Origin of the sequence: Altericroceibacterium spongiae (assembly GCF_003610805.1) — a bacterium.
In the GTDB taxonomy this organism is placed as follows: Bacteria; Pseudomonadota; Alphaproteobacteria; order Sphingomonadales; family Sphingomonadaceae; genus Altericroceibacterium; species Altericroceibacterium spongiae.
Map to the genome: position 1 here is coordinate 1 of NZ_RAPF01000011.1, position 55,470 is coordinate 55,470.

The window sequence follows — 55,470 nt, forward strand, 5'->3', positions numbered from 1 at the left end:
GGACGCCGTCGCCCACATGTCCCTTCATCATATAACTACAATGTCAAAGATCACACCAATACAAAAACAGAAAAATAATCCCCGAAATTCCTCCCGGAGGACCAATATCCCGTTCCTGTTGGCGACCAACAACGGCCGGCGAAACCGCCGTGCCCCGTCGGTGAAGCGCCTTCTATGGTTATCACCTCAAACCGTCAAACCCTTTTTTAAAATCCCCCGCTGAATTTCTTTATGCATATGATAATAAAGGATTTATTTTCACTTGAAACAAGGCGATGGCGCCGTTCGACACGGCAGTTTCTCACGACTCAGCAACAATAGACAGAATCGGAGTTCACACCCGTTCGGAAGTCCCCCCTATCCAGCATGGTCAGCTCGGTTTGCTGCACCTTCCCCCGCCAGGCCGGGTTAACGGCTTCGACTGCTCCGAGCCCTGCCGGCGAAATCGACTGTCCGGGGAATATGGGCGAATAACTCCGTGAAAGGGTCATCCTCGGGCTCATCCATTGTATGAGGCTCGGTACCCTCTCGAACCGTGGTGCGCCGCATATCACGTTTCTCATTTTCGTAATCGAATTCGCCGCCGCGATGCATGCTGCACAAATTATCCCATATCACCAGGTCGCCGGGCCGGTAATGAATGCGGAAAGTGTATTGCGGCTGCGTGCAATGCTCGATTAATTCGCGGATCAGCGCGCGCCCTTCTTCATGAGGCATGCCTTCGATATCCATTGTATGAGCGGCAATAAACAGCGCCTTGCGGCCGGAACCGCGATGGTTATGCACCAGCGGGTGCTTGGCTTTAAAGCTCCTGTCGATTTCTTCTTCGGCTATATCGGCACCGGCCAGCTTCCGCGACCACCAGAGTGAATTGACCCCCACCAAGCCTTCAAGGCGTTCTTTCATAGTCTGAGGCAGATCCTCATATGCGCTACGCGTGTCGGCGAAATATGTCGCACCTCCCTTGCGCGGAACCTCATGGGCCAAAAGCAGGGAATAGGAGGTGCGTTTACGCATAAAGGCGCTGTCCGTATGCCAAAGACGATCGCCTTTACGATACTCTATTGCGCGCGGGTCACGCGTGATATTTCCCTCCAGTGTGAGATTGCTCGCGTCGAACAGCTCCCGAAAGGGAAGGCGCAGCTTTTGCCCTTCTTTGACAGGCACCTTTTCCAGATAGCCGAAGTTGCGACTGAACCTGACATGTTGCGCATCGGTCAGCCCTGTATTGCGATAAATACAGACACCATATCGGTCCATGGCATCGGTAATCGCCTTGATGTCTTCCGGGCTCAACGGGCCAGTCAAATCTAGCCCGGAACATTCAGCCCCGAAGTTCGGCAAAACAGGTTCTATATCAAGCGGCACCAGCACCTCCCAAATTTACTTCGCTTTCTAACTATATAGTCGTTCATACGATTCCGCCAGCTTTCGAGACATATATTTTGATGATGTCGGCTGTTTGCCGGAAAGGAAGTGATGGGAACGCGTTAGGAAAACAGACAAGAGAAACAAAAGGATTGGACTATGAAAGGCCGTTTGAAAGCGCTCCTCGCGCCACTCTTCGGATTGAGTCTGATATTAGGCCTCGCTGCCTGTGACACAGGCACGCCTGAACAGGATTCCGACACAGCGGCCGATAACGCCTCTGCAGGGAGCGATAATGATCGCAATACGGATGCCTTACCGGCTATTCCCAAACCGACCGGAGACACAGCTGCCAATAATGGAACGAAAACAGGCAATATTCCGGAGGATATGCTGGGCCGATGGGGGCTGGTCGCCGCCGATTGCACGAGCACCAATGGCGATGCCAAAGGCCTGATGATCGTGAAGCCCAAGGCATTGGAATTTTACGAATCTGTCGGCACGCTTGCCAGGATGAGTGAGAGCGATGCCGGAAAAATTCGCGCCAATTTCTCCTTTTCCGGAGAAGGTATGAGCTGGGACCGCGAACAGCAACTCACTCTGACTGACAATGGGCAAACCCTCATCCGGCGCGAATATGGCGAGGACGCAGCGCCGGACACTTTCCAATATAAGAAATGCGGAGCCTGAAATGAGCAGAGTATCCATTCCTCCCCGGACGCCTTTTGAAACAAAGATCGGCTTCACCCGCGCCCTGCGTATCGGCAACCGTATCGAAACCTCAGGAACGGTAGGTGTTTCGGAGGACGGATCGATACCGGACAGCGCCAGCGAGCAAGCTGAGCGTTGTTTCGAACTGATTATCGATCATATCGAACGTCTCGGAGGCACTGTGAATGACATTATCAGTGTCCGCATGTTCCTGACCGACATCGAATATGCCGACGATGTCAGTGCGGCTTTTGCCAAAGCGCTGTCCGGAGTTCGTCCCACAGCCACGCTGGTAGCAGTCTCCGCACTATACGACCCCCGCTGGAAAGTCGAAATCGAGGCGCAGGCGCAGGTCGGCGAAACCTGATGCAGTGACAGACAACAGCGCTGTAATGTCGACAGACAGGATCCGTTTGGCTCCTATCGCCCGATTTCCGGTCGGCGGCCACCGATCAGTCATTGCCGAACACTCCCTGTGACTGCATGGAGACGATCGTTGCTGACAAGGCCGACCGATGGATGAATGGCGGCATGCTTTACGGAGCCGTTCAATATCGACAACGCCAATCAGATCTGCGGATGATTATCAGAAGGACATGTTGCGCGAATGAGCGAGGAACTGAATATTCACACCCACGGCCCGATCGGCCATATTTCTCTCAAACGCCCCAAAGCTCTTCACGCTCTAAACCTCGACATGTCCGTTGCTATCGCCGAAGCTTTACTCAGCTGGCGTGAAAACCCGGATATTATGGGCGTCATGATAGATCATGCCGAAGGACGCGGCTTTTGCGCGGGCGGCGATGTTGTAAGTATTCGCCAGTCAGTTCTTGAGGACGGTGGCAGGCATGGCCGAGAGTTCTTTTTCGCCGAATATCGCCTGACTCATCTGCTTTTCACCTACCCAAAACCCATCCTTACTTTCATGGATGGTGTCACGATGGGGGGTGGTGTCGGGCTGGCTCTTCCCGCGCGATATCGTGTAGCAACGGAAAAGACGCTCTTTGCCATGCCGGAAGGCGATATCGGCCTGTTTCCCGATATCGGGTCGGGCTGGACACTTCCGCGCCTGCCCGGGCGGATTGGCATATTTCTGGCTTTGACGGGTGCGCGACTTGATGGTGCCGAATGCCTGTGGGCGGGGCTCGCCACCCATTATCTCCCAAGCGATAGACTAGCGGAAATGAAAGCCAGCCTGACCGCCAATCCCGGAACCGCCGCTCAATTGCTGAAGCATTATTCCGCCGAACCACCGGCGGCGCGCCTTGCCACCAATGCCGAAAAAATCGATCATCTGTTTGCATCCAACAAACTGGAAGACATCATAGCAGCGCTGGAAAAGGATCCGTCCGAATGGGCTGCGAAGGAATTGCAAACCATCCTTCGCAAAAGTCCGCAAAGCAGCAAAGTCGCGCTGCGATTGCTGGCTGAAGGACCATCCCGGAAGGATTTTGCCGATGAAATGGAAGTGGAGTATCGGCTCGCTGCCCGCTCCATTATGCGGCCGGATTTTGCAGAAGGTGTGCGAGCCGTTCTGGTCGATAAGGATAATCAACCAGCCTGGTCGCCGGCCAGACCAGAAGATGTCGATGAAGAACTGCTCGACAGCCTTTTCGCTCCGCTGCCCGAAAATGAGCGGTGGTCACCTTTTCCGGCGCTTCTATGATAAAAACTATGGCCTTTGTTACGCAGAAGCTTTCGCATCACGCTCAATAGACGATTGTGCAACGCAATATTGCGTTGCACAATGCTCATAATTGTCTTTACACAGGGCAAGGAAATCATCGTTCCCATCCGCTTGCGATATGGCCTCGCTTGTTTCAAGCAGGGACAGATCGAAAACAACATAAAGAGGTTCGAACGCGCACCATGCAGCGTCTGACGCATCTTCAGAGGCTTGAAGCCGAAAGCATCCATATCATGCGCGAGGTCGTGACGGAGACTCAGAATCCCGTCATGCTCTACTCAGTTGGCAAGGACAGTGCAGTCATGCTGCATCTGGCCAAGAAAGCCTTCTATCCCTCGCCTCCTCCCTTCCCGCTTATGCATGTCGATACGACCTGGAAATTTCAGGATATGTATCGCCTGCGCAACAAGGCCGCCGAAGAAGCCGGGATGAAACTGATCGTGCATCAGAATCCGGAAGCCAAGGAACGTGGGATCAATCCCTTCGACCATGGTTCCCTGCATACCGATATGTGGAAGACAGAAGGCCTTAAGCAAGCTCTGACTATGCATGGTTTCGACGCCGCCTTCGGCGGCGCGCGTCGCGATGAAGAAAAGAGCCGCGCAAAGGAACGTATCTTCTCCTTCCGCACGGCAAGCCATGGCTGGGATCCGAAAAACCAGCGGCCCGAGCTTTGGAATTTGTATAATGCGAAGAAGGCAAAGGGCGAAAGCATTCGCGTTTTTCCGCTCTCTAACTGGACCGAACTCGACATCTGGCAGTATATTATGGCCGAGAACATCGAGATCGTACCGCTCTATATGGCCGCTGAGCGTCCTACGGTGGAACGGGATGGCATGCTGATCATGGTCGACGACGACCGCTTCCCGCTGGAAGACGGAGAAGAGCCGGTGATGCGCTCCATCCGGTTCCGGACACTGGGGTGTTATCCGTTGACCGGCGCCGTTGAAAGCACCGCATCCACCCTTTCGGAAGTTGTGCAGGAAATGCTCCTCACCACTACTTCAGAGCGACAGGGTCGCGCGATCGACCGCGATGCCGGTGATGCCTCAATGGAGAAGAAGAAGCAGGAGGGCTATTTCTGATGACCGACAGCACAACGCAGGACGTCGTTTACAAGACCGACACCCTCATCGCCGAAGATATCGATACCTATCTCGACCTGCATCAGAATAAGAGCCTGTTGCGTTTCATCACTTGCGGCAGCGTGGATGATGGCAAATCAACCCTGATTGGCCGGCTTCTTTACGATTCCAAAATGATCTTCGAAGATCAGCTGGCTGCGCTTGAAGACGATTCCCGGCGCGTTGGCACGCAAGGAGAAGATATCGATTTCGCTTTGCTGGTTGACGGCCTTGCTGCCGAGCGTGAGCAGGGCATTACGATCGATGTCGCCTATCGCTTCTTTGCAACCGAAAAGCGTAAATTCATTGTCGCGGATACGCCCGGCCATGAACAATATACACGCAATATGGTGACTGGCGCATCGACCGCCGATCTGGCCGTAATCCTGATCGATGCCCGCAAGGGTGTGCTGCCGCAGACCAAGCGTCACTCCTTCCTCGCCCATCTTATCGGTATCCGCCATATCGTCGTGGCCGTGAACAAAATGGATCTGGTCGATTACGATCGAGACACATTCGACAAGATCGTCAGCGATTATCGGGAATTTGCGCAGGAAATCGGAATCAGCGAATTCACTCCGATCCCTATATCCGGTTTCAAAGGCGACAATATCACCAAGGCGCCGTCAGAAAACACGCCCTGGTATAACGGCCCCAGTCTGATCGACCATCTCGAAACGGTCGAGCTCGACACTGTCGCCGCGCAAAATCGTCCATTCCGAATGCCGGTCCAGTGGGTCAATCGTCCCAATCTCGATTTCCGTGGTTTTTCCGGCCTTATCAGTGATGGACAGGTTACCCCGGGTCAGCAAATTCGTGTCGTACCGTCAGGCAAGACCAGTACCGTCAAATCTATTGTGACCATGGACGGCAATCTCGATCAGGCCGTAACCGGGCAATCGGTGACTATCACTCTCGAAGACGAAATCGATTGCAGCCGCGGCGACGTCATCGCTACGGCCGATGCTCCGCCGGAAAGTGCCGATCAGTTCGAATCCACCATCGTCTGGATGAGTGATGAAAAACTCATTCCCGGGCGGGGATACTGGCTGAAACTGGCCTCGCAAACGGTCAGCGCAACCATCGCCGAGCCGAAATATGAAATCGACGTCAACACGCTCGAACATCTCGCAGCCAAAGCTCTGGAACTGAATTCCATCGGCGTGGCGGAAGTCACCACAGACAAGCCGATCGTCTTCGAACCTTATGCGGATTCCAAGCAGCTCGGCGGCTTTATTCTGATCGACAAGATCACCAATGCCACCGTTGCTGCCGGTATGATCCATTTCAGCCTGCGCCGCGCACAGAATGTCCACTGGCAACCGACATCGATTACCCGGGAAGATCATTCCGGTATGAAGAATCAGAAGCCTGCTGTGCTCTGGTTCACGGGCCTTTCCGGTTCGGGCAAGTCGACCATTGCCAATATGGTGGAAAAGAAGCTCGCCCGTATGAACCGGCACACATTCCTGCTCGATGGCGACAATATTCGCCATGGTCTGAACAAGGATCTCGGTTTCACCGAAGCGGACCGGATTGAAAATATCCGGCGTGTGGGAGAAGTCGCAAAGTTGATGGCCGATGCCGGTTTGATCGTCATCACCGCATTCATCAGCCCGTTCCGTGCGGAGCGCGACATGGTACGCAACATGCTTCCCGACGGTGAATTCATTGAAGTGCATATCGACACACCTCTCAAAGTAGCCGAAGAGCGCGATGTGAAGGGGCTCTATAAAAAGGCCCGTAGCGGTGAACTGAAGAACTTCACCGGTATCGACAGCCCCTATGAGGAACCTGACAATCCGGAAATTCGCATCGATACGACGGCGATGACACCCGAAGAAGCCGCCGATCTCATTATCAGCAAGGTGATTCCGTGAGCATGATGAATGATGCCGAACTGGCTGCACACCTTGCCCATTGCGCCGGACAAATCCTTCTGGACGTTCGGGCCAGCAATATGTTCGAAGGAAAATCGCTCGGAAAAGCGGGCGATCAGACAGCGAATCAGTTCCTGGTCCACGCCTTGCGCCAGCAGCGTCCCGAAGACGGGTTGCTTTCGGAGGAGAGCAAGGACACCGACGAGCGGCTTTCAAAATCACGCGTCTGGATCGTCGACCCTGTGGATGGCACGCGCGAATATGGCGAGGAACGGTCGGACTGGGCAGTTCATGTTGCCCTGACGATCGACGGTGTGCCGGAAATCGGTGCCGTGGCATTGCCGGGCCTTGATGGCGGCATTGTCCTGCGTAGCGATCGGCCCGGCAATGTGCCGGCGCATGAAGGTTCCCCACGCCTTCTGGTCAGCCGGACACGCCCCGCTGCCGAAGCCGTGGCCGTAGCTGAAAAGCTCGGTGGGGAGCTCATTGGTATGGGATCGGCCGGAGCCAAGGCCATGGCCGTGGTACGCGGTGAGGCGGATATCTATCTCCATTCGGGCGGCCAGTATGAATGGGATAGTTGCGCCCCTGCGGCCGTTGCCCGCGCCTATGGCCTGCATTGTTCACGTATCGACGGAAGCCCGCTGATCTACAATCAACGCGATACCTATATGCCCGATTTGCTGATCTGCCGGCCCGAATGGGCTGACCGGGTTCTCGATCTGGTCAGGGAAATCGACGGCTGAACAGATCAGCTACCTGCCATTAAAAATATAACGGAGTGCCGGAACACGGTTTTCCGGCACTCTTTGTTTCTGACCTCTCCATCGAAACGAAACCGGCCTTGTGGTACAGGCAAGCAGCCGGCAACCATTGAGGTGGAGCTTACTGTTCGAACGTCTCGCGCTCTTCCGCTGCTTCCTCTGTTACCGCATCGGCGCCAGCCTCTTCGGCGTTTTCTACCTCTGACTGATCGGCCCCTTCAGCCGCACCATCATCGCTGGCATCCTCTTCCGCGGGTGCTTCCACTTCGGGAAACGGCATATTTGATCCCATCGAATTGAGGTAGGCGATCACATCGGCCCGGTCTTCTCCGCTGCCCAGACCAGCAAAACTCATTTTAGTGCCCGGCGCGAAAGAACGGGGGCTTTTGAGCCATTCATCAAGATTTTCAAACGTCCAGTTCCCGCCATGATCGGCTAGTACACTGGAAAAAGCGAAACCGGCTTTACCCTTGCCGATCGGCTCTCCAACCGTCCCCCAGAGGTTCGGGCCAATACCGTTAGCGCCCCCCTGATCGATGGTATGGCACGCCACACATTTGGCAAAAATCTTCTCGCCCGATGCCGGATCTGCTTCCGAAAGCAACATGGCCAGAGAAGGCCCTTCACTTGCCCCCTCTTCAGCCACACCTTCGATCGCATAGCCCATCTGTTCAGGCCGCTCGGGACTATCTGCATCGAAAATACGTTTACTGATGCTCGAAAGTCCGAATGCCACGATGCCCGCAAAAAGAATCCAGCCGGCAATAGTATTGAAACGGTCGGTCATGGAAATCTTAAGCCCCTCACAAAACTTTGCTATTTGTCTAGTGACCGAGAGCTAGCGAAGCAAGTCCGATCAATCTTTGCGATAAGTCTATTGTCCGCTGCCACTGGCGCGGCTACCGGCTTTTCCATGCAAAGTTATCCGGAACCCGCCCTTTCTCTGGTCACAAAAATGGCCAATGCTGCTGCCAAAAATCCTGCCAGAGCTCTGGCATTTCAGGGAGCACCGGGTGCCAATTCCCACCGCGCTGCGCTGGAATTTGCTCCGGAATGTCTTCCGCTGCCTTGCTTCAGTTTTCTCGATGCCATTGAAGCTGTAAAAGAGGGCCGTGCCGACGCCGCCATTATTCCAATTGAAAATTCGCAAAATGGCCGGGTAGCAGATATTCATTTTCTCCTGCCTGAAAGCGGATTGTCCATCGTCGCAGAATATTTCATGCCCATTCACCATAGCCTGATGGGAATCGGCAAAGGACCTTTCAAATCGGCCCACAGCCATCCGCAGGCACTGGGACAATCGCGCCATTATCTGCATAATAAGGGCCTGGTTCCGATGTCCTATGCCGATACGGCCGGGGCTGCCGCCTATGTTGCTCAAATGGGAAAAAGCGATGCGACCGCCATCGCGCCCGCTCTGGCAGCCGATCTCTATGGCCTCGACATTATCGAAGATCATGTCGAGGACGCCCATGATAATACGACGCGTTTCGTCATCCTCGCAAGGGAAGCGCTCGATCCGGAAACGCTGGCCAGTGATGAAGCCATGACGACCTTTATCTTCGAAGTGAAGAATGTCCCTGCCGCGCTTTATAAAGCACTGGGCGGTTTCGCGACCAACGGTGTCAATATGACCAAGCTGGAAAGTTACCTCAAGGGAGCCAGCTTCAATGCTACCGAGTTTTATGCCGATATTGTCGGGCGTCCAGGCACGCCAGCCGTAGACCGCGCAATGGAAGAGCTGGCTTTTCACTGCAAAAAGCTTCGCATGCTCGGCAGCTACCGTCTGGCGCGTAAACGGGGATAACGAAGCGGGGGGCAGGTTTGCGTTATTGCCCCAAGTAACGCTCCATGCCACCACATGATCGTGCCAAGCGTATCGAGCCATACTAACGCCCCTGCCGCAGCAGAGGACTTCGCGCGCAACTGGGAAGCTGTCCGCCATGACGGGGCGATCCAGTTCGCACCCGTAGAGCTCCCCGAAAAGCCACAGACACCGGACTGGCTCGCCCGCTTATTCAAAGCCGTGGGGGATTTATTGCGGCCTGTCGCAGAAGCGCTGGGCGTTTCATGGCCAACACTGAAATGGATTCTGCTGGCATTGGCGATTGCGCTTCTGCTCTTCATCGTCTGGCGCCTGCTGGGCCCGCTGCTCCTTCCCTCTTCAAAAAAGGAAGACACCCCAGAGGAATGGGCTCCCGATCAAGCGCAGGCCGTCGCTCTTCTGGAAGATGCCGACAGGCTGGTTGCAGAAGGGCGCTTCGGTGAAGCGACCCATTTGCTGCTTCAGCGCAGCGTTGGCCATATTCGTGACACAAGGCCCGATCTGCTCGATCCCTCTTCCACAGCTCGCGAAATTTCCCGGCTCGACGCCCTGTCCGACACAGCCCGCCAGACTTTTGCCCTTATTGCGGAACGGGTCGAGCATTCGCTTTTCGCCCTGCGTCCGCTCAATGACGAGGACTGGCAGGTCGCCCGGAAGGCTTATTCCGAATTCGCCCTGACTCGCCCCACAGCAGCCGAGGGACCACTCGGCGCATGAGCCGCACTCCCGCTTCGCCCTTTTCGCCCAAAGTGGTGCTGGCCATGCTCGTGGTCGGCTTCGGCGCCTTCCTGCTGCTGCTCTATGCCCTCTCCGCAGGCTGGACCGGCGACGATAATAAAGGCAGCGGCCATGCGGCCAGTAACGGTCTCGACGGCTATTCCGCGCTTGCGCACTTGCTGGAAAAACAAGGGCATCAGATCACCCTGTCACGCCGTACGCGTGCGCTGGACGATGAATCGCTGCTGATTATCACACCCCCGCGCTACAGCGATAGCAACGCACTAAACGAAATTATCACGAAACGGCGCTATGCCGGGCCCACGCTTATCATCCTTCCCAAATGGTCCGCACTTTCGCTCGATCAGCTCAAGCTGGACTTTCAGACAGATATTAAACCCGGCTGGGTTCATTTGAATAGCCCAGGCGTTCCACCCTGGTCCGATGAGGTGGAAGCCACAGGACCGCTCGATGCCCGGATTGCCGATATCAGCGAGCGGCCCGGCCCCGATTGGCGCGGGCTGGACCTGTCAGGCACGCTGCCTGAAAGAGATGTCGTTCAGAGCATGTCTTCAGGGCGCATCGAAACTTTAGTCCGTGATTCGCGCGGACAGGCGCTGGCCGGATATCTCGACGATGGCGGATGGTATCCGGTGTTGTCCAAAGCTGCCGGTGCCGCCCTCTCGGAAGAAAATCAGGAAATCTGGCCAGTCGTGATCGTCAGCGAACCGGATCTGATGAACAATTACGGGCTGGCAGATCAGAATCGCGCGCAGCTCGCTGTCCAGCTCGTCGAAACCACGCTCGAAGATTACGACCTGCCGATCGTCTTCGATCTGACGGTCAACGGGCTCGGCCGTTCGGATAATCTGCTGACACTGGCATTCACGCCGCCATTTCTGGCCGCCACCTTATGCCTCATACTGCTGGCCATATTGATCGCCTGGCGCGGCTTCGGGCGTTTCGGCCCATCGATCAGAGACGTTCCGGTCATTATTCCGGGCAAGACACAACTGGCGCGCAACGGCGCATCTCTGGTTGAACGCGCCGGCCGTCTGCGGCTGCTCGGAGCGCCTTATGCCGAGCTGGTGACGGCACGCATGGCACGCAATCTCGGCATTCGCCTGTCGGACCGTACAGAGCGAATGGAAGCCATCTCACGAGCCCTCGCTGCGCGTGATCTGTCGGAACTTGAATTTGCCCGGCATGTGGAAACCCTGAAAAAGGCCCGCAAGCCTCATGACCTGCTTCGCGCTGCCCATGCGCTCAAACGGATTGAAAGGATGTGCCACCCATGACGATGACGCTGGAAGAGACGCGTGATCTCGCCCAAGCCATTCGCAACGAAATCGGCAAGGCCGTGGTCGGGCAGGATGCCATTATCGATCATTTGCTGATTGGCCTGATTGCACAGGGGCATATTCTGCTGGAAGGACCTCCCGGTACAGCCAAAACTTTCCTTGCCCAATGTTTCAGTCGTGCCACTGGCCTCGACTTCGGGCGTATTCAATTCACGCCCGATCTGCTGCCGGGGGATATTGTCGGCTCCAACCTGTTCAACTTCCAGACGAGCCAGTTCACCCTGACACGCGGCCCGATCTTCTGCGATTTGCTGCTGGCTGACGAGATCAATCGTACACCCCCGAAGACACAGGCTGCACTGCTTGAAGCCATGCAGGAACGCAAAGTTACCCTGGATGGCGAAACGCATCATCTGCCACCCCATTTCATGGTGGTCGCTACGCAGAATCCGATAGAAAATCAGGGCGTCTATCCGTTGCCGGAAGCGCAGCTCGACCGGTTCCTGTTCAAGCTTCTCGTTCCCTATCCCAGCGAAGAGCAGGAAATAGCCATTGTCACACGTTTCGGCGAACGCAGCGGCGCCCCTCATGCAGAAGATTACGGCATCAGTGCCGTGGCCGATGCGGCAGGGATCAGTGCCGCTCAGGCCGCTGTGCGCTCGGTCATCCTGTCCCCGGATGTCGCCGCCTATATCGTAGCGCTGGTGCGCGCCACGCGCGAAACGTCAGATATTTCGAGCGGTGCTTCACCCCGTGCAGCCGTGGTCATTGCGCAGGCTGCCCGTGCCCGTGCTGCACTTCACGGCCGGGATTATGTACTGCCAGACGATGTGAAAGCCTTGGCGACAGCGAGTCTGCGTCACCGCCTGAAACTGTCCGCAGCGGCTGAAATCGAAGGCAAACAGGTGGAAGATCTCGTGGCGGGCCTGATCGAACAGACCGAGGCGCCGCGTTGATCGTCCCTTCGCCCCGTGCTCTGACACTTGTCGCACTGGCCGCTCCGCTGGCCGTGCTGATCGGTGCCACCGTGCCCGGGGCATGGATTGTTGCCCCCGCTGCGGGAATATCATTGATCTTGCTCGTTCTGCTGGACGGCTTGCTGGCTGGCATGTTGCGGGATTTTCGCCTCGAAACACCCGGCGATGGTGAAGTGGGTCAGCCCGTCAGGCTCACCGCTCTGGCCGAAATCGCCCGCAACGGCACAAGTCCTGCACCGGATCTGGCTTTATCGCTGGATGAACACCTTGCGAAAGACGGTCGCACAGAAGCGTCCCTTACTACGCAGGATGCACCGCAAATCTGGTCGGGTACAATCGAGCTCATACCCAATCGCCGTGGCACTGCCACTGTGGAGCGGGCATGGTTGCGATGGAGCGGGCCTCTGCGGCTGGCGCATCGTCAGACGTGCATTGCGCTCAATCGGGAAATCCGCATCTGGCCAGATCTGTCACCCGTTCGCTCCCCGACATTGCAGGCTTATCTGCGCGATTCCCAGTTCGGCCTCGTGGCCCGCAGACTGCGGGGGGAAGGCACGCAATTCGAGGCTCTTAGCGAATTCGAGCCGGGCATGGACCGCCGCCGGATCGACTGGAAAGCGAGCGCGCGCCACACCACTCTTTATGCCCGTGAGAATGAGGCCGAACGCGATAATCAGATCGTTTTCGCCATCGATTGCGGTCAGGCCATGTGCGAACCGGTGGACGGCCTGCCGCGTCTTGACCGTGCCGTCTCCGCCGCGCTCACCGCATCCTATGTGGCACTCAAGGGAGGCGATCGCGTGGCCCTTTTCGGTTTTGCCGACCACCCGCAAATCGCCACGCCCTTCATCACGGAAACGGATGCCTTTTACCGGCTGCAAACCGCTGCGGCTGCCCTCGATTATGTACCGCGCGAGCCGAATTTCACTCTCGGTCTATCGACGCTGACTGCCCGTTTGAAGCGGCGGTCACTTATCGTGCTGTTTTCGGACTTCACCGACCTCACCTCTGCAGAACTGATGCTGGAAAGTGTGGGGCGGCTCATTCGCCATCATCTGGTGATCTTCGTGACTATGGAAGATACCGAGCTCGACCGGCTCACTTCCGCCGATCCCGCAAGGCTGGACGATATTGCCACGGCCGTGATGGCCGACCGGCTCGCCCGGCAACGCGCGCTGGTGCTGGAAAAACTGCGGCGTATGGGTGTGGATGTGATCGAAGCGCCGTGGGAAGCCATCGGTTTCCAGCTTATCGACCATTATCTCGAAGCCAGAGGCGCGGAGGCTATTGGATGAAACCGCTTACCAGGCTTTTCCGTAAGGCCGAGGCCGAAGCGCCTGCCGATATAGAGGCGGCCAGCCTGCGTTCCGACCGTTTCCGACTGGAACGCGAAACCGACTGGCGGCGGCTGGAACGGATCGTCACGGAGCTGGAAAAGAACCGCACCCGGCGCCTGACCGACGAGGATGTGCTCGATCTGCCCGTGCTCTATCGCAGCGCGGCGTCCAGCCTCGCTGTGGCGCGGGAAACCTCTCTCGATGCGTCCACCCTGGCCTATCTGGAAACGCTGGTCCGCCGGGCATGGTTTCAGATTTACGGGCCGCGTAGTTCTCTCTGGGACTGGCTACGGCGCTTTTTCGGCGGTGGATGGAGCGCTTCGGTGCGCGCCATATGGCTCGATATCTGCATTGCCCTTGCCGTTATGAGCGCCGGTGTGCTGGTCGGCTGGTTGCTTACCGCGCAGGATAGCGACTGGTATAATGCGCTTGTGCCCGGAGGCCTTGCCGGGGCGCGGCATCCCGGCGCGGAGCGAGCCGTTCTCGAACAATCGCTGCAAGGTGCGAGCAATTCGAACGGTCTGTCGGTTTTTGCCAGCTATCTTTTCTCCAATAACGCCACTGTCTGTATTCTGGCTTTTGCTCTGGGCTTTGCTTTCGGCATTCCTTCGCTTCTGATGCTGGTTTACAATCTCGCCGGTCTCGGCGCGATGCTGTGGCTGTTCCACGATGCCGGGCTGACGGTCGATTTTATCGCCTGGCTTTCAATACATGGAACGACCGAGCTTTTCGCGATCCTGCTCGCCGGCGCGGCCGGGCTGCATATCGGGCGATCCATGGCTTTGCCGGGAAATCGCTCCATCATGACGGCCATAGCAGAAAGCGGCCGCCGAACGGCGCAGGTCATGGTAGGTGTGGTTCTGATGCTGATCGTTGCTGCGCTGCTGGAGGGATTTGCCCGGCAACTGATTGATAATACGCCAGGACGTTTCGCAATCGGCGGCACAATGCTGGCTTTCTGGCTGCTCTATTTCTTTGCCTTTCGCCGCAAAGGCGCGGGAGGCGAAGCATGAGCAGTGCATATGCTTCAATCGACCGCACCTCCGACAAGTTGCGGCGCGAAATCACCACGCCGGAAGGCATTTCCCTTCCCGTAGCTATTGCACCTTTCGGGACGAGAGTGGGTGCGCTCATTCTCGACCTCATCATTTTTACCACGGCGACAACGATCATTCTGATCGTTCTCGGCCTGCTGGGATTGCAGGTTTTCGGCCTGACCGGCGGCGGGCCAATGGCGGAATTCCTGATCGTTCTGGCGATTCTGTTTCTGTTCTGCTCACGCTATGCCTATTTCCTGTTCTTTGAACTCGGGCCGCGCGGGGCAACGCCGGGCAAACGGCTTCTCGGCATTCGGATTGCGTCTCGCGACGGCGGAAGATTGCGCGTGGAATCGGTCATCGCGCGCAATCTGATGCGCGATTTCGAGCTGTTTCTTCCCTGGCAGTTCTTCTTCATGGCCCTGAGCGGAGAGGGCGGTATTTTCACTCTTGCCGCTGCTGTCTGGTTCCTGATTTTCGCTTTCTTCCCCCTGTTCAATCGCGACCGGATGCGGGGCGGCGATCTGATCGCCGGGACATGGGTGATCGAAACGCGCAATACCAAGCTCGCCAGCGCTATGTCGCTGGAAGAAAGTGCAGAGGGAAATTATCAGTTCGGAGAGGCCGAGCTGGCCGTCTATGGCGAGTTCGAACTGAAAACGCTCGAACGTGTTTTGCGGGATAATAACAGCGAAGCACTTGAAAAAGTTGCCGAAACTATTGGTGAGAAGATTGGCCTCACCAGCCCGCCGGGCGATGAGCGGCAATATTTGCAGGATTTCTATGCTCAGCTTCGCGCCCGGCTTGAACGCGATATGCGCTTCGGTAAACGCAAGAAGGACAAGTTTTCATGAAGCCCCTTTTCACTCCTCTCGGTCGGCGTACCCTGCTGGGCGGACTGGCAGCGGGTCTGCTCTCCGCCTGCAGCCGCCCTTCAGCAAATGCCCGCGGCAGCGACAAGGAAAGGGATGGTGGCGATCAGCTTGCTGCTCTGCAGTCGAGCACCGGCGGGATGCTGGGCGCCTATATTCTCGATACGCAAAGTCAAAAAGGCTTTGGAATCAATGAGGCACAGCGCTTTCCGCATTGCTCCTCCTTCAAATTATCGCTGGCCGCACTGATTCTCCAACAGGCCGATAAGGGCAATCTCGATCTGGATGAACGGATTCATTACACCGAGGCCGATCTGATGTTCGTCTCTCCGGTAACGACCCGCAATCTGGAAAAAGGCATGACTTTAGAGGAGCTTGCCAAAGCCACGCAGACCACCAGCGACAATGCTGCGGCCAATATTCTGCTGCACCGGCTCGGTGGCCCGGAAGTGCTTACAGGTTTCTGGCGCTCTATCGGAGACAGTGTCAGCCGGCTCGACAAAACCGAGCCTGCACTCAACAAGGTCGAGCCCGGCGCCGTGCACGATACCACCACACCGCAGGCCATGGCGCATACCCTGTCACGCCTGCTGACGGGCGATGTGCTATCCGATAATTCGCGTGCAAAATTATGGACATGGATGCAGGAAACCCGGACCGGGCTGGACCGCATTCGCGCCGGATTGCCGCAGGACTGGTCAGCCGGAGACAAGACCGGCACCTTCTTTCAGGACGGGGTCGGCAGCACCTATGTGGACATCGCTTTCGTGCGACCTCCCGATAGCGCGCCGCTCGCCATTACGGCCTATTACCGGACCTCCGATTTCCATAAGAAAATGGAACCCGAAACGCTCGCCATTCTCGCCAAAATCGGCGAAATCGCGCACGAATGGGTCGCCTGAACAACAGGACCACAAAAGGACAGAAGAGGGCCAGAGTGGAACACAGAAGAGCCACAATCGCCGATAGCGACGCGCTGGCCCGTTTGGGCCGCACCAGCTTCGTTGCCGCTTTCGGACATGTTTACGATCCGGCCGATCTGAACCGATTTCTCGATTCGGCCTATGCGCCGGAAACCATCGCGCAGGAAATTGCCGGGACTGAATTCGACCATCGCCTGATGATCGAAAATGACGCGCTGACCGGTTATGTCAAAATCCAGCCCGCCAGCCCCTATGCCGAATATTCGGATGCCGCGCGGCCGCTTTGCCTCAACCAGCTCTATACCGATCCGGCGATGACCGGGCGCGGGATCGGGGCGCAGCTCATGGACTGGGTGATCGAAACAGCGGGTGAACGGCAGGCCGATGCTATCCAGCTTTCAGTCTGGAGTGAAAATTTCGGCGCGCAGCGTTTTTATCAGCGTTATGGCTTTGCCAAAATCGCCGATATCGATTTCTGGGTCGGCAACCATCGCGACGATGAATTTCTCTACGAATTAAAGCTCTGAAGCTTCACAGCCATTTCCATTTCCGGAACAGCAGCAATTGCATCACCATGATCGCGCCGCACAGGCCGACCACGATCCAGAAGGCATCGCCGTCATTCACGCCGGGCATCCCGCCGACATTAATGCCAAGCAGGCCGGTCACGAAACTGAGCGGCAGGAAAATCGCTGCCACGATGGTGAGGAGATAGTTGGTCCGTTCCGCCCGCGAGGCTGAGCGGGCGCGGATATCGTCCTGCAGAACCAGCGCGCTTTCCTTGCTGATATCGAGATCGTCGAGATAGCGGCGCAACCGGTCGATCGATTCGATGATTTCGCGGCGGTCATGCTTTTCGAACCAGCCGGGCGCATCGCGGCCGATAGATTCGAGCGCATCGTGCTGCGGTGCCATATGGCGTTTCAGGCCGAGACAATTGCGGCGGATCGTAGCGATCCGGGCCAGCATCCGTTCGGTATCCTCATCGGGATCGGCCTCTTCTAGCTCGTCAATATGGTCGTTCATATCGACGATCGAGCGATTCATCCGGGTAATCATATATTCGGTGAGCTGCGTCACCAGCGCACCTGCATCGACCGGCCCTTCCCCCGCATCGAGATCGCGCACCACTTCGCGCGGCGTCTGCAGGGGAAAGCGCCGCAAAGTGACCAGCCATGTGCCGTTGGACCAGAGCTGCATCGAAACCATGTCTTCGGGTTCGGCACCGGGATTGAAATTGATCCCCCGCAAGGTTGCCACCAGCGTTTCGCCTTCGCGAAAGGCGCGCGGACGCGTGGCATCGCTGGTCAGCAATTCCGCCGTCGGCTCGGGAATATGGAGCTTTTCCTGCAACCATTCGAACACGCCGGGCCGGTTGCGCCAGAGATGCAGCCACAGCACTTCTCCGGGTGCGGCGGGCTGCCAGCTTTGCGCCTCTTCCCAGCCGATCGGCCGGGCACCGCCTTTGCCGTCGAGCACCCGCCCGAACAGCAGATGGCCATCCTCATCGCCCTGATCGAATTCGCCGCTATCGTTCAACATACCCGTCTCATGCCGCAAGGCAGCGCCTCAGGACAAGCGGATATCGCGGCCCGGCCTGCATAAACGCGCTCTGCGGAGCAGGGTAAAGAGCCCCGACCCGCCCCGTTCGCAGGATGAAACGAGGAACCCTCTCAATTCTCCTGCGCTCCATTGATTGACGGGTAATGATGGAGGTTTGCATGGCAATGCAGGCAATCTGGAATGACCAGGTGATCGCCCATAGCGACCATACGGTGCTGCTGGAAGGCAATCACTATTTCCCGGCGGACGATGTCGATCCTTCCGTGCTGGAAAAGAGTGAAACGACCAGCATCTGCCCCTGGAAAGGGGAGGCGTATTATTACACACTGGAAATCGATGGCGAACGGAACGAGGATGCCGCATGGTATTATCCCGAGCCCAAACCGGAAGCAGCCAAAATCCGGGGGCATATCGCTTTCTGGAACGGAGTGGAGATCGTTGAAGAGTGAGTGACGCCAGAGACCTGATCGCCAAGCTGAACCTTGCCCCCCACCCCGAAGGCGGCTGGTATCGCGAAACCTGGCGCGCCGCAGCGCCCGAAGGCGAACGCGCAGGCGCCACATCTATCTATTTCCTGCTGGAAAGCGACGAAATCTCGCACTGGCACAAGGTCGATTCGACCGAGATCTGGCTGTGGCATGGCGGCGATCCGCTCTTGCTCTCCTGCGCCGAGAACGATCGGGCGCCGGTGCGCGACTATCGCCTCGGGCCCAATGTGCTGAAAGGCGACCTGCCGCAATATGTGATCCCGCCATTCGAATGGCAGGCGGCCCGCCCGCTGCCGGGATCGGCAGGCTATGTGCTGGTATCCTGCATCGTCAGCCCGGCCTTTGAATTTTCCGGCTTCACGCTTGCCCCGCAGGGCTGGGTGCCGGGCCATGGCCCCGCGGACCCGGCCTGATCATGGCGCGGACAATCGCCCGCTGGTTGCTTGCCATTGCTTATCTGCTGGCAGGCTATCTTCACGTGACCATGCCCGCCCCCTTTCTGAGCATCACACCCGACTGGGTGCCCTTTCCAGCTTATGTAATCTACTGGACCGGCATGGCCGAAGTGGCAGGTGCTGTGGGCCTGTTGCAGCCTTTCGGCCCGCGTCTGCGGCAAGCCGCCGGAATCGGGCTGGCGCTTTATGCGCTGTGCGTGTGGCCTGCCAATATCAACCATTTCGCGATGGATATGGCCCGCACCGATAACGGGCTGGGCCTTGCCTATCATGTCCCGCGCATGATCCTGCAGCCCGTGCTGATCTGGCTGGCGCTCTGGGTCGGGAATGTGATTGACTGGCCATTCGGCCGGAACAGGCGCCACGCCCGATAATATCACCCCCGCCGCAACACTGCGGTCACAGCGGAGGCAAAAAGGGCGCGGCGGCGGCCCTGCGAAGGACAGCCGCCGAACCGGAAAGAACCTGAGTCAGCTCAGATGTTTCGAAATCGCCGCGGTCATCTTGAACATGGAAATCGTTTCCTTGCCGATCACCCCGCCCAGCTTGTCATCGGGCGCGATCATCCGGCGGTCGCTGGCCACCTGCAAATCATGCGCCTTGATGTAATCCCAGACTTTGGAGGTCACTTCGGCACGGGTCATCGGCCCCTTGCCGATCAGCTCTTCAAGCTGCGGAGACAGCGTAACAGGTTTACTGAGCGCATTGTTCTTCGTGGCCATAACAGGTCCTTTCTTTCATATCGAACGTCTCAGTCGAGATCGTCCTCTTCCCAGTTTTCATCTTCTTCTTCCGCGCGGGCATAGGTGCCGGTTGTCACAGCGACCCCCACCACGTGACCTTTCATCGCTTCGACCAGCTTTTTCCTGCTCGCACCGGGCATAAGAGTGAGCGGAAGGTCAAGCGCGAAAAGCTGGAATACGTAGTCATGCGCGGAGTCATCCTGCGGGGGCTGCGGCAGAGCCCATTCTGAATTACCCAGTGAGTTTTTGCCGACACGCGGCGGCACTTCCCCTTCCAGCAATTGCCCTTTCTGGGCAGCAAGGCCCCAGACGAGCCAGTGGCAGAACGGCTCTTCACCGGGCGCATCGGGATCTTCCGCGATCAGCACCAGCTCATGCGCGCCGGCAGGCGGCGCGGTCCATTCGAAGGGTGGCGCAACGGCATCTTCCTCATCGGCGGTAAAACACGGATCAAGCTCTTCTCCATCCCTGAAAGCAGCCGAACGCAAGCTAAAGCCGCCTTTGTTCAGCATGGCTTCTTCACCGATCTGCGCCACCGTCAGCTTTGCATGACCTGCACGGGGATTGTGCAATACCTTGCTGAGCCAGGCGGGGACGTCTTCCTTCATAATATTCTTTCCTGTTTCTGCAGAATTACAAGATTAACGAGTGCAATGATGCGCCGTTCCGGCATTCTCGTCAGCCACGCGAGTCAATGCGTGGACTTGAACTCAACTCCTCCTATATGTCGGGAATGGATTCAACCAAGGCAAAACTCGTTATCCGGCCAGCCTCTCCCAAAGATGCGGCCGCCATCGTCAGACTTTCCGCCAAGGTTTACGGCAGCGCCGATGCCTATACACCCGCACAGGTACGCGGGCAGATCAATAATTTCCCCGACGGGCAGCTTGTCGCGGAATATGAAGACAAGGTCGTCGGCTATTGCGCGACCATGATCGTCTCCGAAGAAATCGCCATGGCCCCGCATACGCTGGCCGAAATCACCGGCCAGGGCTTCGCCATGCGCCATGACGAGGAAGGCGATGTGCTCTACGGTATAGAGGTCTGCGTCGATCCCGATTACCGGCGCCTGCGTATCGGCCAGCGTTTTTATCGCAAACGGCGCGAATTGTGCCAGTATTTCGAGCTGAAAGGGATCGTCTTTGGCGGCCGGATGCCCGGCTATGCCCGCCGCCGCCGTTCCTATCCCGATCCGCAATCCTATCTCGCCGCGGTAATCGACAAGAAGGTCCGCGATTCGGTCATCAATTTCCAGATGAATCAGGGCTTCCAGCCGCAGGGCGTGCTGCGTAATTACGATCCGACCGACAAAGCGAGCGGCGGCCATGCGGTGCTGATGCTGTGGCCCAATCCGCTCGCGCCCGAGGAAAGCAACCGCCGCGCACGCGGCACCGGCACGCGCCTGCCCTCTTCGGTACGCGTGGCGACCGTGCAATTCATGATGCGGCGCATTTCCAAAATCGACGAATTCGAAGAACAGGTCGAATACTGGACCGATGTGGCATCCGATTACGGTGCCGATTTCGTGACCTTCCCCGAACTCTTCACGCTCGAATTGCTGTCGATCCCGGAAAAGCCCCTGCCACCCTCCGAAGCCATTCAGGAAGTCGCCAATTATACCGAGCGCTTTCTCGCTTTCATGGAAAGGCTGGCAGTCAGCTATAATATCAACATTATCGGCGGCTCGCATCCGACCCGGATGGAGAACGGCGAAATCCGCAATATCTGCTATGTCTTCCTGCGGGACGGGGCGGTCTATAGTCAGGAAAAGCTCCACCCTACCCCGTCGGAGCGGCGCTGGTGGAACATTAAGGGCGGCCACGGGGCCGAAGCGATTCCCACCGATTGCGGCCCGATCGGGGTAATGATCTGCTACGATTCCGAATTTCCCGAACTCGCCCGCCATCTCGTCAATCAGGGGGCGATGCTGCTTTTCGTGCCCTTCTGCACCGATGAGCGGCGCGGCTATCTGCGGGTCCGCTATTGTTCGCAGGCGCGTGCGGTGGAAAATCAGTGCTATGTCGTCACTTCCGGCGTGGTGGGCAATATTCCCAATGTGGAGAATATGGACATCCACTATGCCGAAAGCGCCGTGCTGACGCCCTCGGACTTTCCCTTTGCGCGAGACGGGGTGGCGGCCGATACTGCCCCCAATACCGAAACCATCGCCATTGCCGATCTGTCGATCGCCGATCTGCTGACCAGCCGCCAGAGCGGCGCGGTGCAGAATCTCAAGGATCGCCGCTTCGATCTGTATCGGGTGGACTGGAAATACGGTATGCCCGACCATTCCGAAGCACGCAGCGACACGATCTGAGCCATGCAGCACCCGGTCGTCACGCTTACGCTCAATCCCGCTCTGGACGGCGCCTGCGAAGCCGATGCGGTGATCCCCACCCATAAGATCCGCACGCGCAATCAGCGTTACGATCCCGGCGGCGGAGGCATCAATGCGGCGCGCGTGCTGGCCGAGCTGGGGCAGGATGTCTGCGCAGCCTTCCTTTCGGGCGGGGCGTCGGGTGCGATGTTGCAGGATTTGCTGCGCGAAAGGCAACTGCCTTTTCACCCGCTGCCCATCGCCGGGGAAACCCGCCGCAGTCTGGCGGTTTATGAAACCGCTTCCGGGCAGGAATATCGTTTCGTTCCCGAAGGCCCGCTGGTTTCCGCGCCCGAATGGCAGGGTGTGCTGGCTATGGCCGAAGCGATGGACGATGGCTGGCTTATTGCCAGCGGCTCGCTGCCGCGCGGCGTGCCCGAGGATTTCTACGGTCGTCTGGCCGCGATTTGCGGGCGCAAAGGCACCGCTCTGGTGCTCGACACATCCGGCCCCGCCCTCGCCGCAGCTCTGGAAGCAGGCGGCCTCGCCCTTATCAAACCGAGCCAGAGCGAATTCGAGGATCTGACCGGCCAAACATTCTCCGACGAGGCTTCTCTCGGCGAAGCGGCCTGTGCACTGGCGGCACAGGGCAAGGCGCAGCATATCGCAGTGACGCGCGGGGCGAAGGGCGCCGTGCTGGCACATGGCGGCGGCTGGATCGCTTTGCCTTCTCCCGAAGTCGAAACCCGCAGCGCCACCGGTGCGGGCGACAGTTTCATCGCCGGTATGGTTCACGGGCTGATGAGCGAAAGCGATCTGACCGCCGCGTTCCGCTGGGGCCTTGCCGCCGGCGCCGCCACAGCCATGACGCCCGGCACCGAATTATGTCATCGCAAGGATGTCGAGCGGCTGGTGAAGCAACTGGCGCAAAGCGATATCCCGAAGCATCACTGCTGAACACTCAAGGCGCTCCTGCCCTGTCGCGCCGTATATGGCTGTTGCAAACCCCGGCACCCCGCCCGCTTGCAAAGACCGGAAAAGCCGCTAGGCACCGGCCATCATGACGGTAAGGGGAATTCAGCAATGAGTGCCGATGAGGAATATGTGTTCGACGAGGAAAGCGGCGACTGGATGCCCGCTTCCGAATATGCCGCAAAACAGGCTGCGGCCGATCAGGTGGAAGTGCGCGACGCTGTCGGCAATATCCTCCAGGATGGCGATCAGGTCACGCTCATCAAGGATCTGACCGTCAAAGGTGCCGGGCAGACGCTCAAACAGGGTACGCTCATCAAGTCGATCCGGCTAACCGGCGACCCGCAGGAAATCGACTGCAAATATCCCGGTATCAAGGGCCTCGTTCTGCGGGCCGAATTTGTGAAGAAGCGCTGATCGGGCTTCAGGGTCGGAAGCCTGGCCGCACCGATGCACAAAAAAGGGCCTCGTTTCCGGGGCCCTTTTCGTTTCGGACATCTGCCGGCAATCAGTCGGCCAGCACCGTGTCGATCGTGTAAAGCACACCGTTGGAGGCTTCGGCGCCTTCATCGGTAAGCTTGGCCTTGTGGCCGTCTTCATCGGTCAGCGTGATCGTATCGCCATCCTTCGATGCGGTGATGGTGTCACCTTCCACCGTTTCCAGTTCGGCCTTGCCGTCACCATCTTCGATCGCTTTCGCAAGCGCATCGGAACCGAAAGCGCCCTTCACGATGTGAGCATTGATGAGTTCGCCCAGATCGTCCTGTTCATCGGGCGTCATCAGCTTGTCGAGCTTGCCCGCAGGAAGCTTTTCAAAAGCGGCGTTGGTCGGGGCGAAGACGGTGTAGGGACCGTCGGCGATCAGGCTGCCGCCCAGCATGGCGGAGCGGACGGCTTCCAGGAAGGTGGAGAGATCGTCATTCTCACCGGCCACGGCCGCAATCGGACCCGGACCCGTGGGCTCAGGCGCGGCTTCTTCGGTCTGTGCGGCTTCCGGGGCCGGTTCCGATCCGCAGGCGGCCAGTGCGAGCGTGGCTCCGGCGAGAAGCGGAATGGCAAGACGTTTCATTTTTCGAGCTTCCTCTTGATTTCGGTCTTGAAGACGAACCGGACGGCTCGCCTGTTGAGCAGATGCGGACTCAGCCCGCATTTACACGCTCTCCGATGTCGCACCGCAACGCAGCATGCAAGGTATCAATCGACGAAACGGTATTTGTATACCGTGTTTTCGTATTCAAATTCGGTTTTGTCCTATTTCAGGGCGTTTCCGGGCCTTCGAACGGCTCGCTATCGGTCCATGCACAGCCATATAAAGTCTCGGCCGCGAGTTTCAGCGTAACCGTAAAAGGATAGGTCCGCCCGGACATGCCATCGCTGCACGTCCCCGGCGTCACCATCATATCCAGTTCCATCCCCTCGAGCCGCCCGCTAAGCGAAAGTCCGCCGCGCCCGCCGAAGCGCGACACGGTGATCGTTTCGCCATCCTGCCATTCAGGCGTGGAATAGGTCAGCGTGCTGCCTTTGGCTTCGCCGCCCCAGAAAGGCTCTGTGCCGGTGAAATGCAGCGTTTCATGCTCGGAAATACCGGCATAGGGCTGATTGTCGGACTGATCCCCCGGCACAGCGGCATTATTGCCCGAGGAACAGGCCATCAGCAGGGCGCAGGCGCAAAAGGGCGTGAAACGCAGTATCATGCCGCGAATATTTGCGGATATTTGTCCGCAAGAGCAAGCCTGTCTGTCACAAAGCTCGACACAAGGCACCGCCTGCTTCACAGGCATAGAGCTATGGCAACACAGTCTCCGGCCCCCTCCCTGTGCATTCTGGTGGATGCCGATGCCTGCCCGGTGAAGGAAGAGGTCTATAAGGTCGCGCTGCGCCATAAAGTATCGGTGCGGATCGTCAGCAACAGCCCCTTCCGCATCCCGCAAAGCCCGCTGGTGCGCCGCGTGGTGGTGGATGACGGTTTCGATGCGGCGGATGACTGGATTGCGGGCGAGGCCGATCGCCATACAGTGGTCATCACCGCCGATATTCTGCTGGCCGAACGCTGCGTGAAAGCCGGGGCATCTGTGCTGGCCCCCAATGGCAAACCCTTTACCGCCAGTTCCATCGGCGGCGCCGTCGCCACGCGCGCCATCATGGCCGATCTGCGCGCCGGGCTGGACAGTGTCGGCGGCCCGCCGCCCTTTTCCAAGGCAGACCGGTCGCGTTTTCTCTCCGCGCTGGACACGATGCTGGTGCGGCTGAAACGCGGGCTTCCGCCTGCCTGATTGCCCGAGGCGAGCCTGACGAGCGCTTCGGGCGGCGAGGATCAGCCCGTTTTCTTCGCCTTATGCGCGGCGATCAGTTCATCGAGTTCGGCAATCCGGTTGCGTTCGCTCGTGCCTTTGGGGAGCCCTTTCAGCCGGCATGTGGCCCAGAGCGCCTTACGCTCCGATTCCAGATTTTTGAGATAGAGATCGGCCATAAAAACTCCGTGACATGGCCCGGCCGCGATGCGCCGGGCAGGAACCCTAACGCATGAGGCGGCGCTGATTGGCCCTGACCGGCCTGCGGTAATGGGTAATTGTGCGGCGCATCATTTTTTCGGGCGTTGTAGGCCCTGCCGTGGCCAGTTTCATCGCCAGCCCCATATTGGCGTCGATCTTCTCGCTCACCATTCGCTCTGCTTCATGCTCGGCCAGTTTGCCGCCCTGCATCATCCGCATGGAACGCAAAGCGATGACCGAGCAGGATTCCGCCCATAGCTGCCAGCTCGTCACACCCAGCTCCATCCAGCTGGTCAGAGGGTCGCTCGAGGGGGTTGTGCGCGGCATGGATAGAATCGCCTTCCTGTAAAAGCGCCCCGGAAGGCGCAGCATAAAGATTACGGTCGGCGAGCCGAGCAGTTTCCGCAACTGCGAAGAAACACGTAAGCAGTTGCGGGAAGGGCCCCATAGAGCTCTTGTGCGGAAGGTGCAATATGGCAGTGTGCAAACATCCCGCCCCGGCACAAAAGGACATATTGCCATGAGTGACACGCCCGCAGACACCCCTCTCTCCTCCGCAACCGCGCCCGACGCACCGGTTTCCGGACGTTGCCTGTGCGGTGCGGTGGAGATTGTGCTGGAAAAGCCCGATCCGGCGATCAATGTGTGCCATTGCGCAATGTGTCTGCGCTGGGGCGGCGGCCCTTTCGCGGCGGTCCGCGCCGCAAATCACTCCATCGCGGGAGAGGACGCGGTGCATATTTATCGCTCTTCCGACTGGGCCGAACGCGCCTCCTGCCGCGAATGCGGATCGTCCCTGTGGTATCATTATCTCCCCGACGGCCACCTCTCTTTCGCCGCAGGCCTGTTCACCCCGCCCGCTTATATGGCGATATCCGAACAGATTTTCGTGGACGAAAAGCCGCACTGGTACGATTTCACCCAGCAAACCCCGATGAAAACAGGCGCAGAGATCATCGCCGAAACCAAAGCGGCTGAGGGGTAAGGGTTATGGAAGGAGGAGATGCTGACGAAACCATTCCGCCAGCTCTTCTTCCGAAAGTTCACCGGCAGCGATGGTAAGGACGGTATCGAATGCTTCTTTGGGTGTAAAAAAGAGGTTTTGTGCATTCAATCTGAGAAAAAGACGCGCAAATATCTATGGAGGTCGTTGACGTATTCGTCAGCTATCCGTTCCGAAATACCCGTTCCATGCCTCCCGCAGCGTGGCCCGATGCTCTGTTCCAGGCGATTATGCCATTGACTTCGGCTGGCCGGAAGCCGCGATTGCGGGCTGGCGCCAAGCTGCACAACCGGATTTTCACCCTAGCCCGATCACCAACAAAAAGGGGCGGCAGCTTGCGCTCCGCCCCTCTCCGGTATCACCTCTGGTCAGCGTGAGAACCGACAGGTCAATCCTCCGCCTTCACATATAATTCCCCGCCGGTTTCGCGGAATTTTTCGCTCATTTCCTCCATGCCCTTTTCATCCTCGGGCTTGAGTGCGGCGGCGATTTCCTCGCTGGCGAGGTAGCTGTCCGAATTCTGCTTCGCCGCGAACTCGCGGACTTCCTGCGAAATTTTCATCGAGCAGAATTTGGGGCCGCACATGGAACAGAAATGGGCAGTTTTGGCGCCTTCTGCGGGGAGAGTCTGATCGTGATATTCTTCCGCCGTTTCGGGATCTAGCGACAGGTTGAACTGGTCGCGCCAGCGGAATTCGAAACGTGCGCGGGAAAGTGCATCGTCGCGCAATTTGGCCGCCGGGTGGCCCTTGGCAAGATCGGCCGCATGGGCGGCGAGCTTATAGGTCACCACGCCAACCTTCACGTCGTCCCGGTCGGGCAGGCCCAAATGCTCCTTGGGCGTGACATAGCAGAGCATCGCCGTGCCGTACCAGCCGATCTGTGCGGCACCGATTCCACTGGTAATATGGTCGTAACCCGGCGCAATATCGGTGACGAGCGGGCCCAATGTGTAGAACGGCGCTTCACCGCAAGCCTCGAGCTGCTTCTCCATATTCTCCTTGATCTTGTGCATGGGCACATGGCCCGGCCCTTCGATCATCACCTGCACATCCTGCTCCCAGGCGCGCCTGGTGAGTTCGCCCAAAGTGTACAGCTCGGCAAACTGCGCTTCGTCATTGGCATCGGCGATCGAACCGGGGCGCAGACCGTCACCCAGCGAATAGGCGACATCATAGGCTTTCATGATTTCGGTGATTTCGTCGAACCGTTCATAGAGGAAGCTTTCCTTATGATGAGCGAGGCACCATTTCGCCATGATCGAGCCGCCGCGGCTGACGATCCCGGTCACGCGCTTGGCCGCCATCGGCACGAAGGGCAGGCGCACCCCGGCATGGATAGTGAAATAATCCACGCCCTGCTCGGCCTGTTCGATCAGCGTATCGCGGAACACTTCCCAGGTGAGATTCTCGGCCACACCGCCGACCTTTTCCAGCGCCTGATAGATCGGCACGGTGCCGATGGGCACGGGGCTGTTGCGGATGATCCATTCACGCGTATCGTGAATATTGCGACCCGTGGAAAGATCCATCACCGTATCGGCGCCCCAGCGGGTCGACCAGACCATCTTGTCCACTTCCGCCGCCACATCGGAGGCCACGGCGCTATTGCCGATATTGGCATTGATCTTGACCAGGAAATTGCGCCCGATGGCCATCGGTTCGCTTTCCGGGTGGTTGATATTGCTGGGAATGATCGCCCGTCCGCGCGCCACTTCCTCGCGGACGAATTCGGGCGTCACATGATCGGGAATCGCCGCGCCCCAGCTATTACCGTCTTTCGCGGCATCGGCGCGCGCCTGTTCACGCCCGAGATTTTCACGTGCCGCGACATATTCCATTTCGGGCGTGATGATACCTTTGCGGGCATAATGCATCTGGCTGACATTCTGCCCGGCTTTGGCGCGCAAGGGACGGCTGACGACCTGCGGGAAAGCAGGCACACCGCCAGAGCGGTCCGGCCCGAGCTGGCCGTTATCTTCCGGCTTGATCGCCCGGCCGTCATAATCCTCCACATCGCCGCGCTGCATAATCCATTCGCGGCGCAGAGGCTGAAGCCCGGCGGCAATGTCGATCTGCGCGGCAGGGTCGGTATAAGGGCCCGATGTGTCATAGACACGCAGCGGTGGCTCTCCGCTGGAAGGTTCCAGATCGATCTCGCGCATGGCGACCTTGCGATCACCGACATAGACCTTGCGGCTGCCCCTGATGGGGCCGGTCGTCACACCGATTTCGAGACGGGAATTGATATCGGCCATGGGGAATGTCCTTGAAAAAATGAAACTTATAAACGGGCAAAGGCGAGCAGAATGAAAGCTGCACCGAGGAAAACGGAAAAGCCGGGCCAGACACTGCCGGCCTTGCCGAGAAAGCGGCGGGCAAAGCCCATGACCCGCTCTCCGCTGGCCAGGATCAGCACGCCTTCGATCACCATCAGCCCGCCGATCACGCTCATCGCGATGGCCAGCCAGCTACGATATTGCGCTCCGCAGACGAGATAGATCAGCGCGCCGAAACCGATGCACAGGATACCGGCAAGGAAGCGCAGGCCGGGGGATTTTTCGAAATCCTCCAGCATAGCGGCCCAGCCGCCCGGATTGCGCAATTCGCCCATACCGGCCGCCAGCGCATAGAGCCCGAGAAACAAGGCTATCCAGCTCGGCAGATCTTGGGGGGTCACACGCAACGCTCCTCTCAATCGAGGAAGCGGATCGGGATTTACGGAATCACTCCTACCCGGCCACTCCCTCCGCCCGTCCTAACGGGTTCAGGTTCAACGGGTCGTAGGGTGCGAAACCTACCTCTCAGCCACGCGGCTCCCCGGGGTCATTCCTTCATAAAGACTTTTGCCGTGAGAAGAAAGGGGGCGTCTCACAGAGAAATTTCACGCCATTCGCCCGGTGCGATATCGGCCAGTGTCCAGTCACCGATCCGCCAGCGCACCAGCCGCAAGGTCGGGTGGCCTACCGCCGCCGTCATCCGCCGCACCTGCCGGTTACGCCCCTCGCGCAAAGTGACGGAAATCCAGCAATCGGGCACATTCTTGCGGAACCGCACCGGCGGATTGCGCAGCCAGATATCGGGGGACTCCATTCGCTCCGCCTGTGCCGGGCGAGTCGGGCCGTCCTTTAGCATAACGCCCCGGCGCAACCGCTCGAGCGCTTCCTCTTCGGGGATTCCCTCCACCTGCACCCAATAGGTCTTGGGCGATTTGAAGCGTGGATCGGCAATCCGCGCCTGCAGCCGGCCATCGTCGGTCAGCAGCAGCAAACCTTCGCTGTCCCGATCGAGCCGCCCGGCAGGATAGACACCGGGGATCGCAATATAGTCAGACAGGGTGGCGCGTTTTGTGGGGCTGCCGCGATCGGTGAATTGCGACAGCACGCCATGCGGCTTGTTGAACAGAATAAGCCGCGCCATGTCTTTCGCATCTCCCTGCTATGCGGCGCCCTCTCTAAAGGCCGTGCGATCCTGCGGCAAGTACGCCAAAAGGCTCGCCTTTAAAGAAGTGACCGGCTATCGGCAGCGCATTCTTTTCATTGCAGGCTGTTTCTTCATGATCCCTCTCGAACATCTCGGCTCGGCACAGGTGCCCGGTGGCGAGGAATTGCGCCTTTACCGGCGCGGCCAGGATTTCATGATCCAGCTTGACCGGAACGAGTTGATGAACAGCCGGATGAGCGGCTCCGAAGAAGCTTTGTCCGATATGACGCTGGAGCGGCTGGGCCACCGCGCAAAACTGCATATGCTGATCGGCGGCTATGGCATGGGCTTCACCCTGCGCGCCGCGCTCGCCCGGCTCGATCAGGATGCCAGAGTGACAGTGGCCGAACTGGTCCCCGAAATCGTCGAATGGGCGCGCGGGCCGATGCAGGCGCTGACCGCTGGCTGTCTCGACGATCCGCGCGTCAAGCTGGCCATGCGCGATGTGGCCGAACTCATCATGAGCGCCAGTGGCGTTTATGACGCCATCCTGCTCGATGTCGATAACGGCCCGGACGGGCTGGTGCGCGATGAAAATGACCGGATCTATTCGCGCCGCGGCCTGGCCAATGCGCGGGCTGCGCTGAAACCGGGCGGGGTGCTGGCTATCTGGTCCGCTGCGCCGGATGAAACTTTCAGGAACCGCCTCAAAAAATCCGGTTTCGACGTCGATGAAGTCGCCGTGCGGGCACGCAGCAATGGCAAGGGCCCGCGCCATGTGATCTGGTTCGCCCGGAAGAACGGACTTTAGGGCCCGGCTCTATTCCGGCAACAACTCGGTTCGTTTCACCCGGTTACGCGCCTTTATGTCGCTTAGTGTTACGCCGATGGATGCACAGATAATCAGGCCGATGGCGCCCCAGTGAAGCAGCGGCAGCCTTTCGCCCATCAATATCAGACCGATCAGCGCCCCGATGGCCGGTTCGAGACTGGTCAGCGTGCCAAAAGTCTGCGGCGGCAGGCGGCGCAGCGTGTACATTTCCAGCGAATAGGGCAGCGCGCTCGACAACAGGCCCACCGCCACGGCGATGCCCAGCACCGGCAGGTCGAGCAGCTTTGTACCGGCATGGGCAATGCCCACCGGAAGAACCAGTATCGCCGCGACGATCATGCCCAGCGAGGCAGCCATGGCGCCATGATCGTGCCCGGCCCGGCGCCCGGTGAGGATATATAAAGCCCAGCACACGCCCGCCCCCAGTGCGAAAGCCGCCCCCGTCGGATCGACCCCGGCCATATCCCTGCCGATCGGCAACAGAATCAGGAGCCCGATTGCAGCGCATCCGACCCAGACAAAGTCCAGCACTCGGCGCGACGAACAGATCGCCACAGTCAGCGGCCCGCTAAATTCCAGCGCCAGTGCCACGCCCAGCGGCAGCGTTCGCAGCGACATATAGAACAGCAGATTCATGCCGCCCATGGCGAGGCCGTAAAACAATACCGGTTTCCAGTTGAAACGGGAGAAACGCACGCGCCATGGTCGCAGCACGGCCGCCAGCATGATCGCGGCGAAGAAAAGACGCAATGTCGTGGTGCCCTGCGCCCCGACGGCGGGAAAGAGCTGTTTGGCCAGCGTTACACCGCAGGCAATGGACAGCATGGCGCAGATCAGCACTGCAACCGGCACCAGCGACGATCCCGCTCCGTTTTCCTGCGCTTTGTTCATCCGGCACACTTTCGAAAAGGGGTAATCCGGGTCAAATAGTGTTTTACCTCGCCAAAAGGGATCGAAGTTTCGTAAAGCGTGATAAATTTTATCACGCAGGCGCAATATGGCCGGAACACCCAGACTCGACGCGATCGATCATAAGATACTGGAGCAGTTGCAGCGCGATGCGCGGCAACCCATGGAAAAGCTGGCCGGCCGCGTGGGCCTGTCCGCCCCGGCCTGCTACCGCCGGGTGCGCCGTCTGCGCGAAACCGGCACCATTCTGCGCGAGACGGCCATTGTCGATCCGCGCGCGATGGGCTGGAATCTGAGCATGATCGTGCTGGTCGCGCTGGAACGGGAAGATGTTCGCACGGCGGATAATCTGATGCGTCGTCTGGAAGCCGAGCCGCAGGTTACCGAAGCAGCGCAAATCACCGGAGAACATGATTTTGCGGTCAGAATCATAGCCCGCAGCATGGAAGATTACGACATGCTGACCCGCCGCCTGTTCGTGGAAGACGAGCATGTGCGCAGTTTCGAAACGCTGGTCATCTATCGCCAGTCGAACAAGGCCCGTATCTTTCCGCCCGCCTGACCGTGTCAGCCCATACCCTGCCATGGATGCAGAGACCGGGATCGGGGTTTTGCGCGTCAGCCCGTCCCGGATGACAATAAAGCTCAGCTCTCCGACGCTATCCAGCGGTCGATCTTTTCTTCCAGAACGGGCAGCGGCAAAGCGCCCGTGCCCAGCACCTGCTCGTGAAATTCGCGAATGTCGAACCGGTCACCCAGCGCTGCTTTAGCCTTGTCGCGCAATTCCTGAATTTTCAGCGCTCCGACCTTATAGGCCAGAGCCTGACTGGGCATGGCGATATAGCGTTCGACCTCGGCCGTAGCATCGGTACGCCCCATGCCCGAATTGGCCAGCATATATTCGATCGCCTGATCGCGGGTCCAGCCCTTGGCATGAAGCCCGGTATCGACCACCAGCCGCATGGCACGCAGCATTTCATCGTCGAGCGTGCCGAAACGCTGATAGGGATCATCATAGAAGCCCATCGGATAACCCAGCGTTTCGGCATAAAGCCCCCAGCCCTCGACATAAGCCGTATTGCCGCCAAACCGCATGAAACTGGGCAAAGCGTCATTTTCCTGCGCAAGGCTGATCTGGAAGTGGTGGCCCGGCGCCCCTTCATGCAGATAGAGCGTGGTTTCGCCCGGCGTGGTCCGGCTCGGCAGATCATAGGCGTTGAAATAGAAGATACCGGGGCGTGAACCGTCCGGCGTGCCCGGCTGATAGGAGCCGCCCGCTTCGAATTTTTCGCGGAACGGTTCATAGGGGCGAATTTCCAGCGGCGCTTCGGGTGTTTTGGAGAAGAAGGCCGGAATCTTTTCATCCACCGCCTTGCCGATAGCATAATAACGCTGCGTCAGATCCTCCCGGCTTTTCGGTTTGAACTGCGGATCGGTGCGGATAAAATCGAAAAATTCCTGCAAGCTGCCGTCAAAGCCGACTTCGGCCTTCACTTTTTCCATTTCATTCTTGATCCGCGACACTTCGCTCAGGCCCAGATTATGGAGATAATCGGGGGACAGAGGCAGCGTGGTCGTCTGTTCGATCATCTGCTTGTACAGCGCCGCACCGCCCTTCATCTGCGAAAGACCGACACTGTCGCGCGCAGCGGGCAGATAGGTGCTCTTGAGAAAATCGCGCATACGGCGGTTGGCCGGATAAAGCTGATTGGCGATCACATCGCGATATTCCGCCGTCAGACGCTGTTTGTCTGCATCGGAGAAACTGTCCGGAAACTGCTTTACCGGCCCCCAATAGGGCGATTCTTCAACCGGCTGAGCAAGCTGTGTATCGAGCTGTTCGATCACATTGCGAATGGTAAGTTTGGTTTCTACCACACCGCTCGCCATGCCTTCGCGCATCAAGGCAATGCCCCGGTCTGTCAGTGCGACATAATCCTTATGGCGCTTCAGATTATTCTCGTAATCTTCCAGTGTCCTGAACGGCGCAGCGCCCTTCCCACTGGCGAAAGTGGGGTAGAAAGTGTGGAAGCCGGTGAAATGGTTGATCGGCCGCACCTCCGTCAAAGCGAGAATTTCGGGCGTCAGATTTTTGAGTTTCTCACTCTGGTCATAGGCAAAGACATCATAAGCGATCTGATCGGTTTCGTTGAGCGTATCGCGGTCGATCCGTTGCAGCGCCGCCAGCGCCTTCCGGGCATTGGCCCGCTCGGTATCGTTATATTCCGGGGTGTAGTAATTGCCGAGCCGGTCGGCATAGCGCATGTCTCCCCGGAACAGGGCGTTCAGCGGATTATTGGCCAGATTGGCTTCATCGGCAGCCGCAAAAACGGCAAAAAGCCGGTCATGCGCGGTGGCAGGCTCTCTCGCTTCCGGAGTGCCTGACGCGTCGGTGGCACTGGCGGTAGCCGGGGCTTCGTTCTGCATGGTGGTGCAGGCGGCGAGCGGCAAGGCCGCTACAGCGCCAAGCAAAGCGGTGCGGATGGAAATCATGATACGGTTCCCCTGTTCCTTCAATAAGGCATAGCTGCCGGCAGAGCCGAACCCGAAATTCCCCTGCGGCCCGGCCAGACAGCATCGATGACCGGCAGGCTACTCGATCACCCGGCCCCGCACCATCACCCAGTCAACATTTTCCAGCAGGGCTGCATTGTCGAGCGGATTACCTTCGAGTGCGATGATATCGGCCGAATAGCCCGGTGCCAGACGGCCGATTTCTTTTCCCATTTCAAGCACCTGAGCGGCAATAATGGTGGCGCTCGCCACCGCTTCGCGGCTCGACATTCCGGCATCCGTCAGCAGTGCGAATTCCCCGGCATTGCGGCCATGCGCGAACACGCCCGCATCGGTGCCGAAAGCGATGGTGACACCGGTCGCGCTGGCCTGCCGCACGGCATCGCCCAGCCGGTCCGCCACGGCGCGGATCTTCTCCTCGACAACCGGGGTGTAAATGCCTTGCCCCAGCCCCTCGCCCACGCTTCTGATCGCCATCAGCGTCCCGGCGGCCACAGGCTGCGACGCGATCAAACCTGCCCCTGCCATGGCGAGCCATGCCGCCAGCCTGCCTGTTGCTCTCATTCGATACCCCATTGCTGCTGCACGGCAGCATGCGAATGGCCGGGCGGTTCGGCAAGCCCGTTCGAAAAGAGCGACATGGTCGGCCAAGTGATATGATTTGAAACATAGCCGGGCGTTGCCTCCCCATGCGGCCGGACTATGCTGGCACGATGCGCCGCATTGCCGGCCGTTCAACAGGGGAGACTTATTTTCGTGAATGCTTTCAAACTTTTATGCCTCGCATCGGCGCTGGTCGCACCGGCCAGTGCCCTGGCCCGCCCGCTGACCGCAGACGATATTGCCCGGCTGGAAAGCGTAAGCGCGATGGATGTCGCCCCCGATGGCACGCATATTGCCTTCACCACACTGTCCCGCCCCGATGTCACACAGGGCGAAGCAGATGGCAAAGCACGGCATCAGCTCAAGGTCATGAGCGCTGCGGGCAATGCCCGCGCTTTTCTGCCCGAAGAAGTGAATGCAACATCTGTCACCTTCTCGCCGGACGGGCAGACCATCGCTTTTATCTGGGCGAAAGATAAGGAGAAACCTGCGGTCTGGGGCATTCCGGTCGATGGCGGCGCACAGCGTAAGCTGGCAGAAATCGCGGATAGCGCGGTAAAATCCTTCGTCTTTTCTGCCGATTCCAGCACCCTTTATATGCTTGCCGGCGCTGCCCCCGATACGCAGCGAAAGGCCGAAAAAGACAGCGGCTTCGATGCCGTGGTCTATGAGGAAGAATTACGGTTCAATCGCCTCTTCGCTGCAAAATGGGGCGATACTGTCGACGCGGAACCGCGCGAAATCACCATTCCCGGCTATGTCAGCGCGATCAAGCTGGCCTCTGACGGCCGTTTTGCCGTAATCGCCGGAGCGCCTACACCCCTAATCGACGATGCTTATACGTCCAAACGAATCAGCCTGTTCGATCCGGCGAAAGGCGAGATTATCCGCACAATCGAAACACCCGGCAAAATCGGCGACTTCGAAATTTCGCCCGATAATACGCATATTGCGCTGATTGCAGCGGTGGATGAACACGATCCGGCTGCGACCACGCTACATCTGGTCGATGTCGCCACGGGGCTGACCCGCGCGCTTAATGCCGGTGCACCCGAAGCGGCGGTCGATGCCGAATGGATGGCCGATGGCAGGCTTGCCGTAGCAATCCATCAGGGCACACAGAGCCTGCTGCGCTTCTATACCGGCAACGGCAATATGGCGCAGGAAATCGATCCCGGCGATCTGATTATCACCGCTCTGGATTCAGGCGGCAATCGTCTGGCGGTGAAAGCCGACACACCGGATCATCCCAGCGAGCTTTATCTGCTGAATTATCAAAGCTTCGACAGGTGGACCACGCATAATCCCTGGCTATCCGAAATCGATTTCGGCGCACAACGCAGCTACACTTACACCGCCACAGACGGCCAGCAGATCGAAGGCATTCTGATCGAGCCGGTTGGCGGGATTCCGGCTGGCGGCGCGCCCACCATCATGGATGTGCATGGCGGCCCCGAGAGCCATGAATCGAATGGCTGGCTCACCGCCTATTCGATGCCGGGGCAGGTGGCGGCCGGAGAAGGCTATGCCGTCTTCCTGCCCAATTATCGCGGCTCCACCGGCTATGGTGTGGATTTCGCGAAACAGCATCAGGCCCGCTATACCGATCCCGAGTTTCGCGACATCGTCGATGCCAAAGCCGCTTTGGTGGCGGACGGTATTACCGACCCTGCACGCACCGGCATTACCGGCGGGTCCTATGGCGGTTATGCCTCCGCCTGGGGTGCGACAGCGCTGAGCCAAGAATTTGCCGCATCGGTTATGTTTGTCGGAATTTCGGACCAGATAAGCAAATTCGGCACAACCGACATTCCCAATGAAATGCATCTGGTCCATGCGCTGAAATGGCCGTGGGAAGACTGGCAGGGCATGCTAAATGTCAGCCCGATTTACCATGTCGATAAAGCCGACACGCCGCTGCTCATTATGCATGGCGATTCCGATCCGCGCGTCAGCCCCACGCAAAGTTACGAGCTGTATCGCAATATCAAGGTGCGCAAGCCCGATCTGCCATTGCGCCTCGTGCTGTTTCCGGGTGAAGGGCACGGCAATCGCCGGGCGGCTTCGCGCTATGACTATAATCTGCGCATGATGCGCTGGTTCGATACCTATCTGAAAAGCGGCAATCGCCGGGCGCCTTTGCCGCCATCGCGCCCGGCCCTGCCCGTATCGGTGAGCGGGGCCACAGACTGACTGCGCCGTTCCCGCGATACGAAAAAGGGCGCCCGGCCTGCCGGCGGGGCGCCCTTTTTCATCGATAAAGACTCGTCAGAACGTGTAGGCGATCCCGGCGCCGCCCATCCACTGATCGGCATCGCCGCGAATGGAAGTAATCGGCGAATGCTTGGCATCGTCGAGCATGCGCGAATAGCCGCCGAGCACGAAAATCGCCATGCCGCCATTGGTAAAGTCACCGTCGAGATCAAAACCGGCAATCGCATTGAGGCTGGCCGACTGCCAGCCGCCCTTGGCCTGATATTGCGGCAGCCCGCTGGCTACGGAACCCGCCGGACCGATCGAATAGTAATAATCCATGTAATCGTCATCGCCATAATCGGCGCTCAATCCCACAGCGGTCTGAATCCCCCGGCTGAGCGGAGTCCTGTAGGATATGGAAGGCGAAATGGTCATACCGCTATGCGCGCCCAGCACATCCCATTTGGCATTCACACTTAAATTCAGTTCGTCATAGCCGTGAAGGATACCGGGGAAAGTCACACCCACAGACGGGCCGACTTCCAGCGCCGTATCCAGCTCACCCAGCTGTTTGACCACATCGTCCTTGATCCGGCCTGTGCGGTCATTGCGCAGGCGGATAACTGGCCCTGCCTGAAAATTCGGACTGGAATCGCTGTCATCGATCAGGTCGAGCGAGACACCGCCGGCAGTCGGGTTGATACGAACGCCTTTGAACTTACCCCGTATCAGGGGAAAGACATTCATCTTGTAATCATCCGACCCGCTATAGCTCGGTGTATAAATACCCCCAACGCTGACGGTCAGATAATCGCCGGCCAGAACATTCTCTTCCGGCAGATCATTATCCGCATCCTGTGCCAGGGCGGAATGGCTGGTAAAAGCCATAGCCAGCATCGCCGTACCGGCACATAATAGCTTCTTGCGCATATTCTAAATTTAACCCCTTCGCGTAATGCTGTTTGCAACGGATCAAACGGGTGCTGGTTCCGGGCAGGTATTTGCTTTTGCTGAACTTGCACCCGTTGAACGATCAGCTAAAGCCTTGAGTAATGACCAACAGCAGCCACGATGTTCTGATCCTTGGAGGAGGCTTGTCGGGCGGGTTGATTGCCCTTGCCCTGCATCAGCATCGTCCCGGTCTGTCGGTCTGTCTCGTGGAAAGCGAAGACCGTCTGGGCGGGCAGCATCGCTGGAGCTGGTTCGCCAGCGATCTGGGCACGGCCGGCACCGCGCTGATGGATCACTTTCCGCTCCATCGCTGGGATGATGGCTATGATGTCAGATTTCCCCGGCGCGAACGCCATCTCGCCACACCCTATCGTTCGCTGGCCTCTGCCGATTTCGACCGGACTTTGCGGGCTATCCTGCCCGCAGACGCGCTGTACTGCGGCATACGCGCCACGGAAGTCGAGGCCGGACGAGTCACGCTGGAAAATGGGAAGATTCTTACCGCCCGCGCTGTGATCGACTGCCGGGGGCAGGTGGAAAGCGATGCACTCGAATGCGGTTATCAGCTTTTCCACGGCCACCATATCCGCACCGTGCGGCCACATGGCCTTACCCGGCCCCTTATCATGGATGCCACGGTGCGCCAGCATGACGGTTATCGCTTCGTCTATTCACTGCCGCTCGGCCCGCAGGATATTTTCATCGAAGATACCTATTATGCCGATCGTCCGCTGCTCGATCGCGAAACGCTCTGGGCGCGGCTCGAAACCTATGCACAGGCCCATGAGTGGCAAGGGGAAACGCTGAGTGAAGAAAGCGGTATTCTGCCCGTTATCACGGGCGGCGATTTCGACCGTTTCCAGCGCGACCAGCGCATTCCGGGCGTCGCTGTGGCGGGTATGCGCGGCGGCTTCAGCCATCCACTGACCAGCTATAGTCTGCCACTGGCCGCCGCCAATGCCATCGCCATCGCTCTGGCGACCGATTGTTCCGGCCCGGCCCTTGCCGTCATGCTCGAACACAGGGCCCAGCGACACTGGCGCGACACCGCTTATTATCGGCTGCTCGGCAAAATGCTGTTTCAGGCTGCGGAACCGCAAGAGCGTTATCGGGTGTTCGAACACTTTTACTCCATGCCGGAAACGCTTATCGAACGATTCTACGCCGCTCGTTCGACACGGGTCGATCGTTTGCGGATTCTTTGCGGGAAGCCTCCAGTGCCGGTCAGCCGGGCATTGCTGGCTCTCCTGAAGCAACAGGCCGGTACCGTAGAAAGGCAGGACGCATGAGCGCCGCCGCAACAGATATGAGTGGCAAGACCGCCTGCATTATCGGATCGGGCTTTGGCGGACTGGCGCTTGCCATTCGTCTGCAGAGCGCAGGCATTGCCACAACCGTGCTCGAAGCGCGCGACAAGCCGGGCGGCCGCGCTTATTACTGGCAGGAAGACGGGTTCACTTTCGATGCCGGGCCGACCGTCATCACCGATCCTGCCTGTCTCAAGGAATTATGGGGCCTCACGGGACAGGATATGGCGCAGGACGTCGAACTGATGCCGGTCATGCCCTTCTACCGGCTCAACTGGCCCGACGGGACCAATTTCGACTATTCGAATGACGATCTCGCCTTGCGCCGGGAAATCGCCCGGCTCGATCCCGCCGATATCGCCGGATATGAGGAATTCTGCGATTATGCTGCCGGGGTATATCGCGAGGGTTATCTCCGGCTCGGCTCGGTTCCGTTTCTCGATTTCACCAGTATGGTGAAGGCCGCCCCGGCCCTCGCCCGCTATCAGGCCTGGCGATCGGTCTATGCGATGGTTTCGAAATATGTCTCCAGCGAAAAGCTGCGTGAAGCATTGAGCTTCCATACGCTGCTCGTCGGCGGGAATCCGATGTCGACCAGCGCGATCTATGCGCTGATCCACACGCTCGAAAAGGAAGGCGGCGTGTGGTGGGCGCGCGGCGGCACCAACCGGCTGATCGCCGGCATGGTGCGCCTGTTCGAACGGCTCGGCGGACAGATCCGGCTGAACGATCCGGTGGTAAAAGTGCACACGCTCGGCAATCAGGCCACCGAGGTGGAAACCGCCGCCGGCTGGCAAAGCGCTTTCGATGCGGTAGCCAGCAATGCCGATATCATGCATTCCTATCGCGATCTGCTGGGCGATACGGCACGCGGGCAGAAAATGGGCCGTTCGCTTGCCAAGAAACGCTTTTCCCCCAGCCTGTTTGTGGTCCATTTCGGGATCGAAGGGCGCTGGCCGGGCATTCCCCATCATATGATCCTGTTCGGACCGCGTTATAAGGGATTGCTGGACGATATTTATACGCATGGCGTGCTGCCGCGCGATTTCTCCATCTATCTCCACCATCCGACCGTAACCGACCCGACTATGGCGCCCGAGGGGATGAGCACGTTTTATGCTCTTGTGCCCGTGGCCCATCAGGGCAAATTGCCGGTCAACTGGGACGAAGTCGGGCCGCTGCTCGAAAAGCGCATTCTTGACGAAGTGGGCCGCCGTCTGATTCCCGATATTCACGACCGGATCATGACCTGCTTCCACTATGCGCCGAGCGATTTCACACAGGATCTGCATGCCCATCTGGGCAGCGCGTTCAGCCTCGAACCGACACTGACGCAAAGCGCCTGGTTTCGCGGTCATAATCGCGACGATATGATCAAAAATTTTTACCTGACCGGAGCAGGCACGCATCCAGGCGCCGGTATTCCCGGCGTCGTGGGCAGCGCCAAGGCAACCGCCGGTCTTATGATTGAGGATATGCTCGAATGAAATATCTGGCCGTCTATTGCGGCTCTGCTTCTCCCGACGATACGAATTATGTCGAACTCGCCCGCGAGACGGGCCGCATTCTGGCCGAGCGCGGAATCGGCGTCGTCTATGGTGGCGGTCGTCTCGGTATGATGGGTGCGCTCGCCGCCGGAGCACTCGATGCAGGGGGTGAAGTGATCGGCATCATCCCTGACAGGCTCGCAGGCAGCGAAGTCGCCAATACCGATTGCACCGAACTGCATATCGTGAAAAGCATGCATGAACGCAAACAAGCCTTTACCGACCGCTCGGACGGGTTCCTGACCCTGCCCGGCGGGGTCGGCACGATGGACGAATTATGGGAAGCGGTGAGCTGGGCGCAGCTTGGCTATCACCATGCGCCGGTCGGCCTGCTCAATGCCTATGGCTTTTATGACAGCCTGATCGCCTTCCGTGACCATATGGCACAAATTGGCTTTGTTCGCCCGGCCCATCGCGATATTCTCATCGCCGAAAGCGAGCTGGAACCGTTGCTGGACCGGATGGAAGCCTATCAACCGCACACCCCGATCTTCGCCATGAAAGCGGAGGAGCTTTAAGACATATGCCGCGCCCCCGCCTTCTTGCCCCCTCGCGCATTTTGCGCAGCACGCCCCGGCAAGTGGGCGGAGGCCGCCAGCGTGACGTGCTGGTGGAACAGGCCCATGCCTCCATCGCACGCGGCTCGAAAAGTTTCTCCGCCGCATCCGCCCTGTTCGACAAGGCAACGCGGGAACGGGTCTGGCTGCTCTATGCCTGGTGCCGACGGTGTGACGATATTGCCGACGGGCAGGATCATGGCGGCACACTCCATCTGCATGACAAGCAGGTAGACCGCATCAAGGGGCTGCGGGTCCTCACCCATCGTGCGCTGGAAGGCCAGCCGACGGCGGAAATCGCTTTCGACGCTTTCGGCCAGGTGGCGATGGAAGCGAATCTGACGCAGGATCTCGCCGACGATGTGCTGGACGGTTTCGCTCTCGATGCGGAGGAATGGCGCCCGCGCAACGAAGGCGACATGATGCGCTATTGCTATCATGTGGCAGGCGCGGTGGGCGTGATGATGGCGCAGGTCATGGGCATTGCGCCCGATGATACCGAAACGCTCGACCGGGCCTGCGATCTGGGCCTTTCTTTCCAGCTCAACAATATCGCCCGCGATATTTACGAGGATGACGCCGCCGGGCGCTGCTATCTGCCCATCGAATGGCTGGTGGAGGAGGATATTCCGCCGGGCCAGCATATGAAGCCAGCCTATCGCGCCAAGCTGGTCGAACTGGTGGGCCGGATGCTCGATATGGCTGAACAACATGAAGCGGCTGCGCGTTACGGCGCGCGCAAACTCGCTTTCCGCCAGCGCTGGGCCATTCTGTCCGCAGCGAATATTTACGGCGCCATTGGCCGCAAGGTCCGCAAGCTGGAAGGCAATGCCTGGGATCATCGCGTAGTGATCTCCAAAGCCGCCAAGGCCCGCTATGTCAGCCGGGCTTTCTGGCAGGCCCTGCGCCCTGCGCCGGAGCCGGAAACCTATCCCGAATGGGCCCGCAGCACACTGGTGGAACTGGCCCGCGCGGACTGACCCGCCCTGTCACTCGTCCACTTTCCTCGGCCCGTGGAGCCGCCGGAACAATACGCCTTTCTCGCTGAACAGCACCAGCAGCAGCGCGCTGGTCGAACAGATCACCAGAGCCGTGGCGAAAGGATGCGCCGTGCCGTCATAGGACTGGCCGATAATCAGCCCGACAATCGCCGCGCCGAACATGCGGAAAAAGCTCTGGATCGAACTCGCCGCCCCGGCAATCGAAGCGAAAGGCTGCATCGCGATCGAGCCGAAATTGGCGCCCAGAAAGCCGAGCAGAGCCAGATTGGTTGCCATTAGCGGCAGGAACCAGACGAGCTGCGCCGGGTGATTATAGGACACCCATATCTGCCCGAGGCTGACCGCGATAAAAATCAGCACCCCCGTATGTGAAACGCGTCTGGCCCCGAACCTTTCGACGATCCGTGAATTGATGAGGTTGGAAACCACCATCATCGCTGCCGTGCCGCCGAAGACCACCGGGAACCAGTCTCCCGCACCGAAATGTTCGCCGATCAGTTGCTGCGCGCTGTTCACATAGCCGAACACGGCCCCGATCAGCAGGCTGGTGCCCAGCACATAGCCGATCGATGCACGGGTGCTGAGCGCCGCCCACATATTGCGCGTGATGACAGGAACGTCGATTTCCTGCCGGTTATTCGGGTCCAGCGTTTCCGGCAGGCGGAGCCACACCCAGATAGCGGCCATCAGCGCGAGGACCGACAGAATTACGAAAATCCAGCGCCAGCCGGCAAAGAGCAAAACCGCCTGCCCGGCGCTGGGCGCAATCACCGGCACGGTAATGAACACCGCCCCGACGATCGATAGCAGTCGCGCCATCCTGTCACCTTCATAGCGATCCCGGATAATGGCGTTGGGCACCACGATCAGCCCCGCCGTCAGCAGGCCCTGCATACCGCGAAACACGAGCAGCAGGGTAAAGTCATGCACGAAGGAGACCGCCAGCGAAAACAGCGCATAGGTCACAAGCGCGAAAAGCAGCACGGGCCGCCGCCCGAAACGGTCGGCAAAAGCGCCCGGCACCAGTGTTCCCAGTCCGCCGCAAAGCAGAAAAACCGCCACCACAAGCTGGCGCTGATTACCTTCCACCGCATTGAGTTCGCGCGCCATATTGTCGAGCGCAGGCAACATGCCGTCAATCGTCAGCGCATGCAGCGACAGCATGAAAGCGACCAGAAAGATCAGTTCACGCTGGCCGATTGTCTTCGCCGGAGAATTTGCAGGGGACATGGTGTTCGAACTCATACGATGTGCCCTAAACGGCTGACCGAGGGAAGGAAATGCGATTTTTGAATCGCGGAACATTACGTGGACAAAAGCCATGAAAACGGGATGACGAAAGCGATCCTGGCGCTTACATTCCCGTCATGTCGCGTATGCCCCGTGAACAGCCTGTAGCATCGCATTCGCCCGAAGGCGAGGCCGATGGCTTACGGAAAATCATCCATGTCGACATGGATGCTTTTTTCGCCAGCGTGGAGCAGCGCGACAATCCCGAACTGCGCGGAAAACCGGTGGCGGTGGGTGGCGCTTCGGGCCGCGGCGTAGTGGCGGCAGCAAGCTATGAAGCACGGCAATATGGCGTCCGCTCGGCCATGCCCTCGGTCACGGCAAAGCGCAAATGTCCCGATCTCATTTTCTGCAAATCGCGATTCGATGTCTATCGCGCCGTATCGGATCAGATCCGTGCCATTTTCCATTATTACACGCCACTGGTCGAACCGCTCAGCCTCGATGAAGCCTATCTCGATGTGACCGAGGATATTCGCGGAATCGGTTCGGCCACCCGCATTGCCGAGCTGATCCGTGCCGATATTCTGCGTGAAACGCAGCTCACCGCAAGCGCGGGCATCTCCTACAACAAATTCCTCGCCAAACTGGCGAGCGATCAGAACAAGCCCGACGGCATGTGTGTGATCCGTCCCGGACAGGGTGCTGCCTTCGCCCATAGCCTGCCCATCCGCCGGTTCCACGGGGTCGGCCCGCGCGGGGCAGAAAAAATGGCCCGGCTGGGGATCGAAACCGGGGCCGATCTGGCACAAAAGGATCGGGTGTTTCTCCGCAGCCATTTCGGTTCTTTCGGCGATTATCTGTTCCGCGCGGCCCGCGGGATCGACCTGCGCCCGGTCCGCGCGCATCGCATCCGCAAGTCGGTGGGCGGCGAACGGACCTTTCAGCAGGATATTTCCGAGGATCATGCCCTGACCGAAACGCTCGACACGATTGCCGATATCGTCTGGGAACGGATCGAACGCGCCGAAGCCAGGGGCAAGACGGTAACGCTGAAACTGCGCTATAACGATTTCCAGACGATCACCCGCGCCCGCTCATTGTCGAAATGCGTGGAGGACAAAGCCGAATTCACCGCCATAGGCCATGCGCTGCTGGAAGAAACCCAGCCCCTCCCTCTCCCGATCCGCCTGATGGGCCTGACGCTCAGCAATCTGGAAGGCGCGGAAGAAGAGGAGCCGGAAGATACGGCGCAACTCTCTCTTTTATAGATGGTGTGGCCGGTTTTGGACTCAAATGATCTGACCCGGCTAACCGAAGCAGGTTACCGGTCATTCCGGCCCGCCCTGCCGCCAGAAATATAACGCCCGTTCCGGGTGTCTTTGCCACGCCATTGACGCTGGCTCTACAATCCCTGATTTTCCGGTTTCAGATGGCTAGCCATGAACTCGACAAAAGCTCTGAGTTTCGGCGTCACCTGACGACTGGCCGGCCACAGCACACTGAACTGTTCGACTTCCCGGATATGACTCTCAAGCAAGGAGACCAGTCGGCCATCGGCAATTTCCTGTCGAACGGCGAAGGGCGGCAGACAGGCGATGCCCCGCCCGGCTACGGCAAGATAGATAAGCGGATCGACGGCGGTCGCGCTCATTGTTTCCGGCAGGGATTTTCCTTCAGATGCCAGAGGCCAGGGACGCAGCTTGCCAGTCGTTGGCGAACGCTGACGGAGACAGTGATGTCGTGCCAGATCAGCCGGCGTGCCCGGCGTGCCATGCGCTTTCAGATAGTCGGGTGCAGCAACGATCCGCGAACGAAAGCGACCGACATTGCGGCTCATCAGCCTGCTGTCCGAAGGCTGCCCGGTGCGGACCACCACATCGAACCCTTCCTCGATCACATCGACCAGCCGATCGCTAAAATCGAGATCAAGCTGGACTTCGGGATAGGCCGCCATGAAGTCGGCCAGAACCGGCGTCAGCAACATCGCCACCAGCGGCAAGCTGATACGTAGCCGCCCCCTCGGCGCAACATGTGTCTGTGCCAGCTCCGCATGGGCGGCCTCCATTTCCGCTAAAATACGCTGACACCGCTCCAGAAACATGCGCCCCTCTTCGGTCAGCGCCATATTGCGTGTGTTGCGGTGAAAGAGCCGCACCTGCAACTGCTCCTCAAGCCGCGCAACGGCTTTGCCAACGGCTGAGGCCGTCAGACCGAGCTGCCGCCCTGCCGCGACGAAGCTACCGGCTTCAGCCGTCTGAACGAAGGCACTGAGGGCAGTGAGATAATCCACCTGCGCATAATAGCGGAATTTTCTTCTGTAGTCACCGGAACACAGGCCTGTTTTTCCGCTACGCACCGCCGCGTACCCCTTCGCGTTCATCGCAAGGAGAAAATCATGAGCGCCACACCTGACCGGCTGCACCTTGGCGGGCTTCTGGCTCTGGCCGCTGGAAGCTTCGTCACCATCCTGACAGAGGTACTGCCCGCCGGGCTGCTGCCACAGATCAGCTCAACGCTCGGTGTCAGTGAGGCGCTCGCCGGGCAATGGGTGAGCATCTATGCATTGGGCTCTCTGGTCGCGGCTATCCCGCTGACAGCGGCAACCCGAAACTGGCGAAGGCGACCCTTATTGCTGATCGCGATCATCGGTTTCGCACTGGCTAACGGGGTGACGGCAGTGTCGCCCAGCTTCACCATATCGCTGGCCGCGCGGTTTGTCGGCGGCCTATCGGCGGGATTGTTGTGGGCACTGTTGGCGGGCTATGCCATACGCCTTGCTCCCGGGCCGCTGGCAGGGCGCGCCATGGCAATCGCTATGGCCGGCACGCCGGTTGCGCTTTCGCTCGGCATCCCGCTGGGGACCGCCATCGGCAATCTGACTGGCTGGCGGATGGTTTTCGGCGGATTGAGCGGAGCAGCCCTGCTGCTGGCGAGCTGGATAGCGCTGCGGCTGCCGGATTTTCCCGGTGAGCCTCCGGCACACCGTCCTTCGCTGCAACAGGTCTTCGTTTTACCGGGTGTCCGCCGGGTATTGCTGCTGACCCTGTGTTTCGTTCTTGCCCATAACGTCCTTTATACCTTCATCGCGCCGTTGCTCGCACAGGCAAGGATGGTGGGCCAGACGGATCGCGTGCTGCTCGTTTTCGGTCTCGCCGGCATGGCCAGCATCGTCATGACCGGTGCACTGATCGACCGGCATCTGCGCAATTTGACCCGGGCCGGTATCGCCCTGTTCGCATCTGCCGCAATCCTGCTCAGCGCGAGTGTCCTGCCCTTCGCCGTCTATATAGCAGCGCTGGCATGGGGGCTGGGTTTCGGCGGAGCCGCCACTGTGTTGCAAACCGCATCGGCACGCGCGGCAGGGCGTGCCGCCGATGTGGCACAGGCCATGATTGTAACCGTCTGGAACCTGGCGATTGCCGGCGGTGCGATCCTGGGTGGAAGCCTTCTCAATATATTCGGTGTGCAATCACTGACCTGGGCCGCGCTCGCTCTTCTCAGCATAGCTGCCGCAACGGTAGTTCGCCCCGCGGTCGTATGGCGACTGTCAGGCGACAGGTGAAGCAGCAGGACAGCTATTCCTGCTTCACATACAAAACCGGCTGCCGATGCCGGCAACCGGTGGAGCCCGCTCTAAAGGAGCCGGGCCAGCGGCTCGCCCTGAAAGGCGCGCCGCTGGCTCTGTCCGGGGTCTAGGATAGTTTCTTCCCGGCCATAACGCCCAGTACCAGAAAAATAGCCACGAGAGCGAGACCGACAAAAAAGAGAAATTTCGCAATACCAGCAGCTGCGCCTGCAATACCGCCGAAGCCGAGTATTGCCGCTATACCGGCGATAATCAGAAATATAAGTGCCCATTTGAACATATCGGTTCCTTGCTTCTATCTTAGCACCTCAAAAAAAGCTCTTCCTTTTCCTGAAGGCATGTTCCGGTGTCTGATATAAGAGCAAATACAAGGCGATATTGTTCCCGGCATTATAGTTCACCGCCATTATCGGGTCTGCATGAGGTAAACGCGCGAGCGGGCGCCCGAACGGTCACATATCCGCTTACGGCTCAGCCGGTTATGGGGTCTTTGCTTCCGCTTCGGCAAGATCGATCAGGCTGTCCGGTGTCAGCATCTGCGGCAATTGCTGCGCCTCTTCGCCTGCCGGATACCACAGATATAGCGGCACACCGGCTGCGCCATGTTCGGTCAGGAAACGGGTGATGACAGGATCGCGCTGCGTCCAGTCGCCGCGCATCGCGATAACACCCTGGCGGGCGAAAGCCGCGCGGGTGGCTTCGCGTTCGATCGCGACATTCTCATTGACCTTGCAGGTCAGGCACCAGTCGGCGGTGAACCACAGGAAGACCGGCCCTTCGCGGCGCGCCTCGGCCAGCGCTTCGGGCGAGAAGCTGCGTGCATCGAGCAGACTTTCTTCCATCGCCGCCTGTTGCCGCGGCACGAAAGGCACCAGCACGATGAGGAGAACGAAGAAAGCCATCGCCGCGATATGCGTCTTGCGGCGTCCGCGATTCCAGGCCCAGAAGGCCAGAATCAGGCCACCCGCCAGAACCAGCCCCCAGCCAAGGAATAACGGCCCGCCAAGGCGCCAGGCAAGCCAGGCCAGTGCCAGCGCGGTGAGCCCCATCGGAATGGCGAGGATCTTGCGGAATGTCTCCATCCACCGGCCGGGGCGCGGCAGCAGGCGGCGTAAAGGCGGGACGAAACCGAGCATGAGGAAAGGCAGGCCGAGCCCGAGCCCCAGCGCCGCAAAGAGCAGCAACGCCTGCCACCATGGCAGGAGCAGCGCCGCGCCCATCGCGGCAGCCATGAACGGCCCGGTGCAGGGCGTGGCAACGAAAGCCGCCAGCAGACCGGTGGCAAAAGCGCTCGACCGGCCGCCGCTGCGGGTGAAGGAGAAAGAGGGCAGCTCGAACAGGCCCGCCAGATTGGCAGTGATCGCGCAGGCCAGCACCAGCAGCGCCAGCACCACGCCCGGCTCCTGCAACTGAAAGGCCCAGCCGATCTGGCTCCCGCCCGCACGCAGGCCGAGCAACAAGGCACCCAGCGCCACACAGGCGAGCACCACGCCGAGCGTATAAGCCAGACCTTCGCGCCTCGCATCGGCTTCGCTTTCGCCCGCCCGCGCAAGGCTCATCGCTTTCAGGCTCAGAATCGGAAAGACGCAGGGCATGATATTGAGCAACAGCCCGCCCGCCAGCGCGCCGGCCAGCAACACCCAGAGCGGCGCGAGCGGCCTGGCGCTTTGATCGCCGCTCGCCACCAATGTGCCACCCTTCGGCACATCGCCCGGCGCGGCGGTGAAGCGAATCGCATTGCCGCCATCGTCGAGCTTGAGAATCCCGGTGATCGCATCGGCGCTTTTCGCCAGCCCTTCGCGCGGGATATCGACCAGCAACGTGTCGCCTTTGCGGCGGAATATCTGCGCACCGGTATAATCGACCAGTTGCGGCTGCCCGACAAAGACATGCGGGCGGGTCAGCGCCATAGTGGCGGGCAGCGGAATGGCCAGACGCAGCGCATCGGGCGTCAGCGCGAAATCGGCCTGCCGGTCGAGCGGCGGAGGTAAAGCGGCGCGCCAGCCGTCGAACCGCGGATCGCTGTCATCGCTCGCCCGATCCGAGACGGCGATATTCTGGGTCAGCGTCGCGCGTTCGGGAACGCAGATCTTGTCGGTACAGGCGAGCCAGTTGGCATCGACATTGACCGGCACGCTATGCCCCGTCTGCGCCCCGGGCGGCACGTCCACCGGCACCAGAACCGCATAATCGCCTTCGTAAACATGGTTCATCAGCCCCGAAATCACGAGCTGCTGCGGCAGCGGATAAAGCGGCGTTCCGGCGTGCCACCCGTCGGGCAGATGCCACGCCAGCTCCATCCCGAACCCGGCATCGCCGGGATTGGACCAGTAGCCGTGCCAGCCGGGGCCGGGGCGGAAATGCAGCGCCAGCCAGACGGTACTTCCGGGCTGCGCAGGCGCTTCCGCCACCAGTTCGGCGCTGATATTGTTATCATTCGCCTGTGCCGGCAATGCACCCAGCGCAAGAAAGCTGCCCAGAAGGGCGAGAACGACGATGCGAAGTATGGCTAATATCCTTGCACGCATGGTGGCAGCCGCTCTAGGGCAGTCAGGCTGAACCGGCAATGGAAAGGCCAGCCGGATTGCGCCGGCTGGAGAAAAAAGAATGGCTGAAAAACGTGATCTGCTGATTCTGGGTGGCGGGCTTGTCGGCATGACGCTGGCACTGGCTGCGGCGAAAAAGGGTCTTACCTCGCATGTTGTGGACCGTGCCGATCCTGCGGCGCTGACAGCGGATAATTTCGACGGGCGCGCTTCGGCCATTTCCACGGCGAGCTGGAATCTGTTCACCAATATCGGCCTGGCCGATGCGCTCGAACCCTTTGGCTGCCCGATTTCGTCGATTGCGGTGACCGATGCGATGCGCCCCGGCCGGATCGATTTTCAGCCCGAAGCGCATGAAGGTTCGCTCGGCCGGATGTTCGCCAATCAGAAACTGCGTCTCGCTTTGTTCGAAGCGGCGAAGGACAATGCGCGGATCAACTGGCATGCCAAAGCCGATGTGATCGAACGTCAGCGCGGGCCGCATGGCGTATCTGCCACTCTTGCCGACGGCACGCTGCTCGAAGCCAGCCTGATGATCGCTGCCGAAGGCCGCCAGTCGCCCACCCGCAAGGAAGCCGGGCTGCAACTGGCCCATTGGGACTACCGCCATCGCGCGCTGATCGCCGGAATCACGCATGAGAAGCCGCATGACAATGTGGCCTGGGAAATCTTCTATGCCGACGGGCCCTTTGCCCTCCTCCCGATGCTCGATACCGAAGACGGAAAACATCGCAGCGCGCTGGTCTGGACCGTGGCGGAGAAGGATGCGAAAGGCTATCTCGCTTTGCCCGAAGCCGCATTCCGCGCCGAAGTGGAACGCAAGATGCACGGCATTTTCGGCCATGTGACAGTAAACGGTCCGCGCAGTTCCTATCCGCTCAGCTTCCAGCACACCGCACGCATTACCGCCGAACGGCTCGCTCTGGTGGGCGATGCTGCGCATGGCATTCACCCGATTGCGGGACAGGGGCTCAATCTGGGTCTGCGCGATGTCGGCGCACTGGTCGATGTACTGGTGGAGGGTATGCGGATCGGCCTCGAACCGGGCGATGCCCAATTGCTGAAACGCTATGAAGACTGGCGCGCACTGGACGGTTTCACCGTATCGGCCGCCACCGATGCGCTGACCTGGCTGTTCGGCATTCCCGGCCGCCTGCCCAGCGCCATTCGCCGCATGGGCATGGCTGTGGTCCAGCGCAGTTCCCCGCTCAAGACCTTCTTCATGAACGAAGCGCGCGGCATGTCGGGCGATCTGCCCGAATTACTGCGCGGATAGATCCTTTCCCGCAGACGGTTTTCACCGGACCGGAGCTGACAGAGCAAAGCAGGCAGGCCGGAAAATCGGCACGCCCTGCCCTACATTAAAGGCACCTGCTCGCCTGCAACCGTCAGATCCTCGGGCGCGCTCAGCGCGATATGGGTCTGATAATAATATTTGCCTGTCGGGGCGCCATTATAGGTGAAGTTAATCAGGACACGTTTTGCCTCGCCCCGCACCGCGATCCGCTTACCGGCCAGATAGACGCGCGGATCGATACCGAACCTGTCCGCCAGCTCGCGCTGCACAGACGGCGAAATTTCGATATTGAGGCTGCGCTGATCGCGATAATCCTTCTGCGAATTGAGATAGAGATAGCCACCATCGCGCCCGGTGCCACGTACAGTCAGTTCAAATATGCCCTTCACCCCGTCCGGCGCCACGGCGGCAGCGTTGATGACTGCCTGCTCGGGCGTCAGCCGCAGCAATGGAGGTGTGGCGGGTTGCCGGGCAGAGTTCGGCGGCGGAGCTGCCTGCGCGGCTGGTGATGTGTGTACACAGGCCGACAGGGCAAAAGCGATACAGGGCAGGAAAGGCATCAGGGCGCGCAAGAGATATCTCCCAAAGGGTGCCCGGCCATCTTCGCTGTTCTGTTCATCGGACGGCCCGGCCCCGCATGTCGATCGCGACCATGGCCGGGAATAGACCCTCTCCGCAGCGAGAATGCAATATGCTCTCTCCCGGCGTAAGAGACCGGTCATGACTGCAAACAGCCCGGGCAGGCTGAGGAAGCATGGCGATTGTTTTCACCCCCTCTGCAAGATAGAGCACCCCCCTGTTTCGTCACCCCTCAACGAGTTTGCGCAATGTCTTTCCATAGCTGGTGGCTTTTTGCCGTTACCGTCTTTCTGCTATCAGCGACGCCGGGGCCGAATATGCTGCATATTCTCTCACGCAGTGTGGAAATGGGGCTGAAACGCAGCACGGCGGCGATGGCGGGGTGCCTGTCGGCGATTATTCTCGTTCTCTCAGCATCGGCAGCGGGGCTTGGCACTGTGTTGCTGGCTCTGCCGGGCGCTTTCGATGTGATCCGCTATCTCGGGATTGCCTATCTTATCTGGCTGGGGATCAAATCCTGGCGGGCAAAGGCAACCCCGCTCGATGTGGAAAGCAAAGGACTGCCGACATCGCATTCGCCGATAAAACTGTTTCGCGGCGGCTTTGCCATTGCGCTGAGCAATCCCAAGCTGATCCTGTTCGCTGCGGCCTTTTTCCCGCAATTCATCGATCCGCAAGCCCCCCAATTGCCGCAATTCGGCATCCTGATCGCAACATTCGGCACCATCGAAACCTTCTGGTTCACGGTCTATGCCATGGGCGGCCAGTCGCTGGCCCGGCTTCTCACGCGCCCGTCGCTGAAACGCGCCTTCAACCGGGCTACCAGCATTTTGTTTATCGGCTTCGGCCTCGCTCTGCTGAAAGCCCGCCCGCAATAATCGCCGGTCAGTCGGTGCCGGTGGAGGCAGGTGAAGCGCCCGCCGGGCTGGGCTGTTCCACACTGTTACCCGCAGCATCGTTGAGCTGGCGCGGTTCCAGAATCGCGGTCATTTCCAGCCGGTCGAGCGCTTCGCGCGCACGGGCATAGCGCTCGGCCGCAGCGATCCAGCCGCTGGCCTGCGCGGCATTGGGCAGGTTGCGCACTTCGGCAATCGCCGATTCGACCCGGTCGCTTTCGAGAAACAGCCGTGCCCGGTCGAGCCGCCGGCGCGGCGCGGGTGACGGCGAATCCTCGGGGCGGATCACGAAGAGATCGCCCAGCTCATCGCGCAGGCGGGCGAGCGAATTGCCTTTATTGGGCGATACGATCAATTCGGGCGCCAGCCCTTCCAGCCGGGCAACGAGCTGATCGAGCGTGATCGGGCGGCGCGATGCTTCGATCACCGCGCGCACCGCATTGGGATGGGCATCGCCGAAGCGCAGGCGCAGTTGGTCTTCGAGATAGCCCAGCGGAGCGCCGCGTTCGATCGCGCGGCGGGTGGCGAAAGCGACCAGCAGCCCTTCGGCCCGCGCTGCATTGCCTGCGGCGGCCTGTGCCTGAAGATCGAGCCGGGTCAGGCGCTGTTCCATGGCGGCGACGCGCTGGTCGATTCCGCCCTGCTGTTCGGCCACCCGTTCGACCGTTTCCCGTGTATTCGCATCCTCCCCGTCGGGATCGCTGATCGGCGGGAACAGCGCATTGGCCGTTCGGCCCGTTTCAGCGGGGCTCGGCTCCGCAGAGGGGGCGGGTGCAGGTGCGACGGTCTGGACCGGGCTCGGCTCCCTCATCAGAAGGTCGGCGCCGTATCGCCAGCCGAGGAAGGAAGTGAGCGCGGCGCCGGCGACGAAAGCCGCCACGGCCAGGCCGAGGATCGGCGCCATGCGGCCGGTCCTGCGCTTTTGCGAACGGGCGCGAAGCCGCTCTTCGAGATTGCTTTCCATAATCGTCCTTTAGGCCCGCCCGCTCATTCGCACAATTGGCGCACAAGCGCCACCAGCGCGGCATCATCCGGGCTATCGGCAATAGCGCAACCCGCCCAGCCCTCCCCTGCCGCCGCTGCGATACGCGGTGCCAGAGCAGCGATGTGCAGCTTGCCAATATCCACTTCGCAGCGTTCGCATTCCGCGCGAAAATGATGTGCAGCCACGCCTGAATGGAGCATGACGATGCCGCCTTGTTCCAGGTGCCGGGCAAGCGATGCGGGCATAGGCAAAGCGCGGCTTTCATAGGCCACGCGTTCGGTAATGCGGATGCCGGACGGACAGAAAAGCGTGGTGTGCTGGCGCCCGGTGAGGCGCAGCAAATGCCGCTCTTCCCCGGCCAGCGTGTCGAGCACATTCTGCAGCCCGCCCGCTCCACTTTCAACGCGGTTGAAACCGGCGGCATAGGCCGCCTGCGCCGTCGCCGCACCCACGGCATAAACCGACAAATGGCGCAAAGCCGCCAGCCCTTCTCCGCCATAGCGCAGCGCATTGGCACTGCCGATCAGCAATCCGTCGAAAACCGCGCCTTCGGGCAGCGACCATGGGCAGGGACGAATTTCGAACAGCGGCTCTGCGATAACGGTCAGACCGGCGGCCGCCGCGTTTTCCTGCGTGGCCGAACAGCCCGGTTCCGGGCGAATGGCGACAATCGGCGGGCGGCTCATGGCGCGCCGGAAAAATGCGCGGCGATGCCGGGTGTCGCCTTGTCGAGCAATGCGCGGGCGAGGCGCGCGGGGCCCTCGCTATCCTCGCAGGCAAACCGCAGCGCCGCATCGACCCGCTCGGCCCCGTCGGGGCTGAACAGTGCCGCGCGCATGGCAATGGTTTCGCCATCCGATTCGCACAGGGCGGCAATCGGGCTGTGGCAATTGCCGCCCAGCGCCAGCAGCAGTGAGCGCTCGGCGAAAACTTCTGTGGCGCTGTTCTGGTCGTTTATGGCCCCGATCAGTTCTTTTATGGCCCCGTCAGACCCCAGGATTTCCACCCCTATGGCCCCCTGAGCCGGCGCTGGAAGCCATTCCTGCACGTCCAGACCATGTCCGACCCCGTTTTCACCCAGTCGCTCCAGACCGGCCGATGCCAGAAAGGTCGCCTGCGCTTCCCCCGCCGCCAGCTTCGCCATCCGGGTGGCAACATTGCCCCGGAAAGACACCACTTTGCAATCGGGCCGGGCATGAAGCAATTGCGCCGCCCGCCGCGGTGCGCTGGTTCCAACCACGGCACCCTGTGGCAGTTCGGCAATACCGGCCGCCCCGATCAACCGGTCCCTTTTATCGGCCCGCGGCAGAATCGCAGCGATTTCCAGCGCGTCGGGACGAATCGTCTCGACATCCTTCATCGAATGGACCGATGCATCGATCGTCCCTTCGGCAAGCCACAAATCCAATTCCTTGGTCCACAGCGCTTTTCCGCCGATTTCCGCCAGTGGCCGGTCCTGCACCTTGTCTCCGCTGGCCAGCACCGGGACCAGTTCGACCTGACTTTCCTCCCAGCCATGCGCAACACATAAACGCGCCCGAACCTCACGGGCCTGCGCCATGGCGAGGGGGGATTTGCGCGTACCCAGACGCAGGACGGGCTTGATTTCCGTTTGTTTTGTCATGCCTCTTCTTGCCCTAATGCGCATTTCGGTCCAGTGGAACCCGCCATGACGCTGATCCTCGGCCTTGAAAGCAGTTGCGATGAAACCGCTGCCGCTCTGGTGGACGGTAAGCGGCGCATTCTCGCGCAGCATATCGCCTCACAGGAAAAGGAGCATGCCCCCTATGGCGGGGTCGTGCCCGAAATCGCTGCACGCGCCCATGCCGAACGCCTTACCCCGCTGATTGAAGCGACGCTGACCGATGCCGGTATCGCGCTGGAGCAGGTCGATGCCATCGCCGCAACTGCCGGCCCCGGCCTGATCGGCGGTGTGATGGTCGGCCTCGTCAC

Annotated in this window: 59 protein-coding genes and 1 riboswitch (1 of these 60 only partly in view); of the genes, 35 read left to right on the forward strand and 24 right to left on the reverse strand. The window is 59.6% G+C overall.

Annotated features, from left to right (window positions below):
• Nucleotides 1-408: 408 nt before the first annotated feature.
• Nucleotides 409-1,374 (reverse strand): TauD/TfdA dioxygenase family protein, encoded by a 966-nt coding sequence (locus tag D6851_RS15215; protein ID WP_338014754.1) that lies wholly within the window; start codon nt 1,372-1,374, stop codon nt 409-411.
• 153 nt (nt 1,375-1,527) lie between these two features.
• On the opposite strand from D6851_RS15215, the gene D6851_RS17940 reads away from it, so the two are divergent.
• The 6 genes from D6851_RS17940 to D6851_RS15250 all read left to right on the forward strand — a co-directional run bounded on the left by D6851_RS17940 (nt 1,528) and on the right by D6851_RS15250 (nt 7,516).
• Nucleotides 1,528-2,058, forward strand: a complete 531-nt coding sequence (locus D6851_RS17940; protein ID WP_210210375.1) for a hypothetical protein — start codon at nt 1,528-1,530, stop codon at nt 2,056-2,058.
• 1 nt (nt 2,059) lies between these two features.
• Entirely contained in the window at nt 2,060-2,446 is a 387-nt protein-coding gene (locus D6851_RS15225) for a Rid family hydrolase (RefSeq protein ID WP_183030131.1), read from the forward strand.
• Nucleotides 2,447-2,686: 240 nt separating this feature from the next.
• A complete protein-coding gene (locus D6851_RS15235; RefSeq protein WP_120325765.1) occupies nt 2,687-3,745 on the forward strand; it encodes an enoyl-CoA hydratase/isomerase family protein in 1,059 nt (352 codons plus the stop codon).
• Between the two features lie 149 nt (nt 3,746-3,894).
• On the forward strand, nt 3,895-4,851 hold the full coding sequence (cysD, locus tag D6851_RS15240) for a sulfate adenylyltransferase subunit CysD (RefSeq protein ID WP_274379065.1): 957 nt from the start codon (nt 3,895-3,897) through the stop codon (nt 4,849-4,851).
• A complete protein-coding gene (gene cysN, locus D6851_RS15245) occupies nt 4,851-6,770 on the forward strand; it encodes a sulfate adenylyltransferase subunit CysN (RefSeq protein ID WP_120325767.1) in 1,920 nt (639 codons plus the stop codon). Before cysD ends, cysN begins: the two co-directional genes overlap by 1 nt.
• Before the next feature lie 5 nt (nt 6,771-6,775).
• Nucleotides 6,776-7,516 (forward strand): 3'(2'),5'-bisphosphate nucleotidase CysQ, encoded by a 741-nt coding sequence (locus tag D6851_RS15250; protein ID WP_120325821.1) that lies wholly within the window; start codon nt 6,776-6,778, stop codon nt 7,514-7,516.
• 139 nt (nt 7,517-7,655) lie between these two features.
• Here D6851_RS15250 and D6851_RS15255 read toward each other — a convergent pair whose 3' ends face one another.
• Entirely contained in the window at nt 7,656-8,321 is a 666-nt protein-coding gene (locus D6851_RS15255; protein ID WP_120325768.1) for a c-type cytochrome, read from the reverse strand.
• Nucleotides 8,322-8,447: 126 nt separating this feature from the next.
• On the opposite strand from D6851_RS15255, the gene D6851_RS15260 reads away from it, so the two are divergent.
• Genes D6851_RS15260 through D6851_RS15300 form a run of 9 tightly spaced genes read left to right on the forward strand, consistent with a single transcriptional unit; the run spans nt 8,448 to nt 17,050 of the window.
• Nucleotides 8,448-9,341, forward strand: a complete 894-nt coding sequence (locus D6851_RS15260) for a prephenate dehydratase (RefSeq protein WP_120325769.1) — start codon at nt 8,448-8,450, stop codon at nt 9,339-9,341.
• Between the two features lie 54 nt (nt 9,342-9,395).
• Entirely contained in the window at nt 9,396-10,076 is a 681-nt protein-coding gene (locus D6851_RS15265; RefSeq protein ID WP_238474143.1) for a hypothetical protein, read from the forward strand.
• A complete protein-coding gene (locus D6851_RS15270) occupies nt 10,073-11,374 on the forward strand; it encodes a DUF4350 domain-containing protein (RefSeq protein WP_120325770.1) in 1,302 nt (433 codons plus the stop codon). Before D6851_RS15265 ends, D6851_RS15270 begins: the two co-directional genes overlap by 4 nt.
• A complete protein-coding gene (locus D6851_RS15275) occupies nt 11,371-12,333 on the forward strand; it encodes an AAA family ATPase (protein ID WP_238474144.1) in 963 nt (320 codons plus the stop codon). Before D6851_RS15270 ends, D6851_RS15275 begins: the two co-directional genes overlap by 4 nt.
• On the forward strand, nt 12,330-13,649 hold the full coding sequence (locus D6851_RS15280; protein ID WP_120325771.1) for a DUF58 domain-containing protein: 1,320 nt from the start codon (nt 12,330-12,332) through the stop codon (nt 13,647-13,649). The genes D6851_RS15275 and D6851_RS15280 overlap by 4 nt, the downstream gene beginning before the upstream one ends.
• Entirely contained in the window at nt 13,646-14,704 is a 1,059-nt protein-coding gene (locus D6851_RS15285) for a stage II sporulation protein M (RefSeq protein ID WP_120325772.1), read from the forward strand. The genes D6851_RS15280 and D6851_RS15285 overlap by 4 nt, the downstream gene beginning before the upstream one ends.
• Nucleotides 14,701-15,582, forward strand: a complete 882-nt coding sequence (locus tag D6851_RS15290) for an RDD family protein (protein WP_120325773.1) — start codon at nt 14,701-14,703, stop codon at nt 15,580-15,582. Before D6851_RS15285 ends, D6851_RS15290 begins: the two co-directional genes overlap by 4 nt.
• Complete coding sequence (gene bla, locus D6851_RS15295) at nt 15,579-16,502, forward strand: class A beta-lactamase (protein ID WP_120325774.1); 924 nt, start codon at nt 15,579-15,581, stop codon at nt 16,500-16,502. The genes D6851_RS15290 and bla overlap by 4 nt, the downstream gene beginning before the upstream one ends.
• Nucleotides 16,503-16,537: 35 nt before the next feature.
• A complete protein-coding gene (locus D6851_RS15300; RefSeq protein ID WP_238474145.1) occupies nt 16,538-17,050 on the forward strand; it encodes a GNAT family N-acetyltransferase in 513 nt (170 codons plus the stop codon).
• 4 nt (nt 17,051-17,054) lie between these two features.
• Here the strand turns inward: D6851_RS15300 and D6851_RS15305 are convergent, their stop codons facing one another.
• Nucleotides 17,055-18,065, reverse strand: coding sequence for a zinc transporter ZntB (locus D6851_RS15305; RefSeq protein ID WP_120325776.1), 1,011 nt, complete (start codon nt 18,063-18,065; stop codon nt 17,055-17,057).
• Between the two features lie 179 nt (nt 18,066-18,244).
• Between D6851_RS15305 and D6851_RS15310 the strand changes: the two genes are divergently transcribed.
• From D6851_RS15310 to D6851_RS15320, 3 genes are read left to right on the forward strand one after another with little or no spacing between them, the layout of a single operon-like run.
• The gene (locus tag D6851_RS15310; protein WP_210210376.1) at nt 18,245-18,535 is read left to right on the forward strand and encodes a DUF427 domain-containing protein; all 291 of its coding nucleotides are present in this window, start codon (nt 18,245-18,247) and stop codon (nt 18,533-18,535) included.
• Nucleotides 18,532-18,987 (forward strand): cupin domain-containing protein, encoded by a 456-nt coding sequence (locus D6851_RS15315; protein ID WP_120325777.1) that lies wholly within the window; start codon nt 18,532-18,534, stop codon nt 18,985-18,987. Before D6851_RS15310 ends, D6851_RS15315 begins: the two co-directional genes overlap by 4 nt.
• A gap of 2 nt (nt 18,988-18,989) precedes the next feature.
• A complete protein-coding gene (locus D6851_RS15320; RefSeq protein ID WP_120325778.1) occupies nt 18,990-19,403 on the forward strand; it encodes a DoxX family protein in 414 nt (137 codons plus the stop codon).
• Nucleotides 19,404-19,499: 96 nt separating this feature from the next.
• Here the strand turns inward: D6851_RS15320 and D6851_RS15325 are convergent, their stop codons facing one another.
• Together D6851_RS15325 and D6851_RS15330 are read right to left on the reverse strand one after the other, a co-directional pair.
• Nucleotides 19,500-19,751, reverse strand: coding sequence for an SWIB/MDM2 domain-containing protein (locus tag D6851_RS15325; RefSeq protein WP_120325779.1), 252 nt, complete (start codon nt 19,749-19,751; stop codon nt 19,500-19,502).
• Between the two features lie 29 nt (nt 19,752-19,780).
• Nucleotides 19,781-20,380 carry a YbhB/YbcL family Raf kinase inhibitor-like protein gene (locus tag D6851_RS15330; protein WP_238474146.1) on the reverse strand — a complete coding sequence of 200 codons (600 nt, stop codon included), beginning with the start codon at nt 20,378-20,380 and terminating at the stop codon, nt 19,781-19,783.
• Between the two features lie 125 nt (nt 20,381-20,505).
• On the opposite strand from D6851_RS15330, the gene D6851_RS15335 reads away from it, so the two are divergent.
• The 3 genes from D6851_RS15335 to D6851_RS15345 all read left to right on the forward strand — a co-directional run bounded on the left by D6851_RS15335 (nt 20,506) and on the right by D6851_RS15345 (nt 23,478).
• Nucleotides 20,506-22,089 carry a bifunctional GNAT family N-acetyltransferase/carbon-nitrogen hydrolase family protein gene (locus D6851_RS15335; RefSeq protein ID WP_120325780.1) on the forward strand — a complete coding sequence of 528 codons (1,584 nt, stop codon included), beginning with the start codon at nt 20,506-20,508 and terminating at the stop codon, nt 22,087-22,089.
• Between the two features lie 3 nt (nt 22,090-22,092).
• Nucleotides 22,093-23,046 carry a 1-phosphofructokinase family hexose kinase gene (locus D6851_RS15340; RefSeq protein ID WP_120325781.1) on the forward strand — a complete coding sequence of 318 codons (954 nt, stop codon included), beginning with the start codon at nt 22,093-22,095 and terminating at the stop codon, nt 23,044-23,046.
• Between the two features lie 126 nt (nt 23,047-23,172).
• Nucleotides 23,173-23,478, forward strand: a complete 306-nt coding sequence (locus tag D6851_RS15345) for an alkylphosphonate utilization protein (protein ID WP_120325782.1) — start codon at nt 23,173-23,175, stop codon at nt 23,476-23,478.
• 91 nt (nt 23,479-23,569) lie between these two features.
• Here the strand turns inward: D6851_RS15345 and D6851_RS15350 are convergent, their stop codons facing one another.
• Together D6851_RS15350 and D6851_RS15355 are read right to left on the reverse strand one after the other, a co-directional pair.
• On the reverse strand, nt 23,570-24,130 hold the full coding sequence (locus tag D6851_RS15350; protein ID WP_183030132.1) for a fasciclin domain-containing protein: 561 nt from the start codon (nt 24,128-24,130) through the stop codon (nt 23,570-23,572).
• 187 nt (nt 24,131-24,317) lie between these two features.
• Nucleotides 24,318-24,755, reverse strand: coding sequence for a COG3650 family protein (locus D6851_RS15355; RefSeq protein ID WP_120325784.1), 438 nt, complete (start codon nt 24,753-24,755; stop codon nt 24,318-24,320).
• A gap of 93 nt (nt 24,756-24,848) precedes the next feature.
• Here D6851_RS15355 and D6851_RS15360 point away from each other — a divergent pair, with 93 nt between their 5' ends.
• Entirely contained in the window at nt 24,849-25,334 is a 486-nt protein-coding gene (locus D6851_RS15360) for a YaiI/YqxD family protein (RefSeq protein WP_420797112.1), read from the forward strand.
• 41 nt (nt 25,335-25,375) lie between these two features.
• Here D6851_RS15360 and D6851_RS17825 read toward each other — a convergent pair whose 3' ends face one another.
• Together D6851_RS17825 and D6851_RS15365 are read right to left on the reverse strand one after the other, a co-directional pair.
• The gene (locus tag D6851_RS17825) at nt 25,376-25,531 is read right to left on the reverse strand and encodes a hypothetical protein (protein ID WP_183030133.1); all 156 of its coding nucleotides are present in this window, start codon (nt 25,529-25,531) and stop codon (nt 25,376-25,378) included.
• 46 nt (nt 25,532-25,577) lie between these two features.
• Nucleotides 25,578-25,880, reverse strand: a complete 303-nt coding sequence (locus tag D6851_RS15365) for a hypothetical protein (protein ID WP_210210377.1) — start codon at nt 25,878-25,880, stop codon at nt 25,578-25,580.
• A 193-nt stretch (nt 25,881-26,073) separates the two neighbouring features.
• Here D6851_RS15365 and D6851_RS15370 point away from each other — a divergent pair, with 193 nt between their 5' ends.
• Nucleotides 26,074-26,538, forward strand: a complete 465-nt coding sequence (locus tag D6851_RS15370; protein WP_120325828.1) for a GFA family protein — start codon at nt 26,074-26,076, stop codon at nt 26,536-26,538.
• 406 nt (nt 26,539-26,944) lie between these two features.
• On the opposite strand, the gene thiC is transcribed toward D6851_RS15370, so the two are convergent.
• From thiC to D6851_RS15385, 3 genes are all read right to left on the reverse strand, one after another.
• On the reverse strand, nt 26,945-28,813 hold the full coding sequence (gene thiC, locus D6851_RS15375; protein WP_120325785.1) for a phosphomethylpyrimidine synthase ThiC: 1,869 nt from the start codon (nt 28,811-28,813) through the stop codon (nt 26,945-26,947).
• Between the two features lie 26 nt (nt 28,814-28,839).
• Complete coding sequence (locus D6851_RS15380) at nt 28,840-29,235, reverse strand: hypothetical protein (RefSeq protein ID WP_120325829.1); 396 nt, start codon at nt 29,233-29,235, stop codon at nt 28,840-28,842.
• Between the two features lie 47 nt (nt 29,236-29,282).
• Nucleotides 29,283-29,388: riboswitch (TPP riboswitch) on the reverse strand.
• Nucleotides 29,389-29,426: 38 nt separating this feature from the next.
• Complete coding sequence (locus tag D6851_RS15385) at nt 29,427-29,975, reverse strand: pseudouridine synthase (RefSeq protein ID WP_120325786.1); 549 nt, start codon at nt 29,973-29,975, stop codon at nt 29,427-29,429.
• A 136-nt stretch (nt 29,976-30,111) separates the two neighbouring features.
• Between D6851_RS15385 and D6851_RS15390 the strand changes: the two genes are divergently transcribed.
• Nucleotides 30,112-30,789: a spermidine synthase gene (locus D6851_RS15390; RefSeq protein ID WP_120325830.1), complete on the forward strand. Its 678-nt coding sequence runs from the start codon at nt 30,112-30,114 to the stop codon at nt 30,787-30,789.
• Between the two features lie 9 nt (nt 30,790-30,798).
• Here D6851_RS15390 and D6851_RS15395 read toward each other — a convergent pair whose 3' ends face one another.
• Complete coding sequence (locus D6851_RS15395; RefSeq protein ID WP_120325787.1) at nt 30,799-31,701, reverse strand: EamA family transporter; 903 nt, start codon at nt 31,699-31,701, stop codon at nt 30,799-30,801.
• Between the two features lie 106 nt (nt 31,702-31,807).
• Between D6851_RS15395 and D6851_RS15400 the strand changes: the two genes are divergently transcribed.
• The gene (locus tag D6851_RS15400) at nt 31,808-32,281 is read left to right on the forward strand and encodes an Lrp/AsnC family transcriptional regulator (protein WP_120325788.1); all 474 of its coding nucleotides are present in this window, start codon (nt 31,808-31,810) and stop codon (nt 32,279-32,281) included.
• An 83-nt stretch (nt 32,282-32,364) separates the two neighbouring features.
• On the opposite strand, the gene D6851_RS15405 is transcribed toward D6851_RS15400, so the two are convergent.
• Nucleotides 32,365-34,212: a DUF885 domain-containing protein gene (locus D6851_RS15405; RefSeq protein WP_120325789.1), complete on the reverse strand. Its 1,848-nt coding sequence runs from the start codon at nt 34,210-34,212 to the stop codon at nt 32,365-32,367.
• Between the two features lie 99 nt (nt 34,213-34,311).
• Nucleotides 34,312-34,797 carry an amidohydrolase family protein gene (locus D6851_RS15410; protein WP_238474147.1) on the reverse strand — a complete coding sequence of 162 codons (486 nt, stop codon included), beginning with the start codon at nt 34,795-34,797 and terminating at the stop codon, nt 34,312-34,314.
• 192 nt (nt 34,798-34,989) lie between these two features.
• Here D6851_RS15410 and D6851_RS15415 point away from each other — a divergent pair, with 192 nt between their 5' ends.
• Nucleotides 34,990-37,029 carry a S9 family peptidase gene (locus D6851_RS15415; protein WP_238474148.1) on the forward strand — a complete coding sequence of 680 codons (2,040 nt, stop codon included), beginning with the start codon at nt 34,990-34,992 and terminating at the stop codon, nt 37,027-37,029.
• Between the two features lie 75 nt (nt 37,030-37,104).
• Here the strand turns inward: D6851_RS15415 and D6851_RS15420 are convergent, their stop codons facing one another.
• The gene (locus tag D6851_RS15420) at nt 37,105-37,962 is read right to left on the reverse strand and encodes a MipA/OmpV family protein (RefSeq protein ID WP_120325792.1); all 858 of its coding nucleotides are present in this window, start codon (nt 37,960-37,962) and stop codon (nt 37,105-37,107) included.
• A gap of 122 nt (nt 37,963-38,084) precedes the next feature.
• Here D6851_RS15420 and crtY point away from each other — a divergent pair, with 122 nt between their 5' ends.
• Genes crtY through D6851_RS15440 form a run of 4 tightly spaced genes read left to right on the forward strand, consistent with a single transcriptional unit; the run spans nt 38,085 to nt 42,374 of the window.
• Nucleotides 38,085-39,272: a lycopene beta-cyclase CrtY gene (gene crtY, locus D6851_RS15425; RefSeq protein WP_120325793.1), complete on the forward strand. Its 1,188-nt coding sequence runs from the start codon at nt 38,085-38,087 to the stop codon at nt 39,270-39,272.
• A complete protein-coding gene (locus D6851_RS15430) occupies nt 39,269-40,777 on the forward strand; it encodes a phytoene desaturase (protein ID WP_238474149.1) in 1,509 nt (502 codons plus the stop codon). The genes crtY and D6851_RS15430 overlap by 4 nt, the downstream gene beginning before the upstream one ends.
• The gene (locus D6851_RS15435) at nt 40,774-41,355 is read left to right on the forward strand and encodes an LOG family protein (RefSeq protein ID WP_120325794.1); all 582 of its coding nucleotides are present in this window, start codon (nt 40,774-40,776) and stop codon (nt 41,353-41,355) included. Before D6851_RS15430 ends, D6851_RS15435 begins: the two co-directional genes overlap by 4 nt.
• Nucleotides 41,356-41,360: 5 nt before the next feature.
• Entirely contained in the window at nt 41,361-42,374 is a 1,014-nt protein-coding gene (locus D6851_RS15440) for a phytoene/squalene synthase family protein (RefSeq protein WP_120325795.1), read from the forward strand.
• Nucleotides 42,375-42,383: 9 nt separating this feature from the next.
• Here D6851_RS15440 and D6851_RS15445 read toward each other — a convergent pair whose 3' ends face one another.
• Nucleotides 42,384-43,640 (reverse strand): multidrug effflux MFS transporter, encoded by a 1,257-nt coding sequence (locus D6851_RS15445; protein WP_120325796.1) that lies wholly within the window; start codon nt 43,638-43,640, stop codon nt 42,384-42,386.
• A gap of 131 nt (nt 43,641-43,771) precedes the next feature.
• Between D6851_RS15445 and dinB the strand changes: the two genes are divergently transcribed.
• The gene (dinB, locus tag D6851_RS15450; RefSeq protein ID WP_120325832.1) at nt 43,772-44,896 is read left to right on the forward strand and encodes a DNA polymerase IV; all 1,125 of its coding nucleotides are present in this window, start codon (nt 43,772-43,774) and stop codon (nt 44,894-44,896) included.
• Between the two features lie 134 nt (nt 44,897-45,030).
• On the opposite strand, the gene D6851_RS15455 is transcribed toward dinB, so the two are convergent.
• Nucleotides 45,031-45,984: a LysR family transcriptional regulator gene (locus D6851_RS15455; RefSeq protein WP_210210378.1), complete on the reverse strand. Its 954-nt coding sequence runs from the start codon at nt 45,982-45,984 to the stop codon at nt 45,031-45,033.
• Nucleotides 45,985-46,023: 39 nt separating this feature from the next.
• Here D6851_RS15455 and D6851_RS15460 point away from each other — a divergent pair, with 39 nt between their 5' ends.
• Entirely contained in the window at nt 46,024-47,190 is a 1,167-nt protein-coding gene (locus D6851_RS15460) for an MFS transporter (RefSeq protein ID WP_120325798.1), read from the forward strand.
• Between the two features lie 130 nt (nt 47,191-47,320).
• Here D6851_RS15460 and D6851_RS15465 read toward each other — a convergent pair whose 3' ends face one another.
• Nucleotides 47,321-47,494 carry a DUF1328 domain-containing protein gene (locus D6851_RS15465; protein ID WP_120325799.1) on the reverse strand — a complete coding sequence of 58 codons (174 nt, stop codon included), beginning with the start codon at nt 47,492-47,494 and terminating at the stop codon, nt 47,321-47,323.
• Between the two features lie 199 nt (nt 47,495-47,693).
• Nucleotides 47,694-49,742, reverse strand: coding sequence for a protein-disulfide reductase DsbD family protein (locus D6851_RS15470; RefSeq protein ID WP_120325800.1), 2,049 nt, complete (start codon nt 49,740-49,742; stop codon nt 47,694-47,696).
• A gap of 79 nt (nt 49,743-49,821) precedes the next feature.
• On the opposite strand from D6851_RS15470, the gene D6851_RS15475 reads away from it, so the two are divergent.
• Nucleotides 49,822-51,036, forward strand: coding sequence for an FAD-dependent monooxygenase (locus tag D6851_RS15475; protein ID WP_120325801.1), 1,215 nt, complete (start codon nt 49,822-49,824; stop codon nt 51,034-51,036).
• An 80-nt stretch (nt 51,037-51,116) separates the two neighbouring features.
• On the opposite strand, the gene D6851_RS15480 is transcribed toward D6851_RS15475, so the two are convergent.
• Nucleotides 51,117-51,629 carry a hypothetical protein gene (locus D6851_RS15480; RefSeq protein ID WP_147395497.1) on the reverse strand — a complete coding sequence of 171 codons (513 nt, stop codon included), beginning with the start codon at nt 51,627-51,629 and terminating at the stop codon, nt 51,117-51,119.
• 255 nt (nt 51,630-51,884) lie between these two features.
• Here D6851_RS15480 and D6851_RS15485 point away from each other — a divergent pair, with 255 nt between their 5' ends.
• The gene (locus tag D6851_RS15485; RefSeq protein ID WP_120325803.1) at nt 51,885-52,514 is read left to right on the forward strand and encodes a LysE family translocator; all 630 of its coding nucleotides are present in this window, start codon (nt 51,885-51,887) and stop codon (nt 52,512-52,514) included.
• 7 nt (nt 52,515-52,521) lie between these two features.
• Here D6851_RS15485 and D6851_RS15490 read toward each other — a convergent pair whose 3' ends face one another.
• From D6851_RS15490 to hemC, 3 genes are read right to left on the reverse strand one after another with little or no spacing between them, the layout of a single operon-like run.
• Nucleotides 52,522-53,496, reverse strand: a complete 975-nt coding sequence (locus tag D6851_RS15490) for a hypothetical protein (protein ID WP_238474150.1) — start codon at nt 53,494-53,496, stop codon at nt 52,522-52,524.
• 23 nt (nt 53,497-53,519) lie between these two features.
• Entirely contained in the window at nt 53,520-54,203 is a 684-nt protein-coding gene (locus D6851_RS15495) for a uroporphyrinogen-III synthase (RefSeq protein WP_120325804.1), read from the reverse strand.
• Nucleotides 54,200-55,141, reverse strand: a complete 942-nt coding sequence (gene hemC, locus D6851_RS15500) for a hydroxymethylbilane synthase (protein ID WP_120325805.1) — start codon at nt 55,139-55,141, stop codon at nt 54,200-54,202. The genes D6851_RS15495 and hemC overlap by 4 nt, the downstream gene beginning before the upstream one ends.
• Before the next feature lie 45 nt (nt 55,142-55,186).
• Here hemC and tsaD point away from each other — a divergent pair, with 45 nt between their 5' ends.
• Nucleotides 55,187-55,470, forward strand: the start of a protein-coding gene (tsaD, locus tag D6851_RS15505; protein ID WP_120325806.1) for a tRNA (adenosine(37)-N6)-threonylcarbamoyltransferase complex transferase subunit TsaD. 751 nt of this gene lie beyond the right edge of the window; the window shows 284 of its 1,035 coding nt (coding positions 1-284); the start codon lies at nt 55,187-55,189; the stop codon falls past the right edge of the window.

Coding starts and splice junctions, on each gene's coding strand:
- D6851_RS17940 (WP_210210375.1), top strand. CDS start 1,528: ATGAAAGGCCGTTTGAAAGCGCTCCTCGCGCCACTCTTCGGATTGAGT.
- D6851_RS15225 (WP_183030131.1), top strand. CDS start 2,060: ATGAGCAGAGTATCCATTCCTCCCCGGACGCCTTTTGAAACAAAGATC.
- D6851_RS15235 (WP_120325765.1), top strand. CDS start 2,687: ATGAGCGAGGAACTGAATATTCACACCCACGGCCCGATCGGCCATATT.
- cysN (WP_120325767.1), top strand. CDS start 4,851: ATGACCGACAGCACAACGCAGGACGTCGTTTACAAGACCGACACCCTC.
- D6851_RS15250 (WP_120325821.1), top strand. CDS start 6,776: ATGAATGATGCCGAACTGGCTGCACACCTTGCCCATTGCGCCGGACAA.
- D6851_RS15255 (WP_120325768.1), bottom strand. CDS start 8,321: ATGACCGACCGTTTCAATACTATTGCCGGCTGGATTCTTTTTGCGGGC.
- D6851_RS15260 (WP_120325769.1), top strand. CDS start 8,448: ATGCAAAGTTATCCGGAACCCGCCCTTTCTCTGGTCACAAAAATGGCC.
- D6851_RS15265 (WP_238474143.1), top strand. CDS start 9,396: ATGATCGTGCCAAGCGTATCGAGCCATACTAACGCCCCTGCCGCAGCA.
- D6851_RS15270 (WP_120325770.1), top strand. CDS start 10,073: ATGAGCCGCACTCCCGCTTCGCCCTTTTCGCCCAAAGTGGTGCTGGCC.
- D6851_RS15275 (WP_238474144.1), top strand. CDS start 11,371: ATGACGATGACGCTGGAAGAGACGCGTGATCTCGCCCAAGCCATTCGC.
- D6851_RS15285 (WP_120325772.1), top strand. CDS start 13,646: ATGAAACCGCTTACCAGGCTTTTCCGTAAGGCCGAGGCCGAAGCGCCT.
- D6851_RS15290 (WP_120325773.1), top strand. CDS start 14,701: ATGAGCAGTGCATATGCTTCAATCGACCGCACCTCCGACAAGTTGCGG.
- bla (WP_120325774.1), top strand. CDS start 15,579: ATGAAGCCCCTTTTCACTCCTCTCGGTCGGCGTACCCTGCTGGGCGGA.
- D6851_RS15305 (WP_120325776.1), bottom strand. CDS start 18,065: ATGTTGAACGATAGCGGCGAATTCGATCAGGGCGATGAGGATGGCCAT.
- D6851_RS15310 (WP_210210376.1), top strand. CDS start 18,245: ATGGCAATGCAGGCAATCTGGAATGACCAGGTGATCGCCCATAGCGAC.
- D6851_RS15320 (WP_120325778.1), top strand. CDS start 18,990: ATGGCGCGGACAATCGCCCGCTGGTTGCTTGCCATTGCTTATCTGCTG.
- D6851_RS15325 (WP_120325779.1), bottom strand. CDS start 19,751: ATGGCCACGAAGAACAATGCGCTCAGTAAACCTGTTACGCTGTCTCCG.
- D6851_RS15330 (WP_238474146.1), bottom strand. CDS start 20,380: ATGAAGGAAGACGTCCCCGCCTGGCTCAGCAAGGTATTGCACAATCCC.
- D6851_RS15335 (WP_120325780.1), top strand. CDS start 20,506: ATGGATTCAACCAAGGCAAAACTCGTTATCCGGCCAGCCTCTCCCAAA.
- D6851_RS15340 (WP_120325781.1), top strand. CDS start 22,093: ATGCAGCACCCGGTCGTCACGCTTACGCTCAATCCCGCTCTGGACGGC.
- D6851_RS15345 (WP_120325782.1), top strand. CDS start 23,173: ATGAGTGCCGATGAGGAATATGTGTTCGACGAGGAAAGCGGCGACTGG.
- D6851_RS15350 (WP_183030132.1), bottom strand. CDS start 24,130: ATGAAACGTCTTGCCATTCCGCTTCTCGCCGGAGCCACGCTCGCACTG.
- D6851_RS15355 (WP_120325784.1), bottom strand. CDS start 24,755: ATGATACTGCGTTTCACGCCCTTTTGCGCCTGCGCCCTGCTGATGGCC.
- D6851_RS15360 (WP_420797112.1), top strand. CDS start 24,849: ATGGCAACACAGTCTCCGGCCCCCTCCCTGTGCATTCTGGTGGATGCC.
- D6851_RS17825 (WP_183030133.1), bottom strand. CDS start 25,531: ATGGCCGATCTCTATCTCAAAAATCTGGAATCGGAGCGTAAGGCGCTC.
- D6851_RS15365 (WP_210210377.1), bottom strand. CDS start 25,880: ATGCCGCGCACAACCCCCTCGAGCGACCCTCTGACCAGCTGGATGGAG.
- D6851_RS15370 (WP_120325828.1), top strand. CDS start 26,074: ATGAGTGACACGCCCGCAGACACCCCTCTCTCCTCCGCAACCGCGCCC.
- thiC (WP_120325785.1), bottom strand. CDS start 28,813: ATGGCCGATATCAATTCCCGTCTCGAAATCGGTGTGACGACCGGCCCC.
- D6851_RS15385 (WP_120325786.1), bottom strand. CDS start 29,975: ATGGCGCGGCTTATTCTGTTCAACAAGCCGCATGGCGTGCTGTCGCAA.
- D6851_RS15390 (WP_120325830.1), top strand. CDS start 30,112: ATGATCCCTCTCGAACATCTCGGCTCGGCACAGGTGCCCGGTGGCGAG.
- D6851_RS15395 (WP_120325787.1), bottom strand. CDS start 31,701: ATGAACAAAGCGCAGGAAAACGGAGCGGGATCGTCGCTGGTGCCGGTT.
- D6851_RS15400 (WP_120325788.1), top strand. CDS start 31,808: ATGGCCGGAACACCCAGACTCGACGCGATCGATCATAAGATACTGGAG.
- D6851_RS15405 (WP_120325789.1), bottom strand. CDS start 34,212: ATGATTTCCATCCGCACCGCTTTGCTTGGCGCTGTAGCGGCCTTGCCG.
- D6851_RS15410 (WP_238474147.1), bottom strand. CDS start 34,797: ATGAGAGCAACAGGCAGGCTGGCGGCATGGCTCGCCATGGCAGGGGCA.
- D6851_RS15420 (WP_120325792.1), bottom strand. CDS start 37,962: ATGCGCAAGAAGCTATTATGTGCCGGTACGGCGATGCTGGCTATGGCT.
- crtY (WP_120325793.1), top strand. CDS start 38,085: ATGACCAACAGCAGCCACGATGTTCTGATCCTTGGAGGAGGCTTGTCG.
- D6851_RS15430 (WP_238474149.1), top strand. CDS start 39,269: ATGAGCGCCGCCGCAACAGATATGAGTGGCAAGACCGCCTGCATTATC.
- D6851_RS15435 (WP_120325794.1), top strand. CDS start 40,774: ATGAAATATCTGGCCGTCTATTGCGGCTCTGCTTCTCCCGACGATACG.
- D6851_RS15440 (WP_120325795.1), top strand. CDS start 41,361: ATGCCGCGCCCCCGCCTTCTTGCCCCCTCGCGCATTTTGCGCAGCACG.
- D6851_RS15445 (WP_120325796.1), bottom strand. CDS start 43,640: ATGAGTTCGAACACCATGTCCCCTGCAAATTCTCCGGCGAAGACAATC.
- dinB (WP_120325832.1), top strand. CDS start 43,772: ATGCCCCGTGAACAGCCTGTAGCATCGCATTCGCCCGAAGGCGAGGCC.
- D6851_RS15460 (WP_120325798.1), top strand. CDS start 46,024: ATGAGCGCCACACCTGACCGGCTGCACCTTGGCGGGCTTCTGGCTCTG.
- D6851_RS15465 (WP_120325799.1), bottom strand. CDS start 47,494: ATGTTCAAATGGGCACTTATATTTCTGATTATCGCCGGTATAGCGGCA.
- D6851_RS15470 (WP_120325800.1), bottom strand. CDS start 49,742: ATGCGTGCAAGGATATTAGCCATACTTCGCATCGTCGTTCTCGCCCTT.
- D6851_RS15475 (WP_120325801.1), top strand. CDS start 49,822: ATGGCTGAAAAACGTGATCTGCTGATTCTGGGTGGCGGGCTTGTCGGC.
- D6851_RS15485 (WP_120325803.1), top strand. CDS start 51,885: ATGTCTTTCCATAGCTGGTGGCTTTTTGCCGTTACCGTCTTTCTGCTA.
- D6851_RS15490 (WP_238474150.1), bottom strand. CDS start 53,496: ATGGAAAGCAATCTCGAAGAGCGGCTTCGCGCCCGTTCGCAAAAGCGC.
- D6851_RS15495 (WP_120325804.1), bottom strand. CDS start 54,203: ATGAGCCGCCCGCCGATTGTCGCCATTCGCCCGGAACCGGGCTGTTCG.
- hemC (WP_120325805.1), bottom strand. CDS start 55,141: ATGACAAAACAAACGGAAATCAAGCCCGTCCTGCGTCTGGGTACGCGC.